This is a genomic window from Pseudomonas sp. 31-12, from assembly GCF_003151075.1.
In the GTDB taxonomy this organism is placed as follows: domain Bacteria; phylum Pseudomonadota; class Gammaproteobacteria; order Pseudomonadales; family Pseudomonadaceae; genus Aquipseudomonas.
On record NZ_CP029482.1, the window covers coordinates 860,372 to 918,042 of the forward strand.

45 protein-coding genes (2 of these 45 running past the window's edge) are annotated in these 57,671 nt (G+C 59.9%); 16 read left to right on the forward strand and 29 right to left on the reverse strand.

Annotation, left to right across the window (positions count from 1 at the left end; genetic code table 11):
- The 3 genes from DJ564_RS03930 to DJ564_RS03940 all read left to right on the forward strand — a co-directional run.
- A protein-coding gene (locus tag DJ564_RS03930) for an FMN-dependent NADH-azoreductase (protein ID WP_109627738.1) crosses the window boundary here: on the forward strand, positions 1-284 show its 3' portion. The gene continues 355 nt to the left of window position 1, outside the view; only the last 284 of its 639 coding nucleotides appear in the window; its start codon lies off the left edge, out of view; its stop codon occupies positions 282-284.
- Positions 285-590, forward strand: coding sequence for a multidrug efflux SMR transporter (locus DJ564_RS03935; RefSeq protein ID WP_109627739.1), 306 nt, complete (start codon positions 285-287; stop codon positions 588-590). It begins immediately after the preceding gene.
- Positions 591-699: 109 nt separating this feature from the next.
- A complete protein-coding gene (locus DJ564_RS03940) occupies positions 700-1,590 on the forward strand; it encodes a triacylglycerol lipase (protein ID WP_109627740.1) in 891 nt (296 codons plus the stop codon).
- 41 nt (positions 1,591-1,631) lie between these two features.
- Here the strand turns inward: DJ564_RS03940 and DJ564_RS03945 are convergent, their stop codons facing one another.
- Positions 1,632-2,507, reverse strand: coding sequence for a DMT family transporter (locus DJ564_RS03945; protein WP_109627741.1), 876 nt, complete (start codon positions 2,505-2,507; stop codon positions 1,632-1,634).
- A gap of 96 nt (positions 2,508-2,603) precedes the next feature.
- Here DJ564_RS03945 and DJ564_RS03950 point away from each other — a divergent pair, with 96 nt between their 5' ends.
- The 3 genes from DJ564_RS03950 (at position 2,604) to DJ564_RS03960 (ending at position 5,028) form a co-directional block, all read left to right on the forward strand.
- On the forward strand, positions 2,604-3,398 hold the full coding sequence (locus tag DJ564_RS03950; protein WP_178082280.1) for a helix-turn-helix transcriptional regulator: 795 nt from the start codon (positions 2,604-2,606) through the stop codon (positions 3,396-3,398).
- A gap of 64 nt (positions 3,399-3,462) precedes the next feature.
- Entirely contained in the window at positions 3,463-3,768 is a 306-nt protein-coding gene (locus tag DJ564_RS03955) for a PsiF family protein (protein ID WP_109627743.1), read from the forward strand.
- Between the two features lie 246 nt (positions 3,769-4,014).
- Positions 4,015-5,028 carry an AI-2E family transporter gene (locus DJ564_RS03960; protein ID WP_109627744.1) on the forward strand — a complete coding sequence of 338 codons (1,014 nt, stop codon included), beginning with the start codon at positions 4,015-4,017 and terminating at the stop codon, positions 5,026-5,028.
- A gap of 125 nt (positions 5,029-5,153) precedes the next feature.
- Here DJ564_RS03960 and DJ564_RS03965 read toward each other — a convergent pair whose 3' ends face one another.
- Positions 5,154-6,428, reverse strand: a complete 1,275-nt coding sequence (locus DJ564_RS03965; RefSeq protein ID WP_109627745.1) for an Hsp70 family protein — start codon at positions 6,426-6,428, stop codon at positions 5,154-5,156.
- Positions 6,429-6,726: 298 nt separating this feature from the next.
- On the opposite strand from DJ564_RS03965, the gene DJ564_RS03970 reads away from it, so the two are divergent.
- Together DJ564_RS03970 and DJ564_RS03975 are read left to right on the forward strand one after the other, a co-directional pair.
- Positions 6,727-7,674, forward strand: coding sequence for a DnaJ C-terminal domain-containing protein (locus DJ564_RS03970; RefSeq protein WP_109627746.1), 948 nt, complete (start codon positions 6,727-6,729; stop codon positions 7,672-7,674).
- 23 nt (positions 7,675-7,697) lie between these two features.
- A complete protein-coding gene (locus tag DJ564_RS03975; RefSeq protein WP_109627747.1) occupies positions 7,698-8,003 on the forward strand; it encodes a chaperone modulator CbpM in 306 nt (101 codons plus the stop codon).
- A gap of 148 nt (positions 8,004-8,151) precedes the next feature.
- Here DJ564_RS03975 and DJ564_RS03980 read toward each other — a convergent pair whose 3' ends face one another.
- Positions 8,152-9,279, reverse strand: a complete 1,128-nt coding sequence (locus DJ564_RS03980) for a sensor histidine kinase KdpD (protein ID WP_109627748.1) — start codon at positions 9,277-9,279, stop codon at positions 8,152-8,154.
- A 238-nt stretch (positions 9,280-9,517) separates the two neighbouring features.
- Here DJ564_RS03980 and DJ564_RS03985 point away from each other — a divergent pair, with 238 nt between their 5' ends.
- Positions 9,518-14,287: a dermonecrotic toxin domain-containing protein gene (locus DJ564_RS03985; RefSeq protein ID WP_371922022.1), complete on the forward strand. Its 4,770-nt coding sequence runs from the start codon at positions 9,518-9,520 to the stop codon at positions 14,285-14,287.
- Positions 14,284-14,430: a hypothetical protein gene (locus DJ564_RS32720; RefSeq protein WP_371922023.1), complete on the forward strand. Its 147-nt coding sequence runs from the start codon at positions 14,284-14,286 to the stop codon at positions 14,428-14,430. The genes DJ564_RS03985 and DJ564_RS32720 overlap by 4 nt, the downstream gene beginning before the upstream one ends.
- 70 nt (positions 14,431-14,500) lie before the next feature.
- Here the strand turns inward: DJ564_RS32720 and ureC are convergent, their stop codons facing one another.
- The 25 genes from ureC to cbiE form a co-directional block, all read right to left on the reverse strand.
- Positions 14,501-16,201 (reverse strand): urease subunit alpha, encoded by a 1,701-nt coding sequence (ureC, locus tag DJ564_RS03990; protein ID WP_109627749.1) that lies wholly within the window; start codon positions 16,199-16,201, stop codon positions 14,501-14,503.
- A 182-nt stretch (positions 16,202-16,383) separates the two neighbouring features.
- A complete protein-coding gene (locus DJ564_RS03995; RefSeq protein ID WP_109627750.1) occupies positions 16,384-16,692 on the reverse strand; it encodes an urease subunit beta in 309 nt (102 codons plus the stop codon).
- The gene (locus DJ564_RS04000; protein WP_109627751.1) at positions 16,692-17,225 is read right to left on the reverse strand and encodes a GNAT family N-acetyltransferase; all 534 of its coding nucleotides are present in this window, start codon (positions 17,223-17,225) and stop codon (positions 16,692-16,694) included. The genes DJ564_RS03995 and DJ564_RS04000 overlap by 1 nt, the downstream gene beginning before the upstream one ends.
- 6 nt (positions 17,226-17,231) lie before the next feature.
- Positions 17,232-17,765, reverse strand: coding sequence for a GNAT family N-acetyltransferase (locus tag DJ564_RS04005; protein ID WP_109627752.1), 534 nt, complete (start codon positions 17,763-17,765; stop codon positions 17,232-17,234).
- Between the two features lie 9 nt (positions 17,766-17,774).
- The gene (gene ureA / locus DJ564_RS04010; RefSeq protein ID WP_109627753.1) at positions 17,775-18,077 is read right to left on the reverse strand and encodes an urease subunit gamma; all 303 of its coding nucleotides are present in this window, start codon (positions 18,075-18,077) and stop codon (positions 17,775-17,777) included.
- A 158-nt stretch (positions 18,078-18,235) separates the two neighbouring features.
- Complete coding sequence (locus DJ564_RS04015) at positions 18,236-19,075, reverse strand: urease accessory protein UreD (protein WP_109627754.1); 840 nt, start codon at positions 19,073-19,075, stop codon at positions 18,236-18,238.
- A 30-nt stretch (positions 19,076-19,105) separates the two neighbouring features.
- Positions 19,106-19,804 (reverse strand): urea ABC transporter ATP-binding subunit UrtE, encoded by a 699-nt coding sequence (urtE, locus tag DJ564_RS04020; protein ID WP_077748951.1) that lies wholly within the window; start codon positions 19,802-19,804, stop codon positions 19,106-19,108.
- Positions 19,805-19,944: 140 nt separating this feature from the next.
- Entirely contained in the window at positions 19,945-20,814 is an 870-nt protein-coding gene (gene urtD, locus DJ564_RS04030) for an urea ABC transporter ATP-binding protein UrtD (RefSeq protein WP_109627755.1), read from the reverse strand.
- Positions 20,811-21,890: an urea ABC transporter permease subunit UrtC gene (gene urtC / locus DJ564_RS04035; protein ID WP_109627756.1), complete on the reverse strand. Its 1,080-nt coding sequence runs from the start codon at positions 21,888-21,890 to the stop codon at positions 20,811-20,813. Before urtC ends, urtD begins: the two co-directional genes overlap by 4 nt.
- Positions 21,890-23,392: an urea ABC transporter permease subunit UrtB gene (gene urtB, locus DJ564_RS04040; protein ID WP_109627757.1), complete on the reverse strand. Its 1,503-nt coding sequence runs from the start codon at positions 23,390-23,392 to the stop codon at positions 21,890-21,892. Before urtB ends, urtC begins: the two co-directional genes overlap by 1 nt.
- Positions 23,393-23,612: 220 nt before the next feature.
- Positions 23,613-24,878: an urea ABC transporter substrate-binding protein gene (gene urtA, locus DJ564_RS04045; RefSeq protein WP_010463931.1), complete on the reverse strand. Its 1,266-nt coding sequence runs from the start codon at positions 24,876-24,878 to the stop codon at positions 23,613-23,615.
- Positions 24,879-25,262: 384 nt separating this feature from the next.
- On the reverse strand, positions 25,263-25,634 hold the full coding sequence (locus tag DJ564_RS04055) for a DUF6124 family protein (RefSeq protein ID WP_109627758.1): 372 nt from the start codon (positions 25,632-25,634) through the stop codon (positions 25,263-25,265).
- 516 nt (positions 25,635-26,150) lie between these two features.
- Positions 26,151-27,161: an iron ABC transporter permease gene (locus tag DJ564_RS04060; protein WP_109627759.1), complete on the reverse strand. Its 1,011-nt coding sequence runs from the start codon at positions 27,159-27,161 to the stop codon at positions 26,151-26,153.
- Positions 27,158-28,105, reverse strand: a complete 948-nt coding sequence (locus DJ564_RS04065; RefSeq protein ID WP_109635936.1) for an ABC transporter substrate-binding protein — start codon at positions 28,103-28,105, stop codon at positions 27,158-27,160. The genes DJ564_RS04060 and DJ564_RS04065 overlap by 4 nt, the downstream gene beginning before the upstream one ends.
- Positions 28,105-28,890, reverse strand: coding sequence for an ABC transporter ATP-binding protein (locus DJ564_RS04070; protein WP_109627760.1), 786 nt, complete (start codon positions 28,888-28,890; stop codon positions 28,105-28,107). Before DJ564_RS04070 ends, DJ564_RS04065 begins: the two co-directional genes overlap by 1 nt.
- 213 nt (positions 28,891-29,103) lie before the next feature.
- Complete coding sequence (locus DJ564_RS04075) at positions 29,104-30,483, reverse strand: PepSY domain-containing protein (RefSeq protein WP_109627761.1); 1,380 nt, start codon at positions 30,481-30,483, stop codon at positions 29,104-29,106.
- A gap of 129 nt (positions 30,484-30,612) precedes the next feature.
- Positions 30,613-32,742, reverse strand: coding sequence for a TonB-dependent copper receptor (locus DJ564_RS04080; RefSeq protein WP_371922024.1), 2,130 nt, complete (start codon positions 32,740-32,742; stop codon positions 30,613-30,615).
- 212 nt (positions 32,743-32,954) lie between these two features.
- On the reverse strand, positions 32,955-33,404 hold the full coding sequence (locus tag DJ564_RS04085) for a DUF2946 domain-containing protein (RefSeq protein ID WP_109627763.1): 450 nt from the start codon (positions 33,402-33,404) through the stop codon (positions 32,955-32,957).
- A 20-nt stretch (positions 33,405-33,424) separates the two neighbouring features.
- On the reverse strand, positions 33,425-33,904 hold the full coding sequence (locus tag DJ564_RS04090; RefSeq protein ID WP_109627764.1) for a copper chaperone PCu(A)C: 480 nt from the start codon (positions 33,902-33,904) through the stop codon (positions 33,425-33,427).
- Positions 33,905-33,952: 48 nt separating this feature from the next.
- Positions 33,953-34,351 carry a DUF2946 domain-containing protein gene (locus DJ564_RS04095; protein ID WP_109627765.1) on the reverse strand — a complete coding sequence of 133 codons (399 nt, stop codon included), beginning with the start codon at positions 34,349-34,351 and terminating at the stop codon, positions 33,953-33,955.
- A gap of 98 nt (positions 34,352-34,449) precedes the next feature.
- On the reverse strand, positions 34,450-34,740 hold the full coding sequence (locus DJ564_RS04100; RefSeq protein ID WP_109627766.1) for an addiction module antidote protein: 291 nt from the start codon (positions 34,738-34,740) through the stop codon (positions 34,450-34,452).
- Positions 34,737-35,045: a type II toxin-antitoxin system RelE/ParE family toxin gene (locus DJ564_RS04105; RefSeq protein WP_109627767.1), complete on the reverse strand. Its 309-nt coding sequence runs from the start codon at positions 35,043-35,045 to the stop codon at positions 34,737-34,739. Before DJ564_RS04105 ends, DJ564_RS04100 begins: the two co-directional genes overlap by 4 nt.
- 191 nt (positions 35,046-35,236) lie before the next feature.
- Positions 35,237-35,965, reverse strand: a complete 729-nt coding sequence (locus DJ564_RS04110; RefSeq protein ID WP_109627768.1) for a cobalt-precorrin-6A reductase — start codon at positions 35,963-35,965, stop codon at positions 35,237-35,239.
- The gene (locus tag DJ564_RS04115) at positions 35,962-37,059 is read right to left on the reverse strand and encodes a cobalt-precorrin-5B (C(1))-methyltransferase (protein WP_109627769.1); all 1,098 of its coding nucleotides are present in this window, start codon (positions 37,057-37,059) and stop codon (positions 35,962-35,964) included. The genes DJ564_RS04110 and DJ564_RS04115 overlap by 4 nt, the downstream gene beginning before the upstream one ends.
- Positions 37,052-38,263: a precorrin-6y C5,15-methyltransferase (decarboxylating) subunit CbiE gene (gene cbiE / locus DJ564_RS04120; protein WP_109627770.1), complete on the reverse strand. Its 1,212-nt coding sequence runs from the start codon at positions 38,261-38,263 to the stop codon at positions 37,052-37,054. Before cbiE ends, DJ564_RS04115 begins: the two co-directional genes overlap by 8 nt.
- 143 nt (positions 38,264-38,406) lie before the next feature.
- Between cbiE and cobG the strand changes: the two genes are divergently transcribed.
- From cobG to DJ564_RS04150, 6 genes are all read left to right on the forward strand, one after another.
- Positions 38,407-39,714, forward strand: coding sequence for a precorrin-3B synthase (gene cobG / locus DJ564_RS04125; RefSeq protein ID WP_109627771.1), 1,308 nt, complete (start codon positions 38,407-38,409; stop codon positions 39,712-39,714).
- A complete protein-coding gene (locus DJ564_RS04130) occupies positions 39,707-40,333 on the forward strand; it encodes a precorrin-8X methylmutase (protein WP_109627772.1) in 627 nt (208 codons plus the stop codon). Before cobG ends, DJ564_RS04130 begins: the two co-directional genes overlap by 8 nt.
- Positions 40,333-41,064 (forward strand): precorrin-2 C(20)-methyltransferase, encoded by a 732-nt coding sequence (locus DJ564_RS04135; RefSeq protein WP_109627773.1) that lies wholly within the window; start codon positions 40,333-40,335, stop codon positions 41,062-41,064. Before DJ564_RS04130 ends, DJ564_RS04135 begins: the two co-directional genes overlap by 1 nt.
- Positions 41,064-42,767 (forward strand): precorrin-3B C(17)-methyltransferase, encoded by a 1,704-nt coding sequence (gene cobJ, locus DJ564_RS04140; protein WP_109627774.1) that lies wholly within the window; start codon positions 41,064-41,066, stop codon positions 42,765-42,767. The genes DJ564_RS04135 and cobJ overlap by 1 nt, the downstream gene beginning before the upstream one ends.
- A 540-nt stretch (positions 42,768-43,307) precedes the next feature.
- Positions 43,308-50,348, forward strand: a complete 7,041-nt coding sequence (locus tag DJ564_RS04145) for a TcdA/TcdB pore-forming domain-containing protein (RefSeq protein ID WP_162556169.1) — start codon at positions 43,308-43,310, stop codon at positions 50,346-50,348.
- Positions 50,349-50,484: 136 nt separating this feature from the next.
- Complete coding sequence (locus DJ564_RS04150) at positions 50,485-57,579, forward strand: TcdA/TcdB pore-forming domain-containing protein (protein WP_178082281.1); 7,095 nt, start codon at positions 50,485-50,487, stop codon at positions 57,577-57,579.
- Positions 57,580-57,669: 90 nt separating this feature from the next.
- Here the strand turns inward: DJ564_RS04150 and DJ564_RS04155 are convergent, their stop codons facing one another.
- A protein-coding gene (locus DJ564_RS04155) for a hypothetical protein (protein ID WP_109627776.1) crosses the window boundary here: on the reverse strand, positions 57,670-57,671 show a 2-nt sliver of it. Its footprint extends 643 nt past the window's final position; a 2-nt sliver of its 645-nt coding sequence is all that appears in the window; the start codon falls outside the window, past its right edge — the gene reads right to left on this strand; the stop codon is cut by the window's right edge — 2 of its three bases fall inside, at positions 57,670-57,671.

Consider the following 57,671-nt stretch of genomic DNA (forward strand, 5'->3'; position numbering starts at 1 on the left):
CCTTCAATCACACCCTGGACAACGGCGTGGCCCAGTACGAGCCGCTGGTGCACGGCAAAAAAGCCCTGATCGTCACCAGTCGCGGTGGCTTCGGTTTCGGGCCGGGTGGCGAACTGGAGGCGATGAACCATGCCGATCCATTACTGCGCACGGCGCTGGGGTTCATCGGCATCACCGACATCACCGTGGTGGCGGCTGAAGGCGAAGAGTCTGCCGCACGAACCTTCGAGATTTCGGCGGCCGAGGCTGAACAGCAACTGCTCGCGCTGGCCCGGGAGTTCTAGATGGCCTGGCTGTTTCTGCTGATCGCCGCCGGGTTCGAAGTCACCTTCGCCATGGGCATGAAGTACGCCGAAGGCTTTACCCGGCTCTGGCCATCGCTGATCACGGTAGTCGCTGCCGTCGGCGGGATTTACTTCCTGACCTTGGCCATGCGCGAGTTGCCGGTGAGCATCGCCTACCCGATCTGGACCGCCATCGGTTCACTGGGCACGGTGTTTCTCGGTTTTGCGCTGCTGGGCGAAAGCCTGACCGCGCTGAAACTGGTATCGGTGGGGTTGATCGTGGCGGGCGTGGTGGGGCTGAAGTAGGGCGGGATGTCATAGACTGGTCGTCGAGTTGTCATCTTGGGTGACGATGCTTGGCTGACGTCTTGCATCGCGCCTTGCTTCATCTCACCGATCACAAGGATGTTCGCCCATGTCGCAAGGTTCCGCTACGCGTTACCCGTTGGTGCTGGTCCCGGGAATGCTCGGGTTTATTCGTCTGGTGCTGTATCCCTACTGGTACGGGATCATTTCGGCGTTGCGCCGGGGTGGGGCGACGGTGTTTGCGGTGCAGGTCTCGCCGCTCAATTCCAGCGAGGTGCGCGGCGAGCAGTTGCTGGCGCGGATCGAGGAGATCCTGCGGGAAACCGGGGCCGAGAAGGTCAATCTGATTGGCCACAGCCAAGGCTCGCTGACGGCGCGTTATGCGGCCGCCAAACGCCCGGATCGCGTGGCGTCCGTGACTTCGGTCGCAGGGCCGAATCATGGCTCGGAGCTGGCGGATTATTTGGAAAAACACTACCCGGCGGACACCGCCAAAGGTCGTCTGTTGGCGGTATTGCTGCGGTTTATCGGCGCGTTGATGAGTCTGTTGGAAACCGGTTATCGCGGGCCGAAATTGCCGGTGGATATCCACGCTTCCCACGAGTCCCTGACGAGCGTCGGCGTGGCGGCGTTCAATCAGCGTTATCCACAGGGCTTGCCTGAAACCTGGGGCGGTCACGGGCCGGAAGAGGTCAACGGCGTGCGCTATTACTCCTGGTCCGGGACCTTGCAGCCGGGCAAGACGGATCGCGGCGGTAATCTGTTCGACGGGACGAATCGCAGTTGCCGGCTGTTCGCCAGGACTTTTGTGCGCGAAACCGGGCACTGCGACGGGATGGTCGGGCGCTACAGCTCGCACCTGGGGACGGTGATTGGCGATGAATATCCGATGGATCACTTCGACATCGTCAATCAGTCGCTGGGGCTGGTGGGGAAGGGGGCTGATCCGGTGCGGTTGTTTGTCGAGCATGCAGCCAGATTGAAAGCGGCTGGCGTGTAAACGTCCTGTGTCGAGGGGGCAAGCCCCCTCGACACAAAGGATTACGCCCGGCCCAACACGGTAGTCCACCGCTCCGAAAGCACCACCCCGCCCAACGTCAACAGCCCACCCACCAGGTGATACATCGCCAGCTGTTCATGCAGCACCAGCGCCGCAATCAGCGCGGTAATCAACGGCAGCAAATTGAAAAACAGCGTAGTCCGGCTCGGCCCCAGGCGCACCACGGCCTGCATCCACGCCAGCGGCGCGACCATCGAAGCCAGCAGACAGGCGTAAAGCACCAGCGGAATATTCTGCAAGGTCGGCCCGACCTTCGGTGAAGCGACAAACAATGGAAACAGCACCACCACCGCCACCAGCACCTGCAAATACAACAACACCAGCGGCGGCAGGCGCAGCTGCCATTTCTTCAGCAGGGTGCTGTAGATCGCGTAGGCCAGGGTGGCGATCAGCATCATCGCATCGCCCAGGTTTATCCCGTGCTCGAGCAATGCGCCCAGGCTGCCGGACGACACCACCACCAACACCCCGGCAAACGACAGCACCGCGCCAGCCAATGCACCCGCTGTCAGGCGTTGACCGAGGCTGACAATCGCCATGGCCAGCGACATCAACGGCATCAGCGACAGAATGATCCCCATGTTGGTGGCCGACGTCAGCGTCGCGGCGAAGTACGCCAGGCTCTGATAGACCGCCATGCCCAGCACGCCAAGGATGAAAATCCTGCCCAGGTTCGGGCGGATCTGCGGCCAATGCGCGATCACTGGTTTGAGCATGAACGGCGTGAACAGAATCCCGGCCAGCAGCCAGCGGTAGAAACCAATCTCGGCGGGGAAGATCGCCCCGGCTGACATCTTGGTGATCACGGTATTGCCGGCCCAAATGAAAATGGCCAGCAGGGGATAAGCGTATTGCATCGGGGAAAACCAGATCGTTAATGAAGGGCGATTATCCCTTGTCTGGATGCGAGCCTATACTTCGATCCAGACAACCCGCCCCGGATGACGGACAGCATGACCAGTAAACACATCGACTTGCTGGATTTCAGCGAGTTGCCGGCCCCGGTCTACTTCCGCTACGCCGATTTTGACGCGCACCGTTTTGCCTCTGCTCATCGTCATCCGTGGGGCACGCTGGAGTATTCAGCCCACGGCGTGCTGCACATGGACATTGGTGGCAGCCGCTTTATGTCGCCGCCGCAATACGCGGTGTGGGTGCCGCCGCAGACCGAGCACAGCTTCTACAGCAACCAGCCGATCAACTATCGCGCTGTCTGTCTGGATCCGCTGTTGTGTTGCGATCTGCCGCAACAGGCCTGCACGCTGGCGATCAGCGATATTCTCAAGGCCATCCTCAAGGATTTCGCCGCCCGCGATGTGAAGATTCCCGAGCAAGAGGCGGACAAGCGTCTGGCCCAGGTGTTGGTGGACCAGCTGCAACAGGCACCCATTCATGAGTGTTACTTGCCCTATGCCAGTAGCCTGGGATTGCTCGGGATCCTGGAAGCCTTGCAGGCCGAGCCCGGCGATAACCGACCTTTGGCCGACTGGGCTGCGCAAATCCATGTCAGCGAACGCACCCTGGCGCGGCAGTTTGTCCGCGAATTGGGCATGAGTTTCGGCGAGTGGCGGCAACGCTTGCGGTTTCTGGCGGCCATCGAAGCGCTGGACAGTCACCGCAGCGTTCAGGAGATCGCCTTCGACATGGGCTACAGCACCGGTTCAGCCTTTATTGCGATGTTTCAACGTCAGGCCGGGTGCACGCCGGAGCAGCATCGACGCAGCCACCTTGAGAGCAGGAAGGTGTAACAGGCGTTGTCTACACTCCTGATTGAGGCCGCACCCCTCGGTGCGGCAACAAGGAGAAAACTCCATGAAGATGTTGCGTGTCCCTTTGTTGATGATCGGTTTGCTGCTTTGCGCCCAGGGCTTCGCCGCCACTGAGCAACAGAACAAGATGACCACCTGCAATGCCGACGCCACTGCCAAAAGCCTCAAGGGCGACGAGCGCAAAGCCTTCATGAGCACCTGTCTCAAAGCCGCCCCGGCTGCCAACGACGCGAAAGCCCTGACCCCTCAGCAAGAGAAGATGAAGACCTGCAACGCCACCGCAGCCACCCAGGCTTTGAAAGGCGATGCGCGTAAAGCCTTCATGAGTGATTGCCTGAAGAAAAAATAGATCACTGAGCCATAGGGGGCGGCAGATTGTGGCGGCTGTGAGGGCCTCTTCGCGAGCACGCTCGCTCCCACATGAGTCCTGCGAACACAGAACCATTGTGAGAGCGGGCTTGCTCGCGAAGAGACCGGCATGGCCGCTACAAAAATTCACCCACGCCCCACTAAGGTCCACCTACACAATCCCTAGTGCTGGCATCCGAACGCTGGCAGACTGCCAATCCTTTTACGCCGTTCGTTTTGAGGCTGTATGCCAACGTTTTCTCAACGCCAAGTTTTGCTGCTGATCAGTTGGGTCATCATCTTTGGTGGTTTGCTGCTGGTGATCCCGTTGCGCCTGCTGCCCAGCCTGTTGGCCGGGCTGCTGGTGTTCGAACTGGTCAACATGCTCACCCCGCAATTGCAGCGACTGATCGAAGGCCGGCGCGCGCGCTGGCTGGCGGTGGCGCTGTTGGGGACTCTGGTGGTCAGCGTGTTGACGCTGATCTTTGCCGGTGCCATCAGCTTTCTATTGCACGAAGCGGAAAACCCCGGGGCGTCCCTCGACAAATTCATGCACGTGGTTGACCGCGCGCGCGGGCAACTGCCGCCGTTCATCGACGCCTATCTGCCCGCCAGTGCCGCCGAGTTCCGCGTGGCCATCGGCGAGTGGATGAGCAAACACCTGAGCGACTTGCAACTGGTCGGCAAGGACGCGGCGCACATGTTTGTGACGCTGCTGATCGGCATGGTGCTCGGGGCGATCATCGCCTTGCAGCGCATACCAGACCTGACCAAGCGCAAGCCGCTGGCCGCCGCGTTGTTCGATCGCCTGCACCTGTTGGTCCAGGCGTTTCGCAACATCGTGTTCGCGCAGATCAAGATTTCCCTGCTCAACACCTTCTTCACCGGGATTTTCCTGGCGGTAATCCTGCCGATGTTCGGCATCAAGCTGCCGCTGACCAAGACCCTGATCGTGCTGACCTTCCTGCTCGGCCTGTTGCCGGTGATCGGCAACCTGATGTCGAACACGCTGATCACCATTGTCGGGTTGTCGCTGTCGATCTGGGTCGCCATGGCGGCGCTGGGTTATCTGATTTTTATCCACAAGCTCGAATACTTCCTCAACGCGCGCATTGTCGGCGGGCAGATCAGCGCCAAGTCGTGGGAGTTGCTGTTGGCAATGCTGGTGTTCGAGGCCGCGTTCGGCCTGCCGGGGGTGGTGGCGGGGCCGATTTATTACGCGTATCTGAAGAGCGAGCTGAAGCAGGTGGGGATGGTTTGATCCGAGAGATGTGTTGCCTGATCTGACGCCATCGCTAGCAGGCTAGCTCCCACACTGGTTTTGTGAACACCACAGATCCAATGTGGGAGCTAGCCTGCTAGCGATGGGTGCACCCCGGTTTCGGGTCAGTCCATCGGGCCGTAACGCTTGGCCGCCTCAATCGCCAACCCGCTGCCAATACTGCCAAAGATGTTCCCTTCCACATGCCGAGCATTCGGCAACATCGCCGACACGCTGTTGCGCAGCGCCGGAATCCCGCTCGAACCGCCGGTGAAAAACACCGTATCGACCTGATCGACGCGCACGTTGGCGTCGTTCAGCAGTTGGGTCACGCTGTTGCGCACGCGCTCCAGCAGGTTGTCGATGGCCGATTCGAACAGTGCCCGGCTCAGATCCACGCTCAAACCCGGCTCGATGCGGTCCAGCGGCACGTGGCGGCTGTCGGCGTGGGTCAGCTGGATCTTGGTTTCTTCCACTTCCATGGCCAGCCAATGCCCGGCGCGCTGGTCGATCAGCTTGAACAGGCGATCGATACCGCCGGTGTCTTCGATGTCGTAACGCATGCTGCCCAGGGCCAAAGTCGACTTCTGCGAGTACACCGAGTTGATGGTGTGCCAGGTCGCCAGGTTCATGTGGTGGCTGGTCGGCATGTAGGCGCCGCTCTTCATGCGGCTGCCGTAGCCGAACAGCGGCATCAGGCCTTGCAGGCTCAGCTGTTTGTCGAAATCGGTCCCGCCGATGTGCACGCCGCCGGTGGCGAGGATGTCATCGTGACGGTTGTCGTGGGTGCGGCGCTCCGGGGACAGGCGCACCAGCGAGAAGTCGGAAGTACCACCGCCGATGTCGACGATCAGCACCAGCTCTTCTTTTTCGATGGTTGACTCGTAATCGAACGCCGCTGCGATCGGTTCGTACTGGAACGACACATCCTTGAAGCCGATGGCCCGGGCCACGTCCACCAAGGTGTTCTCGGCTTCCTGGTCGGCCATTTCATCGTCGTCGACGAAGAACACCGGCCGACCCAGCACCACTTCCTCGAATTCCCGACCGGCGGCCGTCTCGGCGCGCTTCTTCAACTGGCCGATGAACAGGCCGAGCAGGTCCTTGAACGGCATCGCCGTGCCGAGGACGCTGGTGTCGTGCTTGATCAGCTTGGAACCCAGCAGGCTCTTGAGCGAGCGCATCAGCCGGCCTTCGTAGCCTTCCAGGTACTCGTGCAGCGCCAGACGGCCGTATACCGGGCGGCGTTCTTCCATATTGAAGAAGACCACCGAGGGCAGGGTGATCTTGTCGTCCTCCAGCGCGATCAGCGTTTCCATGCCGGGGCGCAGCCAGCCGACGGTGGAGTTGGACGTGCCGAAGTCGATACCACAGGCACGGGCTGGAGATGCGTTTTTCATGTCTTTCGAGTTCCGGTTAAAAAACGGCCGCGCAGTGTATGTCAGTGCGGCGAATATTCGAAGGCCGACTATCCGCTAAATCTCGTTGATTGGCGCCTTGTAAAGACGGCGAGATGCCCCAAACTTGTCTGCATTGCACTTGGCAGCCATCGGACGGTCGCAAGAACCATCCTGCGCTGCCGATAAACTTCTGATGCGCTACCCGGTCACAACCTTGAGATCGGTCAACCCGCCGTCTGCCAATGAGCGCAGACTGCCGGTAGTGGCGCGATTTTGATAACGGATGGTGATGCCCTCGATGGACTTCAAAGACTATTACAAGATTCTCGGTGTGGAGCCGACCGCGGACGATAAGACCATTAAGGCGGCTTATCGCAAGCTGGCGCGCAAATACCACCCCGATGTCAGCAAGGAAAAGGATGCCGAGGCCAAGTTCAAGGACGCCTCGGAGGCCTATGAAGCGCTGAAAAGCGCCGACAAACGCGCCGAATATGACGACTTGCGCAAATACGGCCAGCACGGCCAACCGTTCCAGGGCCCGCCGGGTTGGCAGGGTCGTGGCGGCGGTGGTTTCGGTGGCGGTCAGGACACGGGCGATTTCTCGGACTTCTTCAGTTCGATCTTCGGCAACCGTGGTCCTGGTTTTGGTGGTGGACAGTCGGGCCGCAGCGCCGGGCGTCGAGGGCAAGACGTGGAAATGGAACTTGGGATTTTCCTGGAAGAAACCCTCTCGAACGAGTCGAAGAAGGTCACCTTCCAAGTGCCGCAGTACAACGCTGCCGGCCAGCATGTCAGCAACACCAGCAAAAGCCTGAACGTGAAAATTCCGGCCGGCGTGACCGACGGCGAGCGCATCCGCCTCAAGGGCCAGGGTGCACCGGGCATCGGTGGCGGCGCCAATGGCGACCTGTTCCTGATCATTCGCTTCGCGCCGCACCCCAAGTTCGACGTTGAAGGCGAGAACCTGATCATTACCTTGCCGCTGGCGCCGTGGGAATTGGCACTGGGCACCGAAGTGGCAGTGCCTACACTGACAGGCAAGATCAACCTCAAGGTGCCGGCCGGTAGCCAGAACGGCCAGCGCATGCGCGCCAAGGGGCACGGTCTGCTGAACAAGGCGGGCGAACGCGGCTTCCTGTTCGTGCAATTGAAGGCGGTCATGCCCAAGACCTCGAGCGATGAGGTCAAGGCGTTGTGGCAGCAGTTGGCAGAAAAAGCTGCGTTCAACCCGAGAGAAAACTTCTGATCCAAGAGACGGAGTAGCCCATCATGAGCAACCCCCTGATCGTTCAACTGGACATGGCAGAATTCTGTGAGGCGACCGACCTGTCGGACGTCTACGTGATCGAAATCGTCGAGCACGGCATCCTCGAACCTCAGGGCAAGCAGCCCAAGGATTGGCGTTTCAACGATTACGAACTGGCCCTGGCCAAGCGCGCCGCCAAGCTGCGGCGTGATCTGGAGCTGGAGTGGGAAGGCGTCGCCTTGGCGCTGGACCTGCTGGAAGAGGTCCAGCAACTGCGGGCTGAGAACCGGATGCTCAAGCAGCGGTTGGGGCGGTTGGTGGTCGAGTAGCTGGCCTGAGGTTTTGTGTCGTTTGACATGGCCCCTTCGCGAGCAAGCTCGCTCCCACAGGGATCTCTGTCGTTCACATATTCTGCATTCACAGAAAAAACGGTGGGAGCGGGTTGCCCGCGATGAACGATGACGCGGTCTCACCCCGTCAGATCTTGCGCGGCAACACCACGGTAAACAGCGTGCCATCCGCCTCACTGGAACTGACCTCGATCGTTCCTCTGTGCGCATCGACCACTTCCTTGACGATAAACAATCCCAGGCCAAGGCTCGTGGAGGGCTGGCCGAGTTCCTCGTCAGCGCTGCGCACCAGCGGATCGAAAATCGTGCCGATCGCGTCTTCGGAAATCGGAGCGCCGTAGTTATGCACCGTCAGGCGGACTGTGTCTGGCTCGCCTGTCAGGGTCAGCGTCACATCACGTGTGTTCAAGCCATGCTGCAAGGCGTTGCCGATCAGGTTCTGCAGCAGTTGAGCCACCCGCCCGGCATCCCAGGCACCTCGGGTATCGCCCTTTACGTTGACCGTCGGATCGCACTCCGGATTACCGGCGCAGGCTTCGGCAATCGCCGCCTGTACGGCATCGGCCAAGTCCATCGGCGCCGGTTCGATCGGCAGGCTTTTACCCAGGCGACTGCGCACCAGTTCCAGCAAATCACTGACCATCGCCGCCATGTGTCGCGCGCCATGCTTGATATTGACCGCGCAGGCCAGTGCATCGCCTTCAAGCGTGGTTTTGCGTAGCAGCAATTCGGTGGACATGCTCACCGCTTGCAACGGTGCCCGAAGGTCGTGCCCAAGGATCGCCAGAAAGATGTCCCGTGAGCGATTGACCTGTTCGGCATAAGCAGCGGTCGATTCGGCAAGGGCTTCGTCGATCGCTTCGTTGAAACGGATCATGTCCTGGAAGTAATTCAGGTCCGGCGACTCCAGGCTGCCGACCCACAACCGAATCACACAGGCCCGCAGATGACGGAATTCGCTGGTCATCTGCACCAGGTCGAAGCCCACGGTGTGCCGCAATTCGCCATGGCTGGCGCCCGCTTCATCCAGGCTCGGGGTTTTTTCCGGGCCTTCGCCCTTGGCCTTGGCCATCTGTTCGCGGGTGGTTTGCGCGGTGGTCATGTCTCGCGCCGCGGCCAACAAAATGGCCTTGGCGTGATCGCGCAAGGCGACCCGGTCCATGGTTTCGGCGGCCGGGGTGATCGTTCTGGCGAATTGTTCCCATTCATCGACGATACGGTCCACGTGTTGCCTGATGAATTCGGATAAGCGCATGGCCGTTACCTGGCTGGAAATTCTGGGCATCTTATCCCCTTTACCGACGGGTAAGAACTACCGCTGACAAACCGGATCATGCCTGCGCTTTGTGCGGGTGGTATTTAGTTGTTTTTTAGATTCTGAACCTGGATGTTGTTGTATGTTTTGTCGCTGTTTTTCAGCAGTAATTTAAACTTTTGTTTTTGTTGGTATTGACTAAGCTGGGTGCTCTTTTGGCCGCATAAGGATATGCGCAATGAATGAGTTATCAGAAGATCCACTTGTTGATGTTTATCCGGAAGTAAACACCAGCGAGAACGTTTATGCGAATTATCTTGCAACTAAAGTTCCCGGTGTCATTAAAAAACCGTCCATAGCGAGACAGGTATTGATTGCAGATCTGAAGCCGGTCTTTCCCGAGTGGTACGTAAAGGCCAGCGCTATCGATCGTCACTATCTCAAGGAACTCATCGGTGAGCGTTGGCGATTGCAAGACACTCTGGATGACACCCTGGGAGATTTACAAAAGGACATCAATGCCTTCGCTGAACCCTTACTCGTCAAGGCGCTGAAAGAAAAGCTGAACCTGACACTGGATGTCCACGCAACGACGGTGCGGCTTTATATTCCCGCGCTGCTGGGTTTTGGCATCGACACCCATGCCAGCCGGCTCAGGCAGTCCACCCTGCTGGAGGCTGCGCTGCACAACTTCGAGGAGGCTGAAACCCGTGCAGGCGCCTTTCGCGATGGCTCCGGTGTTTTCACCACCGATGCCGAAGGGGCCCTGAAGCGCCATCCGTTGACCATCGAGCGCTTTGCGAGCCTCTGCCGGAGTCTGGATCTCGGTGCGCAGTATCAGCGGCACATTAGCGGTTTGCTGGACCCTGCCGGGATTGATGCAAAGGCGTCCCTCGAGCGGCATTTCATCGGCACCGAAAAGGCGGCGTTCAATGAGTCAGCGATGATTGCGTATTTGAAGGGCGATATCACTTCTTATGCGCATGGCAAGTTACAGCAACTCCGGGATAACCAGGCGAACATCTCGCTGAATAATCGCCCATTACAATCTCATCGATTGTCCCTGTTGGGTGTGAAACTGTCGGGAATCGTGTTGTTCAGTGCTGTGGCTGATCCATCGCGAATCAAACAAATCTACGATGACCTGGTTCCGACACATCAACAAACCATGCTGGAGTGGTCGCGCAAACTGGCTGTTTTGCCCGGGCAGGAGTTTGATCAGTTCAAACTGCTCAAGGCGTTTTTTTCCAACGGTCCTTCCGGTGTCGTCGAAGAGATGCTGCGCAGGGACGATATCGACAAACAAAGTCGACTAGACGGAACCTTGATCGCCTACGTGCCCGACGACCCCGATCATCCCTTGAAAGAATATGCCTCCTTCACCGATTTCATGAAGGCGCTGACGAGCCAGCTTCGCTCGGCGGACTATCAACAATTTTTCAGCCGATTCGTACCGCAAAAAGACAAGGGCGTGTTTTTCGCTCGCGTCAGGGAGCGCTTCACTACCTTTACCTGGCATCACCGCGAACCGTTGAGCATGGGGCCCTGGTGGCGGGAAACTGCAGTTGAAAACCCCCATGCGGAGCCGATCACCAATGTGATTGAGGGCGCGCTGTGGCCTCAGCTCAGTCGATGGCGCTGCGACAAGGCCATCGCGGATGCGCGACACATTGCCGTTCCCACTGATGATGAAGATGCCAATGCTCGCTGGAGGCGACTGAGCAGCTATCTGAACATCGGCTGGAACGTGTTCAACTTCGGCGCGATGCTGGTGCCGGGCCTGGGAGAGGCCATGCTGGGCATCATGGTCGGGCAAATGCTGCTTGAAACCATGGAGGGCATTGAAGACTGGAGCAAGGGCGACAAGGAAGAGGCGGCGGCTCTCCTGATCGGTGTCCTGATCAATGCTGCGCAGCTGGCAATCATGGCGGCAGGGCATGTGTTGCCGACGGGCGCAGCGGCAACGGTCAAGCCTTCGCCTTTTGTAGACCAGTTGAAGCCGGTCGTGCGCTCTGACGGCACCACCCGTCTCTGGAACCCGGACCTGAGCGCTTACGAGCATCAAGTCAGTTTGAGTCCCGACTCGAAGCCCGACGAGCGAGGCCTTCACGTGCACGGCGATAAGGAGTTGCTGCCGCGCGACGGCAAATATTTCGCGGTGCAGGACGATCCACTGACCGGCCAGCCAAGGATGCAGCATCCGGACCGGCCCACGGCCTACCAGCCAAAACTTGAACACAATGGCGCCGGTGCCTGGCACACCGAACTCGACCGTCCTGTCGAATGGACCTCGGCCGAGCTCATGCGGGGGCTGGGGTCGAAGCTAGAAGCGTTCGATGATGCAATGCTTGAACGCATCCGTATCGCCAGTGGTATCGAAGAAGGTGTGTTGCGTCGGCTGCATGTCGAAAACGAAGCGCCGCCCGCGTTGCTGGTCGACACAATCAACCGGTTCAAGGTGTGGGCGGACACGGGGAAGCTGCCTGAAAACGGCCAGTCAAACGTTGCCGACGCCAGGACGCTTCAGGACACTTTTGCGCAATTGCCCGCCAACATGGCTGAGGAGCTACTGAGCGCCGCTGATCCGGCTGACTTGCGAGTGCTGGCCGAGAAAAAGAGTATCGGCTTGCACCTCAGGCAACAGGCAGGCGCCGCCTCGCTGGAGGTGCGTCTGGCGCGTGCCTATGAAGGGCTGTTCCTTGATTCACTGCAGGCGCTGGATACGGAAAGGCTGGCACTGCATAGCCTGGAAAGCTTGCCGGACTGGCCGCAGGATGTGCGCATCGAGATTCGCGAGCATTCTTTCACTGGCCGTCTGCGCGACAGCATTGGCCCTGAAGAGGCGGATGTGCGCAAAGTCCTGGTCAGCACGGAGAACGGTTATGAAGCGCGGGATGCCGAGGACAACCATCTGCATGGCGCCGATGACCTGTTTTCATCGGTGTTGCATGCCCTGCCTGACGCTGAGCGCAAAGCACTGGGTTTTGAAATCAATCAAGGGGCGACACTCAAGCACACCGTTCAAAATGCACCATTGGCACGTGACAGGCTGCGCCCGATGCTGGCGGACAACCCTCCGCGCAGGCCTGCCTATGATCCCGAGACGGATAAGGTGCGCGGTGGAATGCTCGCGTCTCAAGGCATTCGACGGCTCACCGGACGACTGACATTGCAGGAACGCGTCAGGAGCGTGCGGCCGGGCTGGACGGAGGAGGAAGCTCAGGCTTATCTCGACGGCGGTGGCAGTGAAGCTGATCCGGAGCAGCGGGCAAGCGCACTGGAAGCGGAATTCAACCGCCTCAACGCCAACTTCCAGCGCTGGCTGAACTTGCCGACCGAAGCGTTCAGGTTCAGCCCCGCGGGCATTGCCGAATGGCAGTCCAGAAACAAACTCTACAAGGCCATTCGGCAGTGCTGGCAGCAAACCGGGCCGAGAGACGTGGACTCTTACGGCAATCTGCAAGGTGCGGCGTTGGACCTGAGAAATATCCCCTTGGGCAGGCATTTGGGGACAATGCCCACCCTTGAGGCCAATTTCGAGCATGTCACCAGCCTGAACCTGCTGGGCACCGAACTCATCGATGCACAGGTGTCTTTTCTCGATCATTTCCCAAAGCTCCGTTTGCTGAATCTCACCCGTAACAAGCTGACGAGATTTCCTCGTGCACTGGGAAAAATGTGGGGGCTGACGGAGTTGTATCTCGGCGATAACCGGATTGTGCTGGATACGCAGGGAGCTTCGTACTTTAGATGGCTTACCCGACTTCAAAGTCTCGATTTGCAGGGAAACCCGTTAGGGCGAGTGCCGGATATCGGCGGTATGCGCATGCTGCATACGGTGATGCTGGGTGAGACCGGTATCAATACCTGGCCGGCCGGACTGTTTTCTCAACCCCGATTCAGACATTTTTACTTGAACCTGCAGCGCAATAAGCTGACGGTCATCCCCCAGGTTACGGCCGGCTCTGTGGAGGCGGAGCTGGTCGCGCGAACGGTATTGAGTCGTGACCCGCAATGGCTGTCGCCCGAGAATCTAGACACGCTAAGAGGCCATATCAGGTCCGTCGGTCTGGACCCTGATCGACCGTATCCACCCCGAGGCGTGCGTGACAGTCTTGACTGGGAGGAAGGATTGACGCGGCCCGAATGGGTTGCCCGGCAGCGGATATGGAATGAGGTGGAGGACGAGTTCGGCTCGGTGCCCTTTTTCAATCAGATCAGGAAGCTCACTCAATCAACCCATTTCATGACCGACAGAGTCTTCAGGGTGGACATGACCCAAAAGCTCTGGCGAATGCTGGAAGCCATGTCCAAGGACAGTGAGCTGCGACGCAATCTGTTTGTGATGGGCAGGGATGAGGTCACCCAATGCGTTGATGCCGGGGCGCAGTTGTTCAATGCGATGGGCGTAGAAGTGCTGATCCATGAGGCCTACGCGTTGGCCAGCCCTGGCTTGGTGGAGGCCGAACTGGTGCAGTTGGCCAGAGGCAAATCCCGGCTTGATGAGTTGAGCCGGATCGCCCGTAAAGTGATCGCCGAACGCCTGGCGAACGGTGAGCAATTCAGGGTTGTCGATGCCAACGGGCGAGTCTCGGGAAGTATCGATGAGGTCGAGGTCCACCTGGCTTACATGACGGATCTGGCAGAACGACTCGACCTGCCCTGGCAGTCTCGTGACTTGCAGTTTCGCACCCACACGGGCGTCACCCCGCAGATGATCGAAAGTGCCTATCGGCGGGTACTGGATCTTGAAGCCGGCGATTTACTGCGTGACTCGATCATCGAACAGCCGTTCTGGGAGACTTACATCCAGGGCTCGAATCGAAGCGCGTTCAAGGTTTTCAGGCGCCGAATAGATGCGACAACGGAGTTTTACATGGCGCTTGATAGGCGGGCGACCGAACCGGATTTTCGCTTGAGGCGAAGGCCGATCTCAAGCAGGAACTCAGGGTACTCGCCGCCGAACTGGGTAAACCTGAAAGCGCGATTGCCCCGGGGCAGGTCATGACCGACGAGACCTATGCTGCTGAGTTGAACGTGATCGACACCGAGATGAAAGCGTTGTTGAAGACCCTGACCCAACAGGCGATGGATCGGGCGAAACTGCAAAGGGTGGAGAATCCCTTTACGGTCGAAACAGCAACCGATTGACCTGACAATACAGCCGTCCCGGCACGAAGACTGATGACCTTCGTGCCGGATTTTTATGCCTGACCGGATATCAGAACAGGAAGTAACGCTGGGCCATCGGCAGCACATCCGCTGGCTCACACCAGAGCAAAACCCCATCAGCCTTGACCTGATAAGTCTGCGGGTCGACATCAATGTTCGGCAGATAGTCGTTGTGAATCAGGTCGGTTTTCTGCACCTCGCGACACCCTTTGACCACAGCGATTTTCTTCTTCAAACCCAACGCTTCAGGCAAGCCAGCCTCCTGCGCCGCCTGGCTGATAAAGGTCAGGCTGGTGGCGTGCAACGAGCCGCCGTAGCTGGCAAACATCGGTCGGTAGTGCACCGGTTGCGGCGTCGGAATCGAGGCATTGGCATCGCCCATCAGGCTGGCGGCGATGGCGCCACCCTTGAGGATGAGCGTCGGTTTGACCCCGAAAAACGCCGGACGCCAGAGCACCAGGTCCGCCCATTTACCCACTTCGACCGAGCCTACTTCATGGCTGATGCCGTGGGTGATCGCCGGGTTGATCGTGTACTTGGCGATGTAGCGTTTGGCGCGGAAGTTGTCGTTGCCTTCGCCATCGCCCGGCAGTGGGCCGCGCTGTTTTTTCATCTTGTCGGCGGTTTGCCAGGTGCGCGTGATGACTTCGCCGACACGGCCCATGGCCTGGCTGTCGGAGCTGATCATCGAGAACGCGCCGAGGTCGTGTAGGATGTCTTCGGCAGCGATGGTTTCGCGACGGATGCGGCTTTCGGCGAAGGCCACGTCTTCGGCGATGCTCGGGTCCAGGTGGTGGCAGACCATCAGCATGTCGAGGTGTTCGTCGATGGTGTTGCGGGTGAACGGCCGGGTCGGATTGGTCGAGCTCGGCAGCACATTGGCAAAACCGCAGGCCTTGATGATGTCCGGAGCATGACCGCCACCCGCACCTTCGGTGTGATAGGTGTGGATGGTGCGGCCCTTGAAGGCGGCGAGGGTGGTTTCGACAAAGCCCGACTCGTTGAGCGTGTCGGTGTGGATCGCGACCTGCACGTCGTATTGGTCGGCGACGTTCAGGCAGTTGTCGATGCTCGCCGGGGTGGTGCCCCAGTCTTCGTGCAACTTCAGGCCGATGGCGCCGGCCTTGACCTGCTCGATCAACGGCTCCGGCAGGCTGGCGTTGCCCTTGCCGGTGAAGCCGATGTTCATCGGGAAGGCATCGGCTGCTTGAAGCATGCGCGCCAGGTGCCACGGCCCGGAGGTGCAGGTGGTGGCGTTGGTGCCGGTGGCCGGGCCGGTGCCGCCACCGATCATGGTGGTGACGCCGCTCATCAGCGCTTCTTCGATCTGCTGCGGGCAGATGAAGTGGATGTGCGTGTCAATGCCACCGGCGGTGAGGATCATGCCTTCCCCGGCAATGACTTCGGTGCTGGCGCCGACCGCGATGGTCACGTTCGGCTGGATGTCCGGATTGCCGGCCTTGCCGATCGCGGCGATGCGCCCGTCCTTGAGGCCGACGTCGGCCTTGACGATGCCCCAGTGGTCGATGATCAGCGCGTTGGTGATCAGGGTGTCGACGACCTCTGCGGCTAAAAGCTGGCTCTGGCCCTGGCCATCACGGATGACTTTGCCGCCGCCGAATTTCACTTCTTCGCCGTAGGTGGTGAAGTCTTTTTCCACTTCGATCCACAGCTCGGTATCGGCCAGACGGACCTTGTCACCGACGGTGGGGCCGAACATGTCGGCGTAGGCTTGTCTGGAAATCTTCATGTGCACGCCTTGAAAGTAAGTTGCGGCAATCCGCGGTCCATTGTGGCGAGGGAGCTTGCTCCCGCTCGAGTGCGAAGCGCTCGCAATACAGGTGGCGCTATTTAGCTGAATAACCGTGGCGGTAGGTTTTTACGACTGCTGCGCAGCCGAGCGGGAGCAAGCTCCCTCGCCACAGGGGTCGATCAGTCAAGGTCACCCATGATCCTGCCAGCAAACCCGAACACCCGGCGATGCCCGGCCAGGTCCACCAGTTCAACCTCGCGGCTCTGTCCCGGCTCGAAGCGCACGGCGGTGCCGGCGGGGATGTTCAGGCGCATGCCGCGACTGGCCGCGCGGTCGAAGGTCAGGGCGTCATTGGTTTCGAAGAAGTGGTAATGCGAGCCGACCTGAATTGGCCGGTCGCCGCTGTTGGCCACCTTCAGACTGACCGTGCGGCGCCCCACATTGAGTTCGATGTCGCCAGGCTGGATCTGGTATTCACCGGGAATCATCAATGGGCCCCCTGAAGAATCTTGTAGTAGAGGGCGGTCGGTTTGTACTGGCCGCTCGGGTCGCAGGCGTAGTCGGGGATTTGACCGGCCTTGATGTAACCCAATGCCTTGTAGAAATCCTCGGCCGGTGAGCCGGCCTCCGTGTCGAGATAGAGCATGCCGCGTTTGTGCTGGAGCGCGGCCTGTTCCAGCGCGCTCATCAACTGTTGGCCCAGGCCACGGCGCCGCGCATGTTCACGCACCAGCAGTTTCTGCACTTCAGCGCGGTTCAGGCCATTGGCTTTCTGGCACAGGGTCAACTGCACGCTGGCCTGCACTTGCTCGTCCTTGACCACCACCCACAGCAGCACGTTGCCTTTGTTCAGGTTGTCCTGAACGTCATCGAAATAGGCGCGGGCCGCAGCGGCGTCCAGATTGGCCATGAACCCGACACTGGCGCCATAGCCGACGGCGTCGAGCAGCAGATCAATCAAACCCTGACGATAGTGCGCAAAGCTTTCAACATTGACGCGGCGCAGTTGGGCAGCGTTCATCGGCAATTACTCCTTGTGGGCGGGCGGCGGCTCCGCGCCGGGATTGAGGGTCAGTTGCATGAAAGTCAGGTCCAGCCAGCGGCCGAATTTGGTGCCCACTTGCGGCATCTCTCCAGTGATCACGAAACCGGCCCGTTCATGCAAACGGATGGAAGCGGAATTGCCGCTTTCGATGGCCGCGACCATGACGTGTTTGTCACAGCCTTTGGCGCGTTCGATCAGCGCCGTCATCAGTTGCGGGCCGAGACCGTTGCCTCGTTGATCGCTGCGCACGTAGACAGAATGCTCGACGGTATGGCGGAAACCGTCGAACGGCCGCCAGTCACCAAATGAAGCGTAGCCCAGCACCGTGTTATCACCGTCGACAATCACCAGGATCGGATAAGCCTGGGCTTGCCGGGCACTGAACCAGGCCTGACGGTTGCCCAGGTCCACGGCCTGTTCGTTCCAGATCGCCGTGGTGTTGAGCACGGCGTCGTTGTAGATGTCGCGGATCGCCGGCAGGTCGGCGTGCAGCGCATCACGGATTTGATAGGTCATGACGCGTCCTCAGGCGATGGGTTGGTGAACGGTGACCAGTTTGGTGCCGTCGGGGAACGTCGCTTCGACCTGGATCTCCGGGATCATTTCCGGGATGCCTTCCATCACTTGTTCGCGGTTGAGCAGGGTGGTGCCGAAGTGCATCAGCTCGGCCACGGTCTGGCCGTCACGGGCGCCTTCGAGCAGCGCCGCGGAGATGTAGGCCATGGCTTCCGGATAATTGAGTTTCACGCCGCGCGCCAAACGCCGCTCGGCCACGAGGCCGGCAGTGAAGATCAGCAGCTTGTCTTTTTCGCGTGGGGTCAGGTCCATCGTTTGGAATCCATCTGGGCAGATAAAAAGTATTCGGATCTGTCAATACAAAACCCTGTGGGAGTGAGCCTGCTCGCGATGGCGGTGTGTCAGGCAACTGATGTGTTGAATGTGCCGACGCTATCGCGAGCAGGCTCGCTCCCACATTGGATTGCATTTCAGGTGCTCCATATTCGGGGTGGGACGGCTTCTCGGCCGAGTAACGCAGGCCGGAGCAATCGCCATAAATCTATCAACCAACCTCTCGCCAACAACGCCTCACCGGCCAGGCAACGGGCGACGAGCAAACCAGGCAATTGGGTAAGATCCCCGCGCACTGCATTGGGTAGCGAGCGGCAGGTTTCCAGCAGTTCGCTATCAATCTCCCCCGTCACCAGCAACGTCGCAAACACCGGTTGCCCATCCAGGCCAATCGGTGAATCAAGCAAACCATCATCCCCGACAATGCGCTGGCGTTCGTGCCAGAGCAACTGGCCGTCGCGGCGGATATCCAGTTGTGCCTGAAAATGACCGAGGTCGAAGCGCTCGCCGCTGGCTGGGCGACCCAGGGCCACAACGTCCCAGTAAAACAAACGGGCGTCGCCCTCCAGATCAATGGCGGTGCTGAGCTCGGCCTGAGCGTCGCTGAAAATAATCGTCTCTTGCGGCAGCCATTCCAGTGTCGCACCGCTCGCCACTTTAAGATTCAGGTGCTGATAGGCGGGCCCTGCGGCGCGATACCACTTGGCCGCACCCGGGCTGGTGATTTGTGCCCAGGCCTGGCTGCCGACGCTGGCGCTGATATCCAGTCGATCACCGCCCGCGATGCCACCGGGCGGGTGGACGATGATGTGTTGGCACACCTCGGGCCCTTCGGCATACAGGTGCTTCTGCACCCGTAGCGGGCCTTTGTGTCGGCGCAGGACCGGGCGCGTGCTGTCGCCGAAACGGGCGTAGCCGAGCTCCAGTTCAGCGTGCCAGCTCGGGGTAAACAGGGCAGTGGGGAGAGGTACATTCATATTTTCTGATTATCGTCAGGACGCTGCAGATTAGATCGTAACCAGGCCACGCACACCCTCGGCTTCCATATTTTCGCCGCGACCTTGCTGCACGATCTCGCCCCTGGACATCACCAGGTACTGGTCCGCCAGTTCCGCGGCGAAATCGTAGAACTGCTCCACCAGCAGAATCGCCATGTCGCCCCGGGCGGCGAGCTTCTTGATCACTACGCCGATCTCCTTGATCACCGACGGCTGGATGCCTTCGGTGGGCTCATCGAGAATCAGCAGCCGTGGACGGCTGGCCAGTGCGCGACCGATCGCCAATTGCTGCTGCTGGCCGCCGGACAAGTCACCGCCGCGTCGTTGCTTCATTTGCAGCAACACCGGGAACAGCTCGTAGATGAATGCCGGGACTTCCTTGGCTTCAGAGCCAGGAAATCGCGACAGGCCCATCAGCAGGTTTTCTTCCACAGTCAGCCGGCCGAAAATCTCGCGTCCCTGTGGCACATAAGCGATCCCGGCATGCACTCGCTGGTGTGGTTTGAACGTGGTGATCGGTTTGCCTTCCCAGTTCACCGCGCCTTCCTTGGCCGGCAGCAAACCCATCAGGCATTTGAGCAGGGTGGTCTTGCCGACACCGTTGCGCCCCAGCAGGCACGTGACTTCACCGACCTTCACGTCAAACGTCAGGCCCCGCAGGATGTGGCTACCGCCGTAATACTGGTGCAGCTTGTCGACTTGCAGCATGTCCAGATTCCTTAAGTTTCAAACAGAACCCCTGTGGGAGCTGGCCTGCCAGCGATGGGGGCGGCACATTCAGCATTGATGTTGTCTGACCTACTGCTATCGCTGGCAGGCCAGCTCCCACAGTGACCGTGTTGGCAGGTTCATCGACCGAGATAAACCTCGATCACCCGCTCGTTTTCCTGCACCTGCTCCAGCGACCCTTCGGCCAGCACGCTGCCCTGGTGCAACACGGTGACGTGGTCGGCAATGGAGCCGACAAAACCCATGTCGTGCTCCACCACCATCAGCGAATGCTTGCCCGCGAGGCTCTTGAACAGCTCGGCGGTGAACTCGGTTTCGGCATCGGTCATGCCCGCTACGGGCTCGTCGAGCAGCAGCAGTTGCGGGTCTTGCATGAGTAGCATGCCGATCTCCAGAAACTGCTTCTGACCGTGGGACAACAACCCCGCCGGGCGATTGACCGAGCTGGTCAGGCGAATGGTTTCCAGCACCTCGGCAATTCGATCCTTTTGTTCACCACTCAAGCGAGCCCGCAGGCTGGCCCACACCGACTTGTCGGTGTTCTGCGCCAGCTCCAGGTTCTCGAACACGCTCAAGGCTTCGAACACCGTTGGCTTCTGGAACTTGCGGCCGATGCCAGCCTGGGCTATCTGCACTTCGCTCATCGACGTCAGGTCCAGGGTTTCACCGAACCAGGCTTTGCCGTGACTGGGGCGAGTCTTGCCGGTGATGACGTCCATCAACGTGGTCTTGCCCGCGCCGTTGGGACCGATGATGCAGCGCAGTTCGCCGACGCCGATGTACAGGTTCAGATCGTTCAGCGCCTTGAAGCCATCGAAGCTGACGCTGATGTCTTCCAGGGTCAGGATCGTGCCGTGGCGCGTATTCAGGCCGGGACCGACGCGTTGCCCGAGGCCGATCGCATCGCGGCTGCTGCCGGCGTCCTTGTTGGGCTCCACTGGGAAAAACGCCGGTTCGAGCATGAATTCAGCCGTCGCAGTGACTCTCATTGTTCACCTCTTTTTTTCAGCAGGCCGATCACGCCTTTGGGCAAGTACAGGGTCACGACAATGAACAGCGCGCCGAGGAAGAACAGCCAGTATTCGGGGAACGCCACGGTGAACCAGCTCTTCATTCCGTTGACAACACCGGCGCCAAGCAGCGGGCCGATCAGCGTACCGCGCCCACCCAGTGCGACCCAGACGGCGGCTTCAATGGAGTTGGTCGGCGACATTTCACTCGGGTTGATGATCCCGACTTGCGGCACATAAAGCGCGCCCGCGAGTCCGCACAACACCGCGCTCAACACCCAGACAAACAGCTTGAAACCTCGCGGGTCGTAGCCGCAGAACATCAGGCGGTTTTCCGCATCCCTTAACGCCGTCAGCACGCGGCCGAACTTGCTTTGCGCCAGTCGCCAACCGATAAATAGACTCGCCACCAGCAACACCACCGTGGCAAAAAACAACACCGCGCGTGTGCCCGGTTCGGTAATGCCAAACCCGAGAATCGTGCGGAAGTTGGTGAAGCCGTTGTTGCCGCCAAACCCGGTTTCATTGCGGAAAAACAGCAGCATTCCGGCGAAGGTCAGGGCCTGGGTCATGATCGAGAAATACACGCCCTTGATCCGCGAACGGAAGGCGAAGAACCCGAAGACCAGCGCCAGCAACCCCGGCGCCAACACCACCAGGCACATCGACCACAGGAAGCTGCTGGTGCCGGTCCAGTACCACGGCAATTCGGTCCACGACAGGAAGGTCATGAACGCCGGCAAGCCATCGCCCGACGCCTGGCGCATCAGGTACATGCCCATCGCGTAACCGCCGAGGGCGAAGAACAGACCGTGGCCGAGGGACAACAGACCGGCGTAACCCCAGACCAGGTCCAGGGCCAGGGCGACGATGGCGTAGCACAGGATCTTGCCCACCAGCGTCAACGTGTAGGCCGAGACGTGAAACGCGCTGTCCGGCGGCAACAACGACAGGAGCGGCAACGCCAGCAGCAGAACCAGAATCACTGCGCCGACAGCGATGGTGACTTTGGGGCCGGCCTTTTGCGTGGCCGTGAGCATCAGGGGCTGGTTCATCAGTCGATCACCCGTCCTTTCAGTGCGAAGAGGCCTTGCGGACGCTTCTGGATGAACAGAATGATCAGCGCGAGGATCAGGATCTTGCCGAGCACGGCGCCGATCTGCGGTTCGAGAATCTTGTTGGCGATACCGAGGCCGAACGCGGCCAGGACGCTACCGGCCAACTGTCCGACACCGCCGAGCACCACCACCAGGAACGAGTCGATGATGTAGCTCTGGCCAAGGTCCGGACCGACGTTGCCGATCTGGCTGAGGGCCACGCCGCCGAGCCCGGCGATGCCTGAGCCGAGGCCAAACGCGAGCATGTCCACGCGCCCGGTCGGGACGCCGCAGCAGGCGGCCATGTTGCGGTTCTGGGTGACGGCGCGCACGTTCAAACCCAGGCGCGTCTTGTTCAGCAGCAGCCAGGTCAGCACCACCACAAACAGCGCGAAGGCGATGATCACGATGCGGTTGTACGGCAGCACCAGATTCGGCAACACTTGAATCCCGCCCGAGAGCCACGCGGGGTTGGCCACTTCGACGTTCTGCGCGCCGAACACCAGTCGCACCAGCTGAATCAGCATGAGGCTGATGCCCCAGGTTGCGAGCAGGGTTTCCAGCGGGCGGCCGTAGAGGTGACGAATCACCGTGCGTTCCAGCGCCATGCCGATCGCGGCGGTGACGAAAAACGCCACCGGCAAGGCGATCAATGGGTAGAACTCGATGGCTTGCGGGGCGTAGCGCTGGAACATCAGCTGCACCACGTAGGTTGAGTACGCGCCGAGCATCAGCATCTCGCCGTGGGCCATGTTGATTACGCCGAGCAGGCCGAAGGTGATCGCCAGGCCCAGTGCCGCGAGCAGCAGAATCGAGCCCAATGACATGCCACTGAAAGCCTGACCGAGCATCTCGCCGATCAGCAGTTTGCGTTTGACTTGCGCCAGGCTGGTTTCAGCGGCGGTGCGCACGTTGGCGTCGGCTTCGGTGCCCGGTTCCAGCAAGCTTTCGAGGCGGGTGCGGGCCAGCGGATCGCCGGTTTCGCCGAGCAGACGCACCGCAGCAAGGCGCACAGCCGGGTCGGTGTCGACCAGTTGCAGGTTGGCCAAGGCCAGGCTCAATGCGGCATGGACGCTTTCATCTGTTTCGCCAGCCAGTTGCTGGTCGAGGAATTTCAGCTGCGCCGGTTTGGCGCTTTTCTGCAATTGCTGCGCGGCGGCCAGACGGATTTTGGCGTCGGCGGCGAGCAATTGGTGGCTGGCCAGTGCGGTGTCGATCAGACCCCGCAGGCGGTTATTCAGGCGCAGGGTTTTCGGTTGGCCGTCGACGGTCAGCTCGCCTTGTTGCAGGGCGTTGATCAGTTCGATGCGGGCTGGATCGGGCTGCGCGGCCCAGGATTCGAGAAGCTTGGCTTGCTGCACGGGATTGGCGGCGACGAAGTCTTCGGCGTCGCCTGAATGCGCGGCCATCGGCAGCAAAAGCGCGATGGCGAGGATGACGCGGTAGAGGGCAGTGGGCATTGGTGGTGTTCCTGTTAAATCGACCCTTCACCCCAACCCTCTCCCCAAAGGGGCGAGGGGACTGACCGAGGTGTTTGGCCAATTTGCTGCGACCTGCAAAATCGAGTCGAACTCAGGCTTTGAAAAGCATGAAGATCGGCTCCCTTTCCCCCTCTCCCCATTGGGGAGAGGGCTGGGGTGAGGGGTGGATCTCAGACCCACCCCAAACTCCAGATCCGCCTCAGTTGCTCTTCACCGCATAATCCGGCTTCTTGTCGTTACCCGAAATGAACGGGCTCCAAGGCTGGGCGCGGATCGGCCCCTCGGTCTGCCACACCACGTTGAACTGACCATCGGCCTGGATCTCGCCGATCATCACCGGTTTGTGCAGGTGGTGGTTGGTCTTGTCCATGGTCAGCGTGTAACCCGACGGCGCGGCAAAGGTCTGGCCGGCGAGGGCTTCGCGGACTTTGTCGACGTCGGTGGACTTGGCTTTCTCCGCCGCTTGCGCCCACATGTGGATGCCCACGTACGTGGCTTCCATCGGGTCGTTGGTCACCGCTTTGTCGGCGCCCGGCAGGTTGTGTTTCTTGGCGTAGGCTTTCCAGTCGGCGACGAATTTCTTGTTCGCCGGGTTCTCGACCGACTCGAAGTAGTTCCATGCCGCGAGGTTACCCACCAGCGGTTTGGTGTCGATGCCGCGCAGTTCTTCTTCGCCGACGGAGAACGCCACGACCGGAACGTCAGTGGCTTTCAGGCCCTGGTTGGCCAGCTCTTTATAGAACGGCACGTTGGAGTCGCCGTTGACGGTGGAGATGACCGCCGTTTTGCCACCGGCCGAGAATTTTTTGATGTTGGCCACGATGGTCTGGTAGTCGCTGTGACCGAACGGGGTGTAGACCTCTTCGATGTCTTTGTCCGCCACGCCTTTGGAGTGCAGGAACGAGCGCAGAATCTTGTTGGTGGTGCGCGGGTAAACGTAGTCGGTGCCGAGCAGGAAGTAGCGCTTGGCGCTGCCACCTTCTTCACTCATCAGGTATTCAACGGCCGGGATTGCCTGTTGGTTCGGCGCGGCGCCGGTGTAGAACACGTTCGGCGACATCTCCTCGCCTTCGTATTGCACCGGGTAGAACAGCAGGCCATTGAGTTCTTCGAACACCGGCAACACCGATTTGCGCGACACCGATGTCCAGCAACCGAACACCACCGCAACCTTGTCCTGAGTCAGCAGCTGACGACCCTTTTCCGCGAACAGCGGCCAGTTCGACGCAGGGTCCACCACCACCGGTTCCAGCATCTTGCCGTTCACGCCGCCCTTGGCGTTGATTTCGTCGATGGTCATCAACGCCATGTCTTTGAGCGAGGTTTCGGAGATCGCCATGGTGCCGGACAACGAATGCAGAATACCGACCTTGATGGTCTCGGCGGCCTGGACGGTCCAGGTCATGCCCATCGCGGCAATGCTTGCCGTGAGTGTGAAAGCCTTGATCAAACTGCGACGCTTCATTGTGCGATCTCCATGAACTTATGAGTTTTCTTGGTTGGCAGATGCGGACTACTGAAGGCTGTTTTGCAAAGGCTGTGCCCGGTCGGTAAAAGGCACGGAAATGTCGTGTTAGAGCGGTTGCGCAGAGGGGGCGGCGCACCATGAAGGATCGTGTCTGGCGCGTTGGTGCGTAGTGGTGCGCCACATTGGGGCGCAGAAAATCTCTAGTGAACACAAAGCCTGTGGCGAGGGAGCTTGCTCCCGCTGGGGCGCAAAGCGGCCCCAAAACCTGCAAGCACGGTGCATCAGGTGTACCGCGCGCAATGGTTTACGACTGCTTCGCAGCCGAGCGGGAGCAAGCTCCGTCGCCACAGAGGCTCATTCCCACAATTTTTTGCAAGGTTTCTAGGTGGGAACGACGTTATCCACCGCGCGGTTCACCGCCAGTTCCGCGAGCATGATGATTTGCTGGATTGCCATCGCCTTGTGACGTTGCGGGCCGATCAGGTCGGCGGCGAAATCGCTGGCCATCACACTGGCGGATGCCAAGGATTCACAGGCATTGACCAACAGGCTTTCGGTGTCGTTGTCGGGGGCAATCATGAACATGGTGCTGGGGCGGCGGGGTTTTTCGGCGTAGTGGGTCGCGGGATCGAGGTAGTAGTCGAGGGCGCGGTTGATGGCTTCGCGGTCTCGAAGCAGGTCGTCGTCGCGTGATGTTTCGGGTTCGGGCGTGGTGGTGTCGATGGGTGGATCGGGTACGATTTTCTTAGTCATGGCAATGATTCCCTTGAAGCAATTGGAGCCATCACTTGTCGTTTCTCACGCGACGAAGGGGTGGCAGCTATGTGCGGAGTGAGAAACCGGTAGGAATCAACCCGGCCGAACCGAAGTCCGCCCGCACACAGCCGCCATAGAACATTGCAGGCAGCGAATAAGCTGGCGGCAATTATGGTGGTGCTTGCGATAGATTGAAACCTGGCCGGGTTCTCACACCCGATCACTGAGTCTTCAGTGACACCCCCAGACTAGACAGCCCACGTCCGACGAACAACCTGAAAAAGTCGTGGGAAACGTCCGGTTTTTTTGCATTCGTATAAACACACCTAAACAACGCCAGAATCACAATCCCACAGTGGGTTTGTGTCGGACACGGAGCCTGTGGACGACGATAAACCCCTGTGGGAGCGAGCCTGCTCGCGATAGCGGCATTTCAGGCGAAGTGATGCTGGATGTGCCGCCGTCATCGCTAGCAGGCTAGCTCCCACAGGGTTCGGTGGTGTGCTGACAGGGTCAGCGGCGGCGCATGAGGCCGATGAAGAACAGGCCGCCGATGGCCGCGGTGGCGACGCCGATGGGCAGGTCTTCCGGGGCGATCAGGGTGCGGGCGGCGACGTCGACCCAGACGAGGAAGAGGCTGCCCAGCAACACGCACACCGGCAGCAACCGACGGTGTTCGGCGCCGACCAGGCGACGCGCAATGTGCGGCACCATCAGCCCGACAAACCCGATGGAGCCACTGATCGACACCAGCACCCCGGTCATCAGCGATGCAATCAAAAACACTCGCAACCGAACGGTTCGAGCATTCAAACCGAGGGTCACGGCGGTCTGTTCGCCAGCCATCAGCGCATTCAACGGACGGGCCATGCCGAGCAACAAGACCAATCCCAGCAAAACACTGGCAGCCGGCACCGCCAGCAATTCCCAACGCGCCAACCCAAGCCCGCCGAGCATCCAGAACATCACCGCGGAACTCGCCCTGTGATCGCCGAGAAACAGCAGCAAATTGGCAATCGCCATCATCACGAACGACACGGCCACGCCGCACAGCAGGAGGCGGTCACTGTCCAGTCGGCCGTTGCGATTGGCGATCATCAGCACGATCACCATGCTCAGCAGTGCGCCGATGAACGCTGCGATCGGCAAGGTCAGCAGACCGACGATTTCACCGACATGCAGCACCACGATTACCGCGCCAAGGGTCGCGCCGGAAGTGACCCCGAGCAGATGCGGGTCAGCCAACGGATTGCGCGTCACCGCTTGCAACACGGCGCCGATCAGCGCCAGTCCAGCACCCACCAACGCACCGAGCAGCATGCGCGGCACACGGATCAACCACACGATGTGTTCCTGCCCGGCGGTCCAGTCCGCAACGCCGACACCCAAAATCTTGTGCAGCAAGATCCGCCACACCACGTCCACCGGCACCCGCGCCGGGCCGAAGCCTAGCGACACCACGCACGACACCAGCAACAGCGCGCCGAGCATCACCAGCAGCAAGGCATAGCGACGATCCATCATTCGCCGTGGAAACCTTTGGCCAGGGTTTCAACCGCCAGCACGTTGTCGATGCCCGGCGTGGCCTGCACGTAGGGAATGACGATGAAGCGCTGGTGCTTGATCGCGTCCACCGATTGCAGCGCCTTGTTGTCGAGCAGGAATTGTTCTTTCTGTTCGGCGGTGACTTCGCCGTAGTCGACGATCACGATCACCTGCGGGTTGCGCTCGACCACGTTTTCCCAGTTCACGCGGGTCCAGCTCGCCTCGACGTCGTCCAGAATGTTGCGCCCGCCTGCGGCGTCGATCAGTGCCTGCGGCATGCCGAGGCGGCCGGAAGTCATGGCGCGGTCTTCACCGCTGTCGTAGAGAAACACGCGCGGTTTGTCGGCAGGCAGATCCTTGCGCACCTCGGCGACTTGCGCCTGCATTTGGGCGATGAGTGCATTGGCGCGATCCTGCACGTCGAAGATTTTGCCGAGGTTGCGCAGATCGTTGTAGGTGTCTTCCAGGCTGGCCGGCGGACGCTTCATGACGAAGGCGCAGGACTCGGTCAGCTCATAGACATTGATGCCCAGTGGTTGCAACGTTTGCGGCGTGAGGTCGCCGCCTACGCGCATGCCGTAATCCCAGCCGGCGAAGAAGAAATCGACATTGGCGTTGAGCAGGGTTTCCACCGACGGGTATTTGGCTGCCAGTTCGGGCAAGCCGTCGAGGATGGTCTGCATCTCGGGCGTGACCGACTTCCATCCCGTGACGCCGCTGTAGCCAGCCATGCTCGGCTTCAGGCCGAGGGCGAGCATCATCTGGGTCATGTTGATGTCGTGGCTGACCGCGTGTTTCGGCGCTTGCTTGAACGTCACTTCGCGGTTGCAGCTGTGGATCGTCAGTGGGTATTTCGTGGCTTCGGCAAAGGCTTGGGCACTGCCCAGCAACAGAGCGACGCAGAGCAGGGAACGCAAATTCATCATTGGGTTATCCAGGTGATTCGTGGGTAGCCGTGCAAGGGGTGTTCATCGATCAGCGCTTCGACGCCGAACACGTCGCGCAGCAGCGGGGCGGTCAGGACTTCTTTCGGGGTGCCGCTTACGACGATGCGACCGTGATTGATCACGTACAAACGATCGCAGAAAGCGGCGGCCAGATTGAGGTCGTGGATGCTGGCCAGGGTGCCGATTTTCAGGCGTTTGACTAGCTGTAAAAGCTCAAGCTGAAAGCGCGGGTCGAGGTGGTTGGTCGGTTCGTCGAGAATCAGCAATTGCGGTTGCTGGGCCAGGGCGCGGGCGAGGATCACACGCTGTTTTTCACCGCCGGAGAGGGTGGCGAAGGCGTGGTCTTCGAAGCCTCTGAGACCGACGGATTCCAATGCTTGAGTCGCCAGACTTCGGTCTTCAAGCGTGTCGCCATCGAACAGGCCTTTGTGCGGCGAGCGGCCCATGGCGACCACCTCGTCGACGGTCAGGCCGAAGGCATCCGGGAACTCCTGCAACACCACTGCGATGCGTTGCGCGCACCAGCGCGAGGATTGTTTCCAGACGTTGTGGTGGTCGAGCCGGACCTCGCCGCTTTCGGGCTTGCTGAAGCGATAAGCGCAACGCAGCAGGCTGGTCTTGCCGCTGCCGTTGGGGCCGATCAACCCGACGAACTCGCTGGCGGCCACGTGCAGGGAGGCGTCACGCAGCTGGAACTGGTGATGGCAGTGGCCGTGGCCCTGGGGTGTCCAGGCGAGGGTTGTGAGGTTCAGCGAGGTCATGCATTGGCTCTGAGATCATGGGTGATGCTGATGACGCAATCGCGGGCAAGCCCGCTCCCACAGGGATCGCGAAAATCCTGTGGGAGCGGGCTTGCCCGCGATGGGGCCTGCTGATTAAAACGGTACGCTTGAGTTATACAGTAACGCTAATAATGATGCTGAGCCAAGCGCGGAAAGTCTACAGGGCTCTCTGATCCGCGCATCTCGCCTGTTTCACGATGAAGATGAGGCCGATTCAGTTGGTCGGGTGAAGCGCGACAACAACACGCGATCCAATACCCAGACCACCACCAAGGATGCACCTACCAGCGGAAATATCACTGCCAATGCAAACATGATCACCATGGCGGTTTTCCATTTTGGCAGGTCGTGACGCAGCGGCGGCACACCGATTTTTCCCTGTGGCCGACGCTTCCACCAGATCACCACGCCGCTGACCGCGCTAAGCAAAATCATCAGGCAGATCAGCAGCACGATGATCTGGTTGAACACGCCGAACATCTTGCCTTCGTGCAGCATCACGCCGATTTCCGTGGCGCGGGCGACGGTGCCGTATTGCTCGAAGCGCACGTCGGCGAGGACATCGCCGGTGTACTGATCGACATGCAGCGTGGCGTCGTTGCGCGGGTCGTCGGCAAACACGGCGATGGTGAACACGCCGGTGTCTGTGGTCGGGAAGGTGATGCTGTAACCCGGCTCGACCTGGCGTTGCACGGCGATGTTCTGCACGTCTTGCAGGCTGATGGTTGGCGCCGCTGGGCCGGATTTCGCGCCGTCGTGGGCCATGTGTTCGGCGTGGTCACCGGACATTGGCATCGGCGTGTTTTCCATGGCCCACGGCACAGTCTGGCGAGTGGCGGAGTTGAGGCTGCGGGCCTCGACGTCGGACTTGGGCACGTTGTCCCACATCGCCGCCGGGAACACGTTCCACACTTGCGCGTATTTCTGGCCCCAGAACCCGGTCCAGGTCATGCCGCTGAGCAGCATCACCAGCAGCAACGATGCGCCCCAGAAGCCGGTAACAGCATGCAAATCACGCCACAACACTCGACCGCGACTGGTCAGGCGCGGCCACAAAATGCCGGCCGCCTGGCCACGCGGCCACCACAGGAACACGCCGGAAACCACCAGCACCACGCCCCATCCAGCGGCCAGTTCGACCAGCCGATCACCGACGCTGCCGATCATCAATTCACCGTGAATCGCTCGCGCCACCGCTTGCAGATTCTTCTTGGCGTCTTGCTCGCCGAGGATGTCGCCCTGGTAGGGATCGATGAATACGTTGAGCTCGGTGCCGCCATTGATCACGACAAACTGCGCGCTGCGCTCGGCGTTGACCGGCGGCAGGTACTGTTTGATCGTGGCGTGTGGATACGCCTGTTTCACCCGCTTGAGCAGGTCGTCGGCCGGGACGCTGTGATGCCCGGCCGGGACGTTCATCAGGCTGCCGTACATCAACGGATCGAGTTGCGGCTTGAACAGGTAAATGACACCGGTCAGGGCCAGCATCACCATGAATGGCGCGACGAACAGACCGGCATAGAAATGCCAGCGCCAGGCCAGGTTGTAGAAATTCACTTTGGGCTGTTTCATCACATGTGCTCCGCTTTGGCATGGATCTTTTAGTTGTTTGTTTTGCGGTTGCTGCGCAACCGATCGCGAGCAGGCTCGCTCCCACAGGTTCTCCACGTCCATGTGGGAGCGGGCTTGCCCGCGATGCTCTTAGAAGCTCATGTCCACCTTGGTCCAGAGCGTTCGCCCCGGTTCTTTAATGGCCTGCGGGTCGTTGGCCGGGTAGCCAAAACCGGCGTTGCCGGCCAGGTTCAGATGCTCGGCGTACGCCTTGCCGAACAGGTTGTCGACGCCACTGCTGACCTTCCAGTTTTTGTTGATGCGATAGGCGCCATTGAGCGAGAACACGCCAAAACCGGAGGTCTTGTCGAAGTCCTTGCCCACCACGTTGCCCTTGTTCTGGTCGATGCGGTTTTGCGCCGCGACCACGCGCCACAAGGCCCCGGCGCTCCAGTTGTCTTCGCTGTAGGTCAGGCCGAAACGCGCATCCAGCGGCGGCATTTGCGGCAAGGCGTTGCCATCGCTGCTGTTCTTGCCCCAGGCGTAAGCCAGGGTCGCGTCGGCTTTCCAGTTGGAGGTCAACTGATAGGCCGCGCCGAGTTCGCCGCCCATGATTCGCGCGTCGATGTTCTGAGCTTGGGACGTGGTGCCCATCATCGTCGGGGTGTAGTTGAACAGGATGTAATCGCGCACCTGGCCGACGTAACCCGAGGCCCAGGCTTCGAGGTCTTCGGTCTTGTATTGCAGGCCGAAATCGAGCTGGGTGGTTTTTTCAGGCTTGATCGAATCGAAGGCATTCACCGACCCGGCGGGGCCGGACTTGGGAGAAAACAATTCCCAGTAATCCGGGAAACGCTGGGTATGACCGAGGCCGGCATACAGCGTGGTCGGGCTGTCGGCGAGGTCATGCTCGTAGCGCACGAAACCGCTTGGCAAGGTGTCAGCGCGGGTGTCGTCGGCGGTCGGGTTGGGGCGGGTCATCATCCCGGAACCGGTGGTCTGCCGATAATCCTTGGCCGAGGCGCGGTCCAGGCGCGCACCGGTAATCAGCCGGTCACGGTCGGCGGCGTACCAGGTCAGTTCGCTGAACACACCGTAGTTATGGAAATCGGCATCCTTGGTGTACGGCAGGTCCTTGTAGGTATCGATGCCCATGCTGCCGCGTTGGCGATGCTCGTTGGTCTGCGCGTCGAGGCCGCTGATCAATTGCACATCGGCCCAGCGCCAAGTGGCTTTGATCCGCGCGCCGAGGGTGCGACGGTCGACGTTGGAGGCCATCGGGCCGGCCATCATCCCGGTGCCGGACGGTGTGCGCAGGGTGTAGTTGTCCATCACGTGGTCGGCGTAGTTGTAGTAGATCTGCGCTTCAACCTTGTCCAGCACCTCGCCGATGTTGGACTTCTCGAACCGCAAGCCCAGGCTTTCACGCTTGAACTGTGAACCGTCCATGCCGCGCCCGGCGTAACGCGCCTCGCCATCGCCCTTGCCGGCGGTCAGCTCCAGCAAGGTGTCGGCGTCCGGCGTCCAGCCGAGCGCCACGTCACCGTTCCATTTGTCGTAGCGCGAGGGCACGGTGTCGTTGTTGCCATCCCGGTAGTCGTCGGAATGTGCGGTGTTGCCGATCACGCGCACGTAACCCAGCGGTCCGCCGGCAGCGGCGTCCACCACTTTGTCAAAGCGGCCGTTGGAGCCGGCCAATACGCTGGCGTTCACGCGCGTACCGAGTTCGCCGAAGCTTTCCGGCTCTCGTTCGAAAAGGATCGTCCCGGCCGATGCGCCCGGTCCCCAGAGCACGGTTTGCGGGCCTTTGATGACCGTGAGTTTGTCGTAGGTTTCCGGTGAAATATAGGAGGTGGGCGCGTCCATCCGACCGGGGCAGGCACCGAGCAATTGGCCGCCATTGGTGAGAATGTTCAGCCGCGAGCCGAACATGCCACGCAGCACCGGATCACCGTTGGTGCCGCCGTTGCGTACGAGGGCGAAGCCGGGGATGGTTTTCAGGTAGTCGCCACCGTCGCTGGCCGGCACCGGTTGGCGCGGGTCCTTGGGGTTGGTGACGATGGTCAGCGGCGAACTTGGCGCGATGGCGGTGATCACCGTCGGGCTCAGTTCTTCACTGTGGCCCGCGTGTTCGTCGGCCAGCACCATGGGTGCCAGCAATGCGCCGCAAAGGATGGCGGTGGCGCGCCTGAAACGAATACTCGATTCGTTCTGGGCAAAAGAAGCTTGGGCAGGGCTCAAGCATGTGTCAGCAGCAAACCTGGACATGACAATTTCCATCGAACAGTCGTAAACGACACGGCCGGCAACCAACGCAATCCCTTGTGGGAGCGAACTTGTGTGGCGAGCGAGCTTGCTCGCGCTGGGCTGCGTAGCGGCCCCTTTTGTGAGTGCTGCGCACTCAAGCGGGAGCAAGCTCCCTCGCCACACTAGTCCACCGCCACAGGTTGTTATGGTTGTCTTCGAAACCGTGTGAAATCAGAGGTGGGTGTTTACGCGACGACAGGCGGGGCGCGGGTGCGGGCGCCGGGGAAAAAGGTTTGCCGGGCATGGCCCAGGCGCGGGGAGGGAGGGGTGAAGGTGGTGGCTGTTGGTGTATCGAACGCGACGAAGGTCTGGCCACCGGTCAGCGCCGGGCAATTGAACAGCAGACTGCAATAGCCGCATTTTTCCCAGAGCGCGTGGTGCGAGGCTTTGGGCGGGCAGTGTTCGGCGGTGGGTTGCGCGCCGTGGCCGGCGTGCTTCATGGCCGACATGTCCATGCTCATGTCCATCGACATGCTCATCGACATCGACGAGGCGCGTTGATCCATCGGCATCGACTGAGAAATCAGCGGGCCGATAAAGATCATCAGCATGGCGAACAGGCTGATCCATCTGCCGCGCGTCAGGCCAGACGACTGACGACGGTGTGCGGATGACCTGGCGCTAAGCGGGCGCATGGCGTGTCCTGCTCAGGCGATTACTGGGCGTGGACGTGCATCTGCATGTCTTCCGGCGGCTTCTTCTGCACCGAGACGTCGACCGTCACATCCCCGGCCTTTTCGAAGTGCATCGTCAGCGGGAAGCGTTTGCCGTCGCTCAGCAGGCTACGGTCTTTCAGGTTCACCAGCATCACGTGATAGGCCATCGGTGCAAAGGTGACGTTGCCACCGGCAGGAATCTCGACACTCGGCACTTGCTGCATTTTCATCAGATCGGCTTGCATGACGTGCTCATGCAATTGCGCTTCACCGGCAATCGGCGAGTCGACGCTGAGCAGGCGGTCGGCCGTTTTGCCTGGGTTCTGAATGACAAAATAGGCCGCTACGGTTGGCGCGTTGGGCGGCAACTCTTGCGACCAAGGGTGAGCGATCTCCAGTTCGCCAGCCTTGTATTCGTGGGCATTGGCAAAGCAGGCAGGCAGCAGCAACGCAGCCAGAACGATGAGTTTGTTCAACATGGCAGTTCTCCAGAGCGATTCAAGACGCAGGTCAATTGCGAGAAAGAATCACACCAGAGGGGACGCTCGGGGGTTGAGGCTCGGCCATTGCTGGCGCGGGGTGGGTGTATCGAGAGAGGTGGCAGGCACGCTTCGATTGGCCTCGAAACGGGCGAAATACAGCTGCGGCACATGCCCGGGCAACGCCACCAGCGGAGCGGAACCTGAGCAGCACCAGCAATGCTGCATGTTGGAATGATCGTCGCTCTGCGGAGCTTTCTGCTCGAGGTCGCCCAGGGAAATCGCCACCATCTTGGTGCCGCTGGACGTGCAGAAACTGCCCCACAACAATTGCTCGGCGGGTGACTTCGCCGATTGCGCCATGGCTCCAGTCATCGGCATGGCGAGCATGTTGAACAGCACTGCGAAGCAGGCGATCCAGGCAATTGCGAGCCGTTGTCGGGACATGGGACAAAATCCGTTGGGTGGGCGATCAGGCGCGGCTATTTAGCCTGATCAGGGCCGATAAGTAAAAAAGCGGCGTGCGGTGTGGTGTCGCAGTGCGATCAGAGAGCCGTGGCATGCAAGCGCAGGCCCAAGGCTTTCATAACCTTCATGATAGTCGCGAATTCCGGATTGCCAGTGCTTCCCAATGCTTTGTACAAACTTTCACGACCCAGGCCTGCGTCACGGGCAACCTGGGTCATACCCTGTGCGCGGGCAATGTCGTTGAGTGCGGCACGTATGAGCACTCCATCGCCTGCATCTTCGTCAAAGCATGCATCCAGATAAGCGGCCATTTCCTCAGGTGTTTTGAGAAATTCGGCAGCGTCGAAACGGGTGAATTGTTCGGTCATGATGACTCCCCATTACCGATGTTTTGCGCTAGTTGAATGGCGCGTTTGATATCTCGTTTTTGTGTCGACTTGTCACCGCCCATCAGCAGCAGATAAACCACTTCACCTCGTCGGGTGAAATAGATCCTGTAACCGGGACCGTAATGCACGCGCATTTCATAAACAGTGCCGCCTACGGGTTCGCAATCTCCGAAATTCTCATGTTCGGCTGCTCGAAGCTTCGCGATGATCCGAGCTTTGCCAATGACGTCTCTCAGTGAATCAAGCCAATCACCAAATGCTCGGGATCGTTCAAAGTCGATCATGTTCGATCGTATTCCTTGGGATACAGGTTGGCAAGCCGCACTTTCCTCGGGCCGAATTTGATCGTCCCTAAGATGTTGGGTTGGTGTGCTTGTTAGAATTTGAGAACCCGGACTATAGGATTGAAGCCATAGCGTGAATAGCCAGCTCCGTCCGAGAGTGTTGCCGGCAGATTCGCAGGGTTAGGCAGAAATCAGGATTCGTCTGACACCGACAGGGCTTTCAGCACTTCACCCACCGACCCAAACTCCCGATCCACCCCCGGCAACACCGGCCGCCGCAACACAATCACCGGCACCCCGCGTTCCCGCGCCACTTCCAGCTTCGGCTCGGTCGCGGTGCTGCCGCTGTTCTTGCTGATTAGCACATCAATCTGTCGCCGCTCAAACAACGCCCGTTCATCCTCGATCAGGAACGGCCCGCGCGCGCCGATGACTTCGCAGCGGTCGTTGCCGGGGTAAACGTCCAGTGCGCGCAAGGTCCAGAATTGCTCCGGCGGGATTTCATGCAGGTGTTGCAAGGGCTCGCGGCCGAGGGTGAACAGCGGTCGGTGGAAGGGTTGGAGGGCGGCGATCAGTTCGGCCCAATCGCTGACGTCCCGCCAGTCATCGCCGGCCTGTGGTTGCCAGGCCGGGCGCCGCAATGCCCAGCATGCGATGCCGGTCAGCTTCGCGGCGGTGGCGGCGTTGTGGCTGATTTGTGCGGCGTAGGGATGGGTCGCGTCCAGCAGCAAGTCGATGCCTTCATCGCGAATGAACTGCGCCAGGCCTTCGGCGCCGCCGTAACCGCCAACGCGCACCTGGCAGGTCAGGTCCGTCGGCACGCGACCGACGCCGGCCAAGCTGTAGATGTGTTCCGGCCCGAGGGTGCGGGCGATGGCCAAGGCTTCGGTCACGCCGCCCAGCAGCAAAATTCGCTTCATTGGAAAGCTCCTGCATGGCCGACAATCCCGCCCTGGCGATCGATGGCAAACACTTCGACTTGAACCTGCGTTGGCACCACGCTGCGGGCGAAGTCCAGCGCGTGCTGACACACCGCATCACCAAGGGCGATGCCCGCCGCGCTGGCCATCGCCAGGGCTTGCTGGCTGGTATTGGCTTCGCGAATGCCTTGCTGTAACACTTCGTCGGCACCTATCGCGGCGGCCCATTCGGCCAGTTGCGGCAGGTCGATGCTGGAGTGCCGACTGTGCAAATCCATGTGCCCGGCCGCCAGTTTGCTGATCTTGCCGAAGCCGCCGCACAGGCTGAGTTTTTCTACCGGCACTTTGCGCAAGTGTTTAAGGACCGCGCCGACGAAGTCGCCCATTTCGATCAGGGCGATTTCCGGCAGGTCGTAGACGCGGCGCATGGTGTCTTCGCTGGCGTTGCCGGTGCACGCGGCGATGTGCAGGTAACCGTTGGTTTTGGCGACGTCGATGCCTTGGTGGATCGAGGCAATGTAGGCCGCGCAGGAAAATGGCCGGACGATGCCGCTGGTGCCGAGGATCGACAGCCCGCCGAGAATGCCCAGGCGCGGGTTCATGGTTTTCAGCGCCAGTGCTTCGCCGTCCTCTACGTTGACCGTGACCTCAAAGCCGCCGCCGTAGCCGAGCTCTGTGGCCAGCAACGTCAGGTGCTCGCTGATCATTTTGCGCGGCACCGGGTTGATCGCCGGCTCGCCAACACCCAACACCAGCCCCGGCCGGGTCACCGTGCCGACGCCGCGACCGGCGTTGAAACGGATGCCCGGCGCGGCACTCAATCGCACCTGGGAATACAACAAAGCGCCATGGGTCACGTCCGGGTCATCCCCGGCATCCTTGATCGTCCCGGCTTCGGCGCCGTCGTCGATCAGTCGGCAGAACTCCAGGCGCATCTGCACCTGCTTGCCCTTGGGCAATACGATTTCGACGGCGTCCGCAGTCATCCCGCTCAACAACAAACGCGCCGCCGCGAGACTGGTCGCGGTGGCACAACTGCCGGTGGTCAGGCCGCTGCGCAGTGGGGCGGGTTGTTCGGCGGTTTCGTCACGCATCGAGAGGCTTCGTCACGTCCAGCAAGGTGATTGGCAACGCCTGGCGCCAGGTGTCGAACTCCCCGAGTGGCTGGGCCTGGGCGACGTGAATGCGGGTCAGCTCACCGCCGTGGCGCTCGCGCCAGGCCATCAGGGTCACTTCGCTTTGCAGCGTGACCGCGTTGGCGATCAGTCGGCCGCCGGGTTTGAGTTGCGTCCAACAGGCGTCGAGCACGCCCTTGCGGGTAACGCCGCCACCGATGAATATTGCATCCGGACGTTCAAGCCCGACCAAGGCTTGCGGCGCACTGCCGCGAATCAGCTGTAAACCCGGCACGCCGAGGGCATCGCGATTGTGTTCGATTAACAACTGCCGGCCTTCATCGGCTTCGATCGCCAGCGCGCGGCAACCGGGGTGAGCGCGCATCCATTCGATGCCGATCGAGCCGCTGCCGGCGCCGACATCCCACAGCAGTTCGCCGGGCACTGGGGCGAGGCGCGCAAGGGTGATCGCGCGGACGTCGCGTTTGGTCAGTTGACCGTCGTGCTGGAAGGCCGAGTCTGGCAGGCCGGCCAGTCGCGAGAGACGCGGTGAGTTCGGCTCGGCGATGCACTCGATGGCGATCAGGTTCAGATCGGCGACCGCTGGATTGTTCCAGTCATTGGCCACCCCATCGATGCGCCGTTCGGCGGTTCCGCCCAGATGTTCCAGCACGCTGAGACGGCTCGGACCGAAACCGCGCTCACGCAGCAACTCAGCGATGGCGGCCGGGCTTTGGCAATCGTTGCTCAGCACCAGCAAACGCACGCCGCTGAACAACTGCGCGTTGAGTGCGGCGAGGGGACGGGCGACCACCGAAAGCGTCACCACCTCCTGCAACGGCCAGCCCATTCGCGCCGCTGCGAGCGAGCAGGAAGAGGGCGCGGGCAGGATCAGCATTTCAGCGTTGGGCACTTGCCGGGCCAGGCTGGCACCGACGCCGAAGAACATCGGGTCACCGCTGGCCAGTACGCAGACCGGTTCGCCACGCAGCGTCAGGACCGGTTCAAGGGAAAAAGGGCTGGGCCACAACTGCCGCTCGCCACGGATGCAGGCCGGCAGCAAATCCAGTTGGCGCTGACCGCCAACGATCCGCGAAGCGCGCAGCAGGGAGTGCCGGGCGTTTTTGCCCAGGCCCTTGAAGCCGTCTTCGCCGATTCCCACTACTGTCAGCCAGGGTGACATCTGTAGCCCTCAAAAATAGTCTTCAAACGCGCTGTTCCGACGGGCAGGCTTTTCATGCCGCCTGACAAAGCAGGCATAATACCGCGCCTTCGCCCGCGAAGCGTCTTTCCCCATTGCCGGTCGCCCCCTTGAACGAACGCCCGATGTCCTCAGCCTTACGCCCCTCGGCCTGCCCGGGGTTGCTGCGTATTGTCCAGGCACTGGATGGCGGCATCTGCCGGATCAAATTGACCGGCGGTTCCATCAGCGCGGTTCAGGCGGAAGCGGTGGCCGATGCGGCCGAGCGTTTTGCAGGCGGAGTGATCGAGGCCACCAACCGCGCCAACCTGCAGATTCGCGGGATCGGCAGTGAGCACGACGCGTTGATCGACAGCCTGATGGCCGCCGGGCTCGGCCCGACCAGCGCGGCGGGCGATGATGTGCGCAATCTGATGCTCAGCCCCGGCGCCGGCTTTGATCCGCAGATGCTGATCGATACGCGCCCGCTGGCTGAACAGATCCTCGTCACGCTGCAAAGCGATGAACGCTTTCACGACCTCAGTGCCAAGTTCGCCGTGCAACTGGATGGCGGCGAAAGTCTGGCGATGCTCGAACATCCTCATGATCTTTGGTTGTCCGCCACTGAACGAGACGGTGAGCGAGTGTATGTGTTCGGCCTGGCGGGTTGCCTTGTCGACTCGCCCGTAGGTGCGGTATCGCTGGAGCGGGGGCATACACTGGTGGTCGCAGTGCTCGAGTTGTTCCTTGAACTGGCGCGCCCCGAGCAGACCCGCATGCGGCATCTGCTTGCCGAATGCTCACTCGACGGGTTTGTCGCGCTACTCGCCGAACGTGTGCCGTTAATGCCCATTGAGGGTTGGCAACGCCGGGCCAATCCAGATGTGCTGCACATCGGCGCTCATCCGCAGCGTGGTGCCAATCGTGTGTACATCGGCGCAGTGCCACCGCTGGGCCGCCTCAATCCGGCGATGCTCAGAGGTGCTGCACAACTGGCCCGCGAGCAGGGCGATGGCTCCCTGCGTTTTACGCCCTGGCAAAGCCTGTTAATCCCCGGCGTTCATGCCGACGACGCGGCTCACGTTATCCACAGCCTCGAACATCTCGGCCTGCGCTGCTCAGCCGACGATGCCCTGGCGCATCTCATCGCCTGCACCGGCGCGACCGGTTGCGGCAAAGGCCTCGCCGACACCAAGGGCGATGCCCGGCAACTGGCGGCACTGCTGCAACGTCACGGTCAGACGCTGAATGTGCATTTGTCCGGCTGCCCGCGTTCCTGCGCGGCCGCACACGTTGCGCCAGTGACCTTGCTGGCGGTTTCTTCCGGTCACTACGACCTCTATTTTCGCGATGCAGCGCAGCCGGGTTTCGGCACGCTGCACGCACGCAACCTTACTATTGAAGCGGTCGCGGCCTTGCTCGACGCCCGCTCACGGAGCCCCTTAGATGCTTGATTACATCCGCGACGGTCAGGAGATCTATCGCAACTCCTTCGCGATCATTCGTGCCGAGGCCAACCTTGAGCGCTTCCCGGCCGATCTGGAAAAACTCGCGGTGCGAGTGATACACGCCTGCGGCATGGTCGACGCCATCGACGGTCTGCAGTTTTCCGAAGGCGCGGGCAAGGCCGGGCGCGATGCGCTGGCCGCCGGTGCGCCGATCCTGTGCGACGCGCGAATGGTCAGCGAGGGCGTGACCCGCACGCGCTTGCCGGCCAACAATCAAGTGATTTGCACCCTGCGCGATGAAAGCGTTCCGGAGCTGGCCCGTGAGCTGGGCAACACCCGTTCCGCCGCCGCGCTGGAGCTGTGGCGTCCGCATCTGGAAGGCAGCGTGGTGGTGATTGGCAACGCGCCGACCGCGTTGTTCTATCTGTTGGAAATGCTCGACGCCGGCGCACCGAAACCGGCACTGATCCTCGGCTTCCCGGTCGGCTTCGTCGGCGCCGCCGAATCCAAGGCAGCGCTCGCGGCAGACAGCCGCGGCGTGCCGTTTGTCATCATGCAAGGCCGGCTGGGCGGTAGCGCCATGGCCGCCGCCGCCGTCAACGCCCTCGCCACGGAGATCGAATGATGCAGTCACCTGGACGCTTGATCGGCCTGGGCGTCGGCCCCGGTGATCCGGAGCTGATTACCGTCAAAGCCCTGCGCCTGCTGCGCGAATCGCCGGTGGTGGCGTACTTCGTCGCCAAGGGCAAGAAGGGCAACGCTTTCGGCATCATCGAAGCGCATTTGCAGGAAGCACAAACGCTGCTGCCGCTGGTGTATCCGGTGACCACCGAAGCGCTGCCGGCGCCGCTGTCGTACGAGCAAGTGATCAGCGATTTCTACGATGCGGCCGGTGAAGAACTTGCCGCACACCTCGACGCTGGCCGTGACGTGGCGGTGATCTGCGAAGGCGATCCGTTCTTCTACGGCTCCTACATGTACCTGCACGATCGCCTGGCCGAACGCTACGAAGCCGAAGTGGTGCCGGGCGTGTGCTCGATGCTGGGCGGCGCTTCGGTGCTGGGCGCGCCGTTGGTCTATCGCAATCAGAGTTTGTCGGTGTTGTCCGGCGTTCTGCCGCACGAGGACCTCAAGCGTCGACTGGCCGATGCCGATGCGGCGGTGATCATGAAGCTGGGGCGCAACTTCCCCAAGGTCCGTCAGGTGCTCGAAGAGCTTGGTCTGGCGGAGCGTGCGCTGTACGTCGAGCGCGCGACCATGGCCAATCAGAAAATCGTTCCGCTGGATCAGGTCGAGCCGATGTCCTCGCCGTACTTCTCGCTGATCATCGTTCCCGGTGAAAGGTGGCAAGGCTGATGGCCCGTCCAGTTCCGGCGATTGTCATTCTTGGCAATGGCAGCCTCGCCACTGCACGCAAGATTCAGCAGATTTACCCCGGTGCCTTGATCCATGGCCTGGCCGAACGGGTTGAGGGCGCGGACCGTGTCTATCACGAGTTCGGCGCGACCTTGCGTGAGTTGTATCTGCACGACACACCGATCATTGCCCTGTGCGCTGCCGGGATCGTGATTCGCACCCTGGCGCCATTGCTGCTGGAAAAGGGCGCCGAACCACCGGTGCTGGCCGTCGCCGAAGACGGCAGCGCCGTGGTGCCGCTGCTGGGCGGACTCGGTGGCGTGAACGTCATGGCTCGGGTAATTGCTGCCGGTCTCGAAGTGGGCGCGGCGATCACCACCAGCGGTGAATTACGCTTCGGCACTTGCCTGCTCAATCCACCCAGCGGCTACGCCCTCGGCGATCTGGAACTGGGCAAGCGCTTCGTCTCGGATTTGCTCGCCGGACAAAGCGTGCGCATCGAAGGCGCCGCGCCGTGGCTGGCGCAAGCGCAGTTACCGGAAGACCCACTGGCGTCGTTGTCGATCCATGTCGGCAGTGCCGAGCGCACGCCGGCGGCCAATGAATTGCTGATCTATTCGCGCAACGTGCTGGTGGCGGTGAATGCCGAGGTGACGGATCTGCCGGACGCGATTCGCACGTCGCTGCATCAGGCGAACATCGCCGTGCAGTCGCTGGCGTGTTTGTTGGCCAGCGAACTGCACATGGCCAATCCTGCGTTGCGTGAAGCGGCACTGGAGCTGGGTGTGCCGCTGCGATTTGCCTCGGTCAGCGGCGACGTCAGCGAGTTGGCCCGCCACACTGTGCCGAACGCTGCCGTCGTGTCGGCTGAAACCGGCATTGCCGTCGCGGTGGCCAACCAGCCACTGGAGGTTGCGCAGATCGGTCGTGCGCGTGGTCGCTTGGCCGTGATCGGCCTGGGCCCTGGCGCCGCCGAACTGATGGTGCCGGCGGTCAAGGCCGAACTGGCGCGTGCCAATGACGTGCTGGGTTATGAAACCTACGTGCGCATGGCCGGGCCGTTTCGCGAGGATCAAGTGCTGCATTGCACCGACAATCGCGAGGAAATGCAGCGCGCTCGCCACGCTTTTGAACTGGCAGCCCAAGGACGGTCGGTGGTGGTGGTGTCGTCGGGGGATCCGGGCGTGTTTGCCATGGCTGCGGCGGTGCTTGAAGCATTGCACGAGTCGAGTGAGCCGGGTTGGCACAGCGTTGATCTGGAGATTCTTCCGGGTGTCTCTGCCTCCCTGGCAACGGCGGCTCAGGCCGGTGCGCCACTGGGTCACGACTTCTGCGTGATGTCCCTGTCGGACAATCTCAAGCCATGGTCGATCATCGAGAAACGGCTGGACCTGGCGTCGCAGGCTGACCTGGCGCTGGCGTTCTACAACCCGATTTCGCGGTCGCGTCCCTGGCAATTGGGGCGAGCACTGGAGATCGTCGCGCAGCACCGCACCGCTGAAACGCCGGTGGTGTTGGGGCGCGACATTGGTCGTCCGGGCCAGACGTTGCGTGTCACCACGCTCGGTGAACTGACCCCTGATCAGGTCGACATGCGCACCATGGTGCTGGTCGGCTCTTCCACCACCTGCGTATTCCCTCGCGCGGAGGGTGGCCAGTGGGTGTATACGCCGCGCTGGTACGGCGACAAGCCTGCCGGGTAAGCCATCGCGGCCAGATCTGCTGGCCGCAGTCCCCCCTTCCGGAGCGTAAGATTTTTCACCGCGCATCCGCAGAAAAACGTCCGCATGCCCGCAGTACATTGACCGGACACGCGTGGAAAGTGCTCGCGGACGCATCAGACAATTCGCGATCCGGTTCTTAATGTTCTGAAACAACCCACGCAGGCCGTTTGTTTTGCGGCCGCGCGCGGTTTGTTAATAAGCATTTCCGTCAAATATAAAAGTTACACTTGTTTGGCGAGCTTAAGTGTAATTATTTAATTGGCTGGTTGTTCGATTGAGGTTGTTAATTTTATCGCTTAGTATTTTTTGGGTCTTGTAGCTTAATTAGTGTTTGTTGTGTCTTGTGTTCGATAGAGGCCTCGTTAGAGCAACTGTGCAGGTTGTTTGGAGTGCCATCACCGCCAGAGCCTTCAGCGCTGGTTTTCAAAGTTAGTTCAGGGTCGCAAACGTCGACGGATGGACCGTGCGCGACGCTGCTGACGGCGCGTATTTAAAAATTCTTATAAGGACATGGATGTTATGAATCAATCTCAGGTACCAGCCTTGGCGGGTAAGTCGTTTCTTCAGTATTTCCAGTCAGACGATGTTCAAACACTCGCGAGAGAGTTTCACGCCGCGCCTGAATATGACGCGTTGGTTGGCTATTACACAGCGTGCGTAAAGGATCAGCGATGGACTGAACTGATGGCGCCGTTGTTATTGTTCAAAGACACGCTGGACGCTCTGATTGGCCAGCGAACCGCGCCGATATCGCCAGCGTTGGCCGACCTCTCTGCGCGGCTCGAAAACTATTCAAACCGACTCGTCCAGACTGTTCGGATGTTGAATCCGGTTGCACCGCCAGTGCCGAAAATAATGCACTTCGTTTGGGTGGGCGGGAGCGCAGTGGGCGCTATTCAGCGAGACTACATCAACATCTGGAAAGAGGTCATGGTCAAGGAAGGCCATACGTTCAACCTGTGGTACGACAGTGACGCAGTGCTGGCGTTCGAGATGAATCGGGTGATCCTGGAAAGTGCCAGGGCGCATGCCATGGAATCGGGGGGAGCGACAATCGCCACGCCGGCAGAACTGGCCCGGATGATCGAGCATCGGGCCCGGGTGCTGAAGGTGCAGATGGCGGCCCATCTCAGCCAGGAACGCTGGGCTGGCAAGGCGGATGAGGCGCGTATTGATCTGATGGTCCGTGCCTATGGCAAGGACGAGGCCACCCTCATCGCCTTCAGGCAAAAATGCCTGGACAGTCACTTGGCCATGGTGGACGAGCATCTGCGGTTACGTGATGTTCGTGAGGTGTTCAAAGAGCATCTTTTATGGGACGCCTATCAGCGCGAGGTGGCAGGACGAGGGAACTTTGCTGCGGCCAGCGATGTGGTTCGTTTGCAGGTCGAAGCGCTGGAGGGCGGCCGCTACAGTGATGTGGACTACTTGCCGCAATTGAAGAACCGACTGGGCGGTGTCGATATCACGTCCTTCGACGAACGTGCGCGAATTGGCGTATTGCAACTCCTGCTCAATCACAATGAGTCGTTGATGCCCGGCCGCGACCCCGGTCGATACCCTGACCGCACGATGATTATTCCTGAACAACACAGGAAAGCATTAACCGAGTTTGCGCTGCAGCGTCCGGGTGTTAACGACATATTCTCGGTACCGGTAAATAGTGAAACGCCCATGGACGGTATTCGCATGGCGATTCAGAACAACGGTGAAATGAATTCCCATATCGTGGCGCATGCCGGCGCTGGCTCGATCCAGGCAATTATCGAATTTATCAGGTTCAACTACGATTTCCTGTCAGCGTTTGAATCTCGATTGAGCACGGAGGGTGCAGACTGGAACAGTAACGCGGCCGTAGAAGATATTCTCGTGGCGATGGTGAATGAAAAAAATGCCGAGGTGCCTGCGCTGTCACAAACGCGCCGAGAGTATTTAGGCAAATTGGTTGCTGCCATTGGTACTTACTACAGTGACGGTATTCGTTATGACTCCCGAGGGACCATTGATTTAACCGGGCCCGGGGCTGCTATTAAAGGGCTTGAGGAGTACGTGGAGAAGCATCTCCTGTTTGAGGGGAAAGACGAAGTTCGAGATCGGTTGAAATTATCGGATGGCTACAACGTGGCCACCGAAGAAGAGAAGGTTTCTGGCTGGACGATCAATGCAACACCGCAAGAATGGTTGCAAAAAGAGCAAGAAAACTGGGCCGAAGGGAAACTGAAAACACGCTACAAGGGGAATTTTTCCGAGCTGTTGAGAGGGCAAACCCTAAGCTTCGAAAAGGGCTGGCCGCTCATCGAGGGACGACCGGTTTTGCTGACTGGAACCCTGCAGCGGTTGATGGATGAGCTGGGGGAACCCTTCATCCGTGCGATGAACGAAAAGCTCAGCGGTGAGTTGAGTTTTGATAAACCTTTTTCCCTGGACTTCGATGAACGTCAACGAATTCTGAACCAGCCCCTTGCAGAACTGCCGGTTTCCCTTGGTTTCGATCCGATTGGCAATCTGAATGAAATGATCGTTCGCATTGCCCGTGGGTCTCTGCCGCTCGAACAATTGAGTCCGGTACATCGGGTGGTGTTCGGCGGTCTGTTCGGCGCTCCGACCCTGGACAATGCCGGTTTCACCACCGCCTGGCAGCAGCTTGGCGCGCTCGCGCAAAATACGTCTGACCGGGGCCTGTCCGAGCGTTACATGGCGATCGAACAGGTGTTGCTCACGCAGAAAAGCCCCGCGTTCGAAGCGGCGTTTGCCGCTGTCAAAGCGCCGTTTGAACCCTCCAGGGAAAGCGCTCAGGTACTTAAGGTTCTTTCATTCGAGAAACCGCTGACGCTTCGGCAATGGGGCGAGAGTGTGGCTCGCATCAGACATCAGACTGAGTACGAGCTGCGCACCTACATTCTTCAGCGCAGTGCCTCGGTGCGTAAAACACTCCTGGAGGCGGGTGCGTCGATGGCTCGGTTAATGCCGCAGGGTTTGCTGGTCCGGGGCGACGGCGACCCCGGCAGGCGCTGTTATCCACTGGCCTTGCTGATGGCGGCGGCGACTCATCAGGGCCGCGAAGCCGTACAGGCACTGAGCGGCAGATTGGCCAATGCGCATTTCTCGCCCAGTGAAAGTGATACCCATGCCTTTCTTCAGGCGCTCGACGATTTACGCGCAATCCCCCAGGCCGATTTTGGCGACAAGCTCGGCGCGTTGAGTTTCGACGGAATCTTCGAGACGTTGGCGGCTAAATCCGCACCTTGCACGTTGATGCTCAATACCGAAAACCATTCGATGATGGTGGCCAGGACCGGGACGGCCGAACACAGTAGCTGGTCTTTCTACGATCCCAATTTTGGTGTCTTCGGTTTTGATCGGTTAGACCATCTCAAGCTTGGCATGAAGACACTGTTCAGCACGTCCGACCTGGCCAGGCAGTATGCGATCGAGTCAACGAATCGCTCACCTTTCAATGTGATTGAACTGGATGGCAAGCGCCTTGCCAGCAAGCACCTGCCATCCAAACTGCAAGTATCGACGCTGTTGGGCAATGAATCCTTGAGCTCGGGAAAAAGCGTCGCGCCGTGGTCTCATCACGCCCAATTGCGCACGCGCGCGCTGTCCGAAAACGCTCGATTGGGACGTGGCCTGTCCGAAAGGGATGCCAGCGTCTGGGCGACGAAGATGGATCAGGTCACAGACCGAGTGAGAGCGGCGAATGAGCTGGGGAGTGAGTACGTTCCCGTATTCGCCACCCTGCAAGCCCAACCGGATGACGGCTACACACTGTCGTTCATGGATGTCAAAACGCAACGAATCCGCGAGGTGACAACCAAAGAGCCGTTCCTCAAGCAGATCAAATCGTTTCTGGACAAGAGTATCGAGTACCTGGCGGGCCCCGGCGATGGACATAAACCTGTCGATCCGACGGATGTTTCCGAGGGTAGCCGGCTGAGTTTTGCGTTTGGTTTCCAGGCGTTGATCACCGAACTTCGCAATCGCGACCACAATGCGTCGCCTGGAACAGAGTCGAACCTGGCCGTCGCCGTTCGTCTTCATGGCTACCTGGGTTACGCGCAGTTAGCCCACGGTATCGCGCTCGACACGCTGCAAATGGCGAACCTGGTTCGCCAGCTGGTGACTGCCGAGCGAGCGATCGCCGTCAGGACTGCTTCGGCAGGCGGGCGGCTGCTGACGCGTGTCGCCGGCCCGGGGTTGGGGCAGGTGTTGGGCGTGGTCAATATCGGTTTTGATATTTATGAGCTCTACAACGCAGAAAACCACGAACAAAAAGCGCGTTTCGGCACTCAGCTGTTGTTCGATGTCAGTGCGGTTGTGCTCGATGGCGTCGCGCTGGTGGTCGGCGGGACAGCAGGTGCAGTCGCAGGGTTCTTGTCGGTGCCGCTGCTGGGTATCGGCATCGGCGTCACGGCGATTGCCGGCAATCTCGGACAAATCAGGGACAAGGCCGAGAAAGTGGCCGAACTGTTTACCCGGTTCAAAACGGCGTATAGCCCGCAGGCGTTTTCGGTCAAGGAGGGGGTTGTATCGATAACGCCCGAGTCGGTGGTGGAGATGCTTGATCTTCGCGAAGGGGTGATGGTGTTCGGCAGTCAGGGGCTCTTTCGCTCTTTGGGTGGCTCAGGGCTCCCACGGCCCGATGGCAACAAACAGAACGCCATTATTGTTCGCGAAAGCATGGGGCTGCCAAAACAGGTCGCGATTCCCGGCCCGCGCGTTCATGGTCGATTCAACGCTGTCGCGGCAGATTCGGCCTTGCTGCTTCCGGGTACACCCAAGTGCTATTACGGCTATGAGTATCAGCTGGGTTCCGATCCGGAAGTCTTTGAGTGGAGCGACCTGGTCTTGAGCGTGGTCGGTAGCTTGTCCCTCCTGCCCCGCAAATCGTATCCACAATATGACGTTTTACGGGATCTTGAGGCCAGGGAAGAAGGTTTCTACTTCACCCACGCCAGACCTTTCCCGCACATCCTCTACAAACTCAATCCTGTTTACGAGCCCACGATCATTACCGTGCGCGTAGGAAATGAAACGCGGGCGCTGTACGTTCCTGAGTTACCACGAGAGATGAGGGGCAAGGTTTCTTACCGCATCGACACGGTGAGGGGGGCTTACTCTATCGCACTCAGGCCAGGGCTCGTGGCAGTCCACCTTAGTGCACGCCCGGGTGACGAGCCGGTGAGCTGGGTGTTGATCGCCGACTGGATCACACCACAACAAGTCAGTGTCGGCGACGCGGGATTGAACATTGACGGTATTGAGCTGAGCATCGATACCGGCACCGAAGTGTACGTTCGAACGAAAAACCTCGAAACCTACCGCGTTGACCGGGAACACCGGAAACTGAGTCTGGCATCACTTCAGGCGGCCGACGGACGTTACTCGCAGGCTGAACTTGACCGTTTGAAAGTGCTTCACCAGCAGCAGCGCATAGGCAATGCTCTAATACCTGCGGGCAAGTTTTTGCTGCCTTTTGGCGAACCGGAAAAACCGCAATACACCGTGGGTTGGTACGAAGTGGCAAAAGAACGGTTCGTTTATGGCCGTCAATTCCTGGGCTCCGTCAGCGACAAACTGCAACTGGCAGCGGTGCAAGACGATCACGCTTATTTCTATCACCCGGACCAGTCCCTGATATGGCGAGTCAATGCCATCACGGGTTTGACCACCTGGCGCTACAGCGTCTTCAACCGGGGAAGTGAGGAGGCACAGATCATCGGCTGCCTGGATCGGGGCGCCGGCGTCGTTCAAGTGACCCAACGGGTGCGCCTGACCAAGACCCAGCGTTACCTGGTGGTTTATCTGATTCATGGCCTGGAAATCACATTGGTATCGGTGTCGAGCGAGCCACCTGACTATTTCGATACTTTGAAAGATGTCGTTGCGCTGTTACAGCAGCACGATATACCGGTCGCCGCTGATGTCGGCGGCGCCGAAGGGCAAGCGTCCTGGAAACCTGCGTCCTTTGTGACGGTGACGTCAGGCGACCTCGGCAAGCCGTCGCTGCCAAGATGGATCAACGGTCAGAGTCACCAAGTGTTGACGCCGCACCTGCCCGTCAGCGAAACCGCTGCGGCGCAACCTCAATTGAGCCTGCTACCACCCAATGACCCGGACGCTACAGCGTTCCTTTTTCACGATGCGCTCAGTCAACACCTCTATCATCAGCCCTTTACCGGCAATGAGGCGCAACGGGTTCCGATACCCGGCAGCGTCATGCTCAGGATCAGCGACGGCGGGTATCTGGTCGTCAACGAGTCCGGGTTGATGTTTGACGTTCGCCAGGACGCGAGCTTTTTCCTGGACGGCGTGACGGGGGAGTGGCTGGATGCTCATCCGATGTGGATGAGCGGTCTGGAAACCCTTGGCAAGGAGTATGCGGTTTCGCTGATTTCGCTCTCCGGGCTGTCGGACGTCACCGGTCAGCTGCCTGTCTTCGCGCGTTACCTGAGTAACAAGCTGTTGATAGCGGATATCGCGGCTGAAAAGGGTTGCCGTCTGCTGTCCGTCACTCGTGATGGCAAGCACGCCTGGTTACTCGGCCTGAGCACCGGCCACCTCTACCGTCAGGCGTTCATCGAACCCGAGCAGTTGAGCCGCGCGTTTGGCAGCGGCAGGCGGTTGATCAATGCTGACGCGCTCCCAAGACCGGAAAAAGTGTGGGGGCCATGGACATTTTCGCAAGTGCTGCCCTATGGCACCGGTTTGCGTGGCCGTACCCGTGAGGGGGTCAATCTCGAACTGATTGAAGGCGAACCGGCCCGGATTGTCAGTGTCGAGAACGCCTGGTCCTATCGTTACATGGAGTCGACGGAAGCGCTGACTGAACGCCTGAAAAACCTGGTGTCTGGTCGGGCCCATGCACCTTACCTGCCGATCGGGTACTCGACCGGCCGTTATGCTTATTATGTGCCTGAACTCAATCGTGTATTTGAGGTTTCCGGCAGGGCCGACGGACAGTGGGCGAACTTCCTCGGTACTCAGCGAGGGAGTGTTCCGCTGCTGTTTGATCCGGTGGAGGGCTTGATCTTCAACCGCAATACCAAAGAGGTTCTGTGGGTTGCAGCGAACAAGGCCAGCCGTGAGGGGGATGTCATGACACTGGAGGTGGCGGGAGAGGTGAAAGACCTTCTGGCCCTGGTGCCCGACGGTGTCAGCACAGTGATTCTGGGAGGCGCGGTCACGGGGTCGATTTATCACGTGTCGGACTCTGCCTGGCAGCACTTCGATTGCATTGTGGTTGATTGCACTGACTGGCTTGGCGTTGACGCAATGCCCACGCGCCTGATTCTGGCAACCGGGGCGCAGGATGACTGGCGTGTCGACAGGGCGGACACGCACCTGCTGTTCACCGATCCGGACAACGGCAGCAGCCTTGTTTTCCGTTCGGCTCAATCTGAGGATTGGACATTGACCCAGTCGCTGAAACTGAGTGTGCAAGTCCTTGGCGGTACGCTTGAGGTCGGCGTCCATGAGCTGTGGCAAACCCTGTTCGATCAGGGCGAAAGCAGCCTTGAACTCAAGGTGCTCGTCGAGAAGTTGAACTCGGTCTGAACAATCTGGGTGCGGCCATTGGGTCAATACACTCGTTGATACGCGACACGCCATTTCCGTGAGTGTTTTGCGGCCTCCTCTTGAGGCCGCTTTTATAACGGCCGGTCATTTTTTATTTTTACAGGGAAGTCTCTTTATGGGTGAGCAAGCAGCTCGTCACGTGCACGGCTACGTCAATTTTATTGATCTGTTTAAACTGTCCGAGCTTGAACAGGCGTTACAGAAACATAAAGGTACAGACGAATACGACGCGGTATTTCGATACTACTTCGCTTGTATCGCGGTACTCGATTTTCCGAGGATGCTGACCCCATTGGGTTTGCTGCGCGAAGCCCTCGGATCTTTTGTTGAACCCGGGCGCCGACGTCGACGCGCCGCGGAAATAGAACGGCCAACGGCACAGCCAGGCGACGTTGTTCCGGGTCTGACCGAGATCCGAAACAGGGTCGAAGGCTTTCAGGAACGCCTGTCCAGCAGCGTTGAACAGCTGAGTGCCGCGGCCATCGAAGTGCCGAAAAATCTACACTTCGTCTGGCTTGGCGGTGGCATCGGCGCTATCCAGCGCGACTACATCAATGTCTGGAACAAGGTGCTGGCCGGGCAGGGCTATACCGTCAAACTCTGGTACGACAACGACGCCTTACTGGCCTATGAGACCAACCGGATCATTGTCGAGGCCGCCAAGGCCGATGCGATGGTTAATGGCGGGCTTGGCAGCGAATCGTATCTTGATCTTGTTGATAAGTATGAGGAACGGGCGATTGTTCTCAAACAACAAATGTTCGCCCATATCAACAAAGCGGTAGAGCGCGGTGTTAGCGCTGACGAGGCGCGAATTGATCTTCTGGTCCGTGGGTATGGCCAGAATGAAACGACCTTGAAAGCGTTGTGGGAAAAGAATCGCCAGAGTCTCTCGGCCATGGGCGAGGCCGGCGTGGAACTCCGTGATCTTGCAGCGAATGAAACACCGTTGCACATGCAGGCCATTTACCAACGGGAAATCAGTCTGCGAGGCAACTTTGCTGCGGCCTCCGATGTGGTGCGCATTGAGGCCTTGATGGCCGAAGGCGGAAGCTATGCGGATGTCGATAACCTGCCACCGCTTCTGGAGAAGCTGGGTGATGTGGATATCAGTCAATTCGGCACTGATGCGCGCCTGGGCATAATGCAGTTGTTGCTGGATAAAAACCCGCAATGGATGCCGGGTCGTGAGGCATCAAGAAGCAAGTACACCGATTACTTTGGGCGCATTCCTGTCGAACATCGCCCGGCGCTGGAGCGTTTCGCTAAAAGTCGCCCACAGTTGAATAATGTCTTTCGCACGCCTTCAGAACGCCTTGTTCGTCCGGATGGACTGCGAGCGGTTGCCGAGCGGAGCAGCCTGAGTAATGCGTTTCTCATGGCTCATCCCGGATCGACAATGTTGAGGGCCGTGATCGACCGCTACAAACTCAACTATGAGATTGTCGACGCTACGGCCCGCTTGGCCATCGAGAACCAGATCGCGTTGATCGATGCCGAGACCATGAGTGGTTTTGCACGGGAGGTGGTTGAGAGAACATTTGGCCCGCTGGATGTTCTTTCGCCGGAAGAAGAAATCGCCCTCACTTTTTTGATTCAAGCCGCAGCGACTTACTACAGTGACGGCATTCGCCCCCAAAGCGAAGTGACCATCTATCTGACCGGGCCCGCCGCGATGCGTGATGCGCTCGGGGATTACGCCAAACTGCACTTCACCCCTCGTGCCGCGGTTGCCTGGCGTGCGGACGTGGCTATTGACTCCACCACCACGGTGAACCTTGCCACCGAGGAGGAGCAGGATCACTCCTGGAAAGAAAACGAAAGTGACACCGTCGAATGGCTCAAGAACGAAAAAAAACGTTGGGAGGCCGGACAATTCAAAGCGCGTTACGTAGGTAAAGTGGATCAGTTGTTAAAGAGTCAGACGATCCATTTCGACCAAGGCTGGCCAATCATCGAAGGTCGACATGTGTTGTCGACCGAGTTGCTGCAATCCCTGGCGCACCACCTTGGCGAACCCTTTTGGCGAGCGATGAGTCGGCGGACCACGGGTGAGGTGACGTTCGACAAGCCGTTGCCGCTGGGTTTTGACGAGCGTCAATCCATCCTTGCGCAGGAGATCGCGCTACCGCCGTCGTTGGTCGGTGAGCCGGCCACCGGGGATTTGCCTCTGGATGAGTTGCTTCACCGCATTGGCCGAGGGACTTTGCAGGTTGAGCAGCTTGACCCCCGGCAACGGTTGCTGATCGGCTCGATACTGGGGGCGCGAGCCATGGATCAACGCAGCTTTGATCAGGTTCGCGCACGGCTGGAGAACCTTGCCAACAACGTGTCTGAACTGGGCGTGTCACACCGTTACGGAGCCATTGAGCGGGAGCTGTTCAAAGAAAATCCCCCAACGTTCGTTGCCGGTCTGGCCAGTGCCTCGATTCCCACTGTAGCGTTGTCCGAGAGCAGTATCGAGCTGAAGAAACAGGCGTTGGAGCAATCTCTGACCTTGCGGCAGTGGGGGCGCCAGGTCGCCCGGATTCAGCAGGTGGCAAAACTCGAATTCCGCGACCGCATCAGCGAGCGCATGACCGACGTGTTGGAAAGCTTCGATCAAGGCAGCTTCAAGCTGGTGCCACAGGACTTGTTGCTGATGGGCACCGGTGACCGGATCGCCGGGCGTTGCTACCCATTGGCATTGGCCATGGCGGCGGCGATCAGCAAGGGGCGCGATGCGGGCAACATTCTTCGTGAGCGGTTTTACCTGGCGGTCATTGAACCCGAGAGCCGCGATTCGAATGCATTCGTCAGTACGCTCGAAGAGCTTCGCGATGTCGACGTGCATGAGCTCGGCGGGCCGGTGGTGCGCTCCGATCTGGCACAGGTGATCACGGCGCTTGAAAGGAAAACCGGCAGTGGCACGTTGATGCTCAACTCGGATAACCACTCGATGCTGCTGGCTAAAAGTTTCGTAGGCGAGCGCAGTACCTATCATTTCTATGATCCGAATTTTGGCGTTTTCGAGTTCGATACTGCTCAAGCGCTCAGCGCAGCGTTGACCCATTTTTTCGTTCATCAAGAAATGGCAGGGCCTTACGCTGCTTACGGCGAGCCCGCTCGTCCGACCTTTGATTTGATTGAACTCGACGCCGCTCGACTCAATGCAAAGGTACTGTCATCGGGTGTCCGAGTGTCGAGTCTTTCCGACTCGGGCAGCCTGCCAGAACAAGCGCCCCGGACAAGGCAGCGACTGGCCAGCGCGCGAGGGCAGTCGCTGGTCAATAACGGGGTGCTGGGCAGTTCGTTACTGGAACTGGACGCCCACTGGTGGGGCGGACAGATCGCGCAGGCAACACGCCAGTTGCAGGAGCAACACGGACTGTCGTCGGGTGCCGTTGCGTTGTTCGAGACATTGGAGATCACTCCGGCAGGCGAGTACAAAATCAGTCTGGTCGATACCGATCCAGCGCAGACCCTTGTGCATGTCACCACCGAGGATCCGCGGTTCCTGAGGATCAAGAACTACCTCTCAGGCACCTTCCATGCGTTGGCAGCGCAACCGCATGAGACGGTCGGCTCGCCTGACCCCACGGACGCCAGCAGCGTCCATACGCTCAATGCCGGTTTCACCGTGCAAGCCTTGATGAACGCACTGCGCCATCATGAAGGCGCGGCCAGCGGTGGTGACAAGGCCCTGACCACTGCCATTCGTTTGCATGCCTACGTCAACTACGCCCAGCTGGTCCACGGCAACGTAGTGGATGTGATTGGCGTGGTGACACTGGTGCGTCAGGCACTGGACGATGAAAAGCTGATCGCCCGCACCAGTGCGCCGTTGGTACAAAAGGCGTTGGGTCACGTGACCAATGAAGGCGTCGGTACGGTGTTGGGGATGGTGAATGTCGGGTTTGATATTTACCAGTTGAGCCATGCCACCAATGACATTGAAAAGGCGCAGTTCGGGACGCAACTGGCGTTCGACTCCGCAAGCGTCGTGTTGGGTGCCGCCGGGCTGGGTGCGGCATTGGCGGGCGCGGGTACTGTGTCTGCGGTGTTGGGCGGTGTCGGGGTGATTCTGGGTGGGTTGGCGGTGGGCGTCGCTGCGCTGGCCGAAGGGTTTGCCACCATTGCCGGGGAAGCCAAAGAGGTTGCCCTGTTTTTTGAGGGGCTGGAAAAGGCTTATCTACAGGGCGGTTATCGTCTGGACACGGTCTCGAATGCCTGGATTGCGCATCCCCCGCTGGTCTTCGCCGATCTTGATCTGCGCGCATCGACAGTCCGTTTTGACAGCCCGAAACTGTTCCCGCTTCGCGACCATTTAGGGGTTCCGGATTTCGATGTGGATTACAACCGCGCCATCGATATTCGTGTCGGCCTTGGCTTACCCGACTCGGCGTCTTTTTCACCGCGGCCTGGGCAGGCGATCGTTTTGCCCGGCACCCCAAAAACCTGGTACGGCTATGAGTACAAGCTGCTGCCGTTTGTCACGTTCCGTCATGCCGGCGGCTTCGATACGGCACGTCGGCTGGAGAAAAAGAATGAGCAGGGACACTGGCAGTTTCTGTTTTCGTTCTACTCGTTTCCCGGCGAGTACGTGGTCAACCGGCTGAACCCTATCTACAAACCCACGGTGTTCAAGGTTCGTCTCGACAACATCAAACGCTCGCTGGTCGTGCCGGCTCTGCCGAAGTCATGGCACGGCCTGATTTCCTACCGGATAGAAGGGGCCGGTGCCCACTGTTCCGTGCTGCTCAATCCCGGGGTGAACGTTGAGCTCAACGCGCCCGGTCACGTAGCCATGCGCTGGGTACTGCAGGCTCCCTGGTTGGCGGAGTCAGACATTCTGGTAGCCCCTGAGGGTAGCCTCGTTTCGGCTACGTTGGGTGTGAAGTTCACCGGTAGCGGCGTTCACGAGGTGTTGCTCAAGCTTGCGGGGAACACAACCATGCGCGTTGATCTTGTTGCGCTGAAACTGGAGGTGGTCGAAGTAGAGGCCGATCCGCAGCTCGGGGAGCAAGCGTTGCTGGATCACTTCAAGTCATTGGCCCGAGAACATCGACTGGCCATGCCTTACACCCCCGTCCACAACTTCGTGGTGCCGTTTGAAAAGCCGGACGAACCGAGGACGGTGGCCGCGTATTACGACTCGGCTCAGGATCGTTTTCTGTATATCCGTGACCCGAATGTCCTGTTGGCCGATGAGGCAGTGCTGGGAGCCGTGGTCAACGGCTCGGCCTATTTCTATCACCCCGACGGTTTCGATGTCTGGCAGGTCGACGCGATCACCGGCACGCTGGTTCAACGCTATCGTTTGCTTGTCAGAGAGGGTTTGAACATTGTCCGCTGTGAGACTGTGGCCAACGGCGGCATTCAGGTTGTTCAGCAGTCCACTCCAAACGACGGCCGGCACGATGAGCTGACCTTCCTTATCCATGAGCGTGCAGTGATACTCGGCTCGATCACTCTCGGTCAGGATCCTGCTTTGCAGGCTGCTTTGGAGGTCGACACGCTGACGGACTGGACGCAGGTACTGGGCAATTATGTGTTGCCGGCCAATTCCATCGATACCGTGAATTGGCGCCCCGGTGCGCTGGTTTCGATTTGTTGGCAGTTGGAAGACAAACAGCGTGATCTGGTCTGGGTCCGCGATGTTGACGGGTTGATCATCCGTGCAGCTGCCCGGCGTCACCATGCGCGGGGATGGAAGGATTCGATCAAGGCCCTGAACTCTCTTTTGCTGATAGCTCCCTCAGGTGCCGAGGGCGAAGTGTTCGTGACTTATGACAAGGACATTAACAGCCTTGTGCGACAGCAAAGGTCGATGGTCGAAGGGCTCGTGCAATGGTCTTCCAGAGAAATTTCACCCGCGGGACTGAAAAATGTTGTCGCCGTTGAGCATGGGCATCTCGCCCTGACCGATTCCGGCCTGTTCTTCAATATGACGCCGGACGGGTCTCTGCGCCTGGGCGGATTGACCGAAACCTGGTTCAAGGATCGAGCCCGGTGGTGGTCCGACCTGCCAGCGGTGTCGACGCAGTACCCGGTGTCGAGTTTCGCCCTCGTTGGGTTGACCAACTTTACCGGGGACGCCGGTTTGTGCGCCTGGTACCTGCAGGATCGGCTGTTGCTCGCGGATCTTGGCCATGGCAAAGAAGTGCGGTTGCTGAGTATCGCCCCAGACAATCAGGCCGCTTGGTTGTTCGATCTTTCTACGGGCAAGATTTTCAGCCAGCGCTTTATCGATACGAAACACTTGAACGCTGCATTCGGCCAGGGCACCAGGCTTTTGCAACCGGAGGCATTGCCCGCCCCGGTGCAGGAGTGGGCGCCCTGGGTCTTTTCCGACGTGAAGCCGGAGGGCGCGGGCATGAGGGCAACGACGCTTGATGGTATCGAAGTGGATTTACAGCACAACCAACCGGTGCAGATGACGGGTGTGGACAGCCGCTGGGTCACGACACTGGAAGGCCCGTTGAGTGAGGGGTTGGCGGCGCTGGCGAACGAACATCGATGCGCCGATTTTCTGTCCGTCAAAAACCCTGAGAGCCTTCAATGGTATGTGGTCCGGACCGGACGATTGATCCGGATTCCGAAAGCCGCCATTACGGCGCAATACACGCTGGTGGGCACCCGGAATCAAACCAATGTGATGCTGCACGAAAGCGAGGATGGTCTGTTGCATACCTATCCGCAGAAAAGCTCGGTCGGGCCGCTCGACTATGTCCAGCGAAATGCCGAAGTGCTGGTGGTCGAAGGGCCGAAGACTGCCAACGACCTTCTGCCGTTGATTGCCGATGATGTCAGCATCCTGGTGCTCAAAATGGGGCAAGGGGCAACGACCATCCGGTTGACCCGAGCGGCCTGGATGAAACTTGAATCGGTCATCGTCGATTGTCGTTATCCGCTTGAGCGTCCACCCTTGATTCCGGGGAAACTGATTCTGGACGCCTCAGTCATGGATCAGCTATGGGTCAGCCTGGTTGAAGAACATTTGGTGATGAGCGGCCTGGACAGCGGGCACAGCCTGATCTTTCGCGGCGTTTGCTCAAAGGATGTCGGGCTGCGTGGTGATGTGTTCCTTACGCTCAATGGCTATCGATCGTGTGCGGTTTCGCAAATAGTGACTGAGTTGCTCAAGCAAAAAGGTGTTGCCGGTAGCGCAACGTTGACGCAGCTGATGTCGAATTATCAGCTCGAGGTGATTGCGGAACCGGCTATTTAGGATGTTAGCGTTCCCTGGCTGATTACTTGAGCAAAAACGCCCCTTCCGGGGCGTTTTTGTTTCCGCTGCGTAACAGCGTTTTCCGTTCGATT

Coding starts and splice junctions, on each gene's coding strand:
- DJ564_RS03970 (WP_109627746.1), top strand. CDS start 6,727: ATGGACTTCAAAGACTATTACAAGATTCTCGGTGTGGAGCCGACCGCG.
- DJ564_RS04105 (WP_109627767.1), bottom strand. CDS start 35,045: ATGATCGACTTTGAACGATCCCGAGCATTTGGTGATTGGCTTGATTCA.
- DJ564_RS04070 (WP_109627760.1), bottom strand. CDS start 28,890: ATGACCTCGCTGAACCTCACAACCCTCGCCTGGACACCCCAGGGCCAC.
- DJ564_RS04095 (WP_109627765.1), bottom strand. CDS start 34,351: ATGTCCCGACAACGGCTCGCAATTGCCTGGATCGCCTGCTTCGCAGTG.
- DJ564_RS04145 (WP_162556169.1), top strand. CDS start 43,308: ATGAATCAATCTCAGGTACCAGCCTTGGCGGGTAAGTCGTTTCTTCAG.
- DJ564_RS04090 (WP_109627764.1), bottom strand. CDS start 33,904: ATGTTGAACAAACTCATCGTTCTGGCTGCGTTGCTGCTGCCTGCCTGC.
- DJ564_RS04075 (WP_109627761.1), bottom strand. CDS start 30,483: ATGAAACAGCCCAAAGTGAATTTCTACAACCTGGCCTGGCGCTGGCAT.
- DJ564_RS04080 (WP_371922024.1), bottom strand. CDS start 32,742: ATGGAAATTGTCATGTCCAGGTTTGCTGCTGACACATGCTTGAGCCCT.
- DJ564_RS04085 (WP_109627763.1), bottom strand. CDS start 33,404: ATGCGCCCGCTTAGCGCCAGGTCATCCGCACACCGTCGTCAGTCGTCT.
- DJ564_RS03945 (WP_109627741.1), bottom strand. CDS start 2,507: ATGCAATACGCTTATCCCCTGCTGGCCATTTTCATTTGGGCCGGCAAT.
- DJ564_RS04130 (WP_109627772.1), top strand. CDS start 39,707: ATGCTTGATTACATCCGCGACGGTCAGGAGATCTATCGCAACTCCTTC.
- DJ564_RS03985 (WP_371922022.1), top strand. CDS start 9,518: ATGAATGAGTTATCAGAAGATCCACTTGTTGATGTTTATCCGGAAGTA.
- DJ564_RS04005 (WP_109627752.1), bottom strand. CDS start 17,765: ATGACCTATCAAATCCGTGATGCGCTGCACGCCGACCTGCCGGCGATC.
- DJ564_RS04060 (WP_109627759.1), bottom strand. CDS start 27,161: ATGATGGATCGTCGCTATGCCTTGCTGCTGGTGATGCTCGGCGCGCTG.
- DJ564_RS32720 (WP_371922023.1), top strand. CDS start 14,284: ATGACCGACGAGACCTATGCTGCTGAGTTGAACGTGATCGACACCGAG.
- DJ564_RS03960 (WP_109627744.1), top strand. CDS start 4,015: ATGCCAACGTTTTCTCAACGCCAAGTTTTGCTGCTGATCAGTTGGGTC.
- ureA (WP_109627753.1), bottom strand. CDS start 18,077: ATGGACCTGACCCCACGCGAAAAAGACAAGCTGCTGATCTTCACTGCC.
- DJ564_RS03975 (WP_109627747.1), top strand. CDS start 7,698: ATGAGCAACCCCCTGATCGTTCAACTGGACATGGCAGAATTCTGTGAG.
- ureC (WP_109627749.1), bottom strand. CDS start 16,201: ATGAAGATTTCCAGACAAGCCTACGCCGACATGTTCGGCCCCACCGTC.
- urtD (WP_109627755.1), bottom strand. CDS start 20,814: ATGAGAGTCACTGCGACGGCTGAATTCATGCTCGAACCGGCGTTTTTC.
- DJ564_RS03995 (WP_109627750.1), bottom strand. CDS start 16,692: ATGATTCCCGGTGAATACCAGATCCAGCCTGGCGACATCGAACTCAAT.
- urtC (WP_109627756.1), bottom strand. CDS start 21,890: ATGAACCAGCCCCTGATGCTCACGGCCACGCAAAAGGCCGGCCCCAAA.
- DJ564_RS04015 (WP_109627754.1), bottom strand. CDS start 19,075: ATGAATGTACCTCTCCCCACTGCCCTGTTTACCCCGAGCTGGCACGCT.
- DJ564_RS03965 (WP_109627745.1), bottom strand. CDS start 6,428: ATGAAAAACGCATCTCCAGCCCGTGCCTGTGGTATCGACTTCGGCACG.
- DJ564_RS03950 (WP_178082280.1), top strand. CDS start 2,604: ATGACCAGTAAACACATCGACTTGCTGGATTTCAGCGAGTTGCCGGCC.
- cbiE (WP_109627770.1), bottom strand. CDS start 38,263: ATGTCACCCTGGCTGACAGTAGTGGGAATCGGCGAAGACGGCTTCAAG.
- cobG (WP_109627771.1), top strand. CDS start 38,407: ATGTCCTCAGCCTTACGCCCCTCGGCCTGCCCGGGGTTGCTGCGTATT.
- DJ564_RS04115 (WP_109627769.1), bottom strand. CDS start 37,059: ATGCGTGACGAAACCGCCGAACAACCCGCCCCACTGCGCAGCGGCCTG.
- urtA (WP_010463931.1), bottom strand. CDS start 24,878: ATGAAGCGTCGCAGTTTGATCAAGGCTTTCACACTCACGGCAAGCATT.
- urtB (WP_109627757.1), bottom strand. CDS start 23,392: ATGCCCACTGCCCTCTACCGCGTCATCCTCGCCATCGCGCTTTTGCTG.
- DJ564_RS03940 (WP_109627740.1), top strand. CDS start 700: ATGTCGCAAGGTTCCGCTACGCGTTACCCGTTGGTGCTGGTCCCGGGA.
- urtE (WP_077748951.1), bottom strand. CDS start 19,804: ATGCTGCAAGTCGACAAGCTGCACCAGTATTACGGCGGTAGCCACATC.
- DJ564_RS04065 (WP_109635936.1), bottom strand. CDS start 28,105: ATGAATTTGCGTTCCCTGCTCTGCGTCGCTCTGTTGCTGGGCAGTGCC.
- DJ564_RS03955 (WP_109627743.1), top strand. CDS start 3,463: ATGAAGATGTTGCGTGTCCCTTTGTTGATGATCGGTTTGCTGCTTTGC.
- DJ564_RS04135 (WP_109627773.1), top strand. CDS start 40,333: ATGCAGTCACCTGGACGCTTGATCGGCCTGGGCGTCGGCCCCGGTGAT.
- DJ564_RS03980 (WP_109627748.1), bottom strand. CDS start 9,279: ATGCGCTTATCCGAATTCATCAGGCAACACGTGGACCGTATCGTCGAT.
- cobJ (WP_109627774.1), top strand. CDS start 41,064: ATGGCCCGTCCAGTTCCGGCGATTGTCATTCTTGGCAATGGCAGCCTC.
- DJ564_RS04110 (WP_109627768.1), bottom strand. CDS start 35,965: ATGAAGCGAATTTTGCTGCTGGGCGGCGTGACCGAAGCCTTGGCCATC.
- DJ564_RS03935 (WP_109627739.1), top strand. CDS start 285: ATGGCCTGGCTGTTTCTGCTGATCGCCGCCGGGTTCGAAGTCACCTTC.
- DJ564_RS04150 (WP_178082281.1), top strand. CDS start 50,485: ATGGGTGAGCAAGCAGCTCGTCACGTGCACGGCTACGTCAATTTTATT.
- DJ564_RS04055 (WP_109627758.1), bottom strand. CDS start 25,634: ATGACTAAGAAAATCGTACCCGATCCACCCATCGACACCACCACGCCC.
- DJ564_RS04100 (WP_109627766.1), bottom strand. CDS start 34,740: ATGACCGAACAATTCACCCGTTTCGACGCTGCCGAATTTCTCAAAACA.
- DJ564_RS04000 (WP_109627751.1), bottom strand. CDS start 17,225: ATGAACGCTGCCCAACTGCGCCGCGTCAATGTTGAAAGCTTTGCGCAC.